Raw genomic sequence first — 54,795 nt, 5'->3', positions numbered from 1 at the left:
CGATCAAATGGCTCTTGATGAAGCATGGTCCGCTGGTTGTGCGGCCGGCCTTCGACCCGCATATGTGGACATGGCTGGTCAAGATGCTGCGTAACTGCACCGCCGAGCGTTATGCGATCAACAAATCGCGCATGGTGCCGCTGGCCGAGTACAGCCGCGACACGTTGAAGGCGCTGCGCGAAGCGACCGGCATCAGCTATGACGAGCGGACGCAGGGCACGCTGCAGCTGTTCCGCACGCAAAAACAGCTCGACGGCACATCAGGCGATGTCGAGGTGCTGAAGAAATATGGCGTGCCCTATGAAATCCTCGACCAGGACGGCTGCATCACGGCGGAGCCGGGGCTCGCCGGCGTGCGCGAGAAGTTCGTGGGCGGGCTGAGGCTGCCGCATGACGAGACCGGCGACTGCAAGATGTTCACCGATAAATTGGCCGAGCTCTGCGTGGCGCGTGGCGTGAAGTTCGAATACGACATGACGATCTGGCGCGTCATCCGCAGCCGCAACCGCATTGCCAACCTCAGCACCAGCAAGGGTTTCAAGACCGCCGACGCCTATGTCATGGCACTGGGCAGTTATTCGGCGGGCTTCATGCGCCGCATGAAGCGGTCGATCCCGGTCTATCCGGTCAAGGGTTATTCGATCACCGTGCCGATCAAGGACGCCGCCCTGGCGCCGGTGTCGACGGTGATGGACGAGACCTACAAGGTGGCGATCACCCGGCTTGGAGACCGCATCCGCGTCGGCGGCACGGCAGAGATTTCCGGCTTCGACCTCAGGCTGCACGAATCGCGGCGGCGCACGCTCGAACATTCGGTCGGCGATCTCTTTCCGGGCGCCGGCGCTATGCGCGAGGCGACGTTCTGGTGCGGGCTGCGGCCGATGACGCCGGACGGGCCGCCGCTGATCGGCCGCACCGAGCTTTCCAATCTCTATCTCAACACCGGTCACGGAACGCTCGGCTGGACCATGGCCTGCGGTTCGGCCAAGGTTCTGGCCGACATCATATCGAGCCGTGTGCCTGATATCGATGTGCGCGCACTGGCGCAGGAGCGTTATCTGAAATAGCCGAGCCACCGTTCATGACCGATGGGATGTCAAAACGCTTCCTTCACCCACTCCTCGTCGAACAGCAGCCGGTAGGCCCACGGGATGGTCACATTGGTGGCGACGGGGTTCGAGTGGGCGAGGTAGTCGTCATAGATCGGCTTCATGCTGAAGTAGAAAGCGGGATCGAGCACCGTCATGCCGTTCTCCGAGTCATGGAAGAAGCTGCGGTTGTTAAGGTTGACCGAGGAGATGGCGACCAGCCTTTCGTCGATCATCATGATCTTGGAATGCAGCACCACGTCCGGCGCCTTGAACTCGCGGATGTTGATTCGGTCGCCATATTGTTCGACGAACAGCTTGTTGAGCGCGGTGAGAAACCTGCCGCCGATATCGCCCTTGAGATCGATGCGGCCGACGATGTCGATCTTGACGCCGCGGGCGAGCGCCCGGTCGAAGGCGTGGGCGAGGCTCGGCGTCAGATTGAGGTAGGGGTTGACGATCTGGACATGGTGCTGGGCGGCATCGATCAGATCGACGAAATAGTCCTCCAGCGCATGGTCGTCCTCATAGGGCACTGAAATGAAGTGCCGGGCATTGCCGGACGGGCGGCGGCCATCGGCGCGGACCGGGATGGAGAAGGGGCGCGACAGGTTGGTGTCGGCGTCACGCAACCATATTGTCGACAGATGCGCGGCAAGCGTGTCGACCGTCGCATTGTCGGCGAACTCGATATCGAAGTCGCTCCAGTTCGAATAGTAGTTCAGCGACAGGCCATCGGTCTTGCCGTATTGCTGCAGGCCCGGATAGCGCGACAAGTCGATCGGCTGATGGAACAGGAAGCCGTCGTGGATGTTACGGCCGCCGATGATGACGCGGGAGCGCGCGGGATCCCGCGCCAGCGTTGCCAGCATCTTGATGTGATGGGTCTTGTGCAGTTGTGAAATCTGCTCGTCGATCGGCGCGCCATGGTCGGCGCGCCAGCGGTATTCCTGCAGCTCGACATTGGGGAATTCGGCCGCAAGCCGGTGCAGAATGGCGTCGTCCTTTTCGCGCTCGAGCACGTCGGTGACAATGATGCGCACCTTGGTGCCGAGGGCGGCATGATGGCGGATCAGCCGCTCGATGATGCGGCCGGAAAAGTCGGCCTTGAACTCCAGCGAGGACAAATAGATCAGCTTCAGCCTTGGCGCCTTCGAGAAATCGAGCGGCAGTTCCGGATCGCCCTTGTCGATGGCGGCGTCGGATAGCGGCGCGCCCATCAGCGCCTCGACCTTGGCGTTGAAGCCGTCACGCGACTTGCGCAGCAGCCTGGGCTCGCCGATCGGCAAGGCGCAGGTCTGCGACAGCCAACGGCTGGCATAGAAGGCGCGTTCAAGCGCGTCGAGATCGGCGCCGTCGGGAACCGTGCAACGCTGGTAACGGCTGTCGAAGGCAGCAAGCCCGGGATCGGCGGTCTCCTCGCGTAGGATGGTGAGCGGAGCGCCGGCCGGGACGAGGCTGGAGCGGATCCTTGCCGTGCAACGGTTCAGGCTGTCGCCCGGAAACAGGCTGGCCGTGTCGTCTTCGCCCGAGAGGCGAAAGCGGAATTCCGTGCCGGGGGCGATCGTACGCGAGGCTCCGGCGGCGCGGATCGCCAAAGTGCCGTCGCAGGTGCCCTCGATGTCGGCCGGTTGCTTGCCGGCCTGACGCAGCACGATCTCGGTGCTGCGTGCCTGCAGGCCGGAGAATTCGAACGTCTTGGATGCCGAGGGCCGTGCGGCCGCATCGATGTAGAGCGTCTGCCGCGACACCCGCCAGCGTCCGTCGAACTGGCCCTCGCCACTGCCGCCACTGGAGGGCTGGACATGCGCATTGGCGACCGGTCCGGCCAGTTGCTGCAGCGTTGAATAGGTCGCCTGGAAGTCGCGATTGTGGACATCGCGGCGGTTGCGCCCGAACGGGCCGGTGCCGTTGGCGCGATCGAGGGCATCGAGCTGGTTGTGGGCGAGCAGCGCCAGGAACCGTCTTTGGTAGTCGCTGGCGCCGGCATCTCCGAAGAACTGCGCGGCCGCGATCCGCGACCCGGACGTGCTGGCCGACAGCGAGGGCCGCGCGCAGGCCTCCTGTCCCGGCAAGAGGTCGCAGGCATTGCGGCCCGCACCAGCGCAGCCGGCAAGGATTGCCAGTGCGAACAGGGCAAGAATGACGGATGCGCGGACGTTCACCCCGTGGCCCCGGGCTTCATGGCGCTCAACTGCGCCGGATCACGGGGCGGCATGAAGCCTTGTGGGAAGATCTTGCAGATAGGAACGGCGAAGGTGGCGATCAGCAGTTCGGCTTCGCCACGCATCTTGCGGGATGCTGTCCTGTCATCGCGTATCGCCCTCGCCGAGGCAATGAGGGCGCCGTCGCAGTCGCAATGATTGTGACGCGCGATGTAGCAGGCGTCATGGATTTGACAGGCGGCATCGAGGCGATCGACCGGCCGGGCGGAAAGATCGCCGGTGCGGGTGCCCGGACCGCAATAGTTGCCGATGACGAAAGGCGAGGCGCGCGCCATGGCGGAGCGGATCGGTTTGGGCAATTCGGCTTCGGGCACCTTGGTCCACGGATTGGCGCATGCGGAGACAAAAAAAAGCAGCGGCAGGATGGCAAGAACGGCTCGCATGTCTATCCGCGCCAGCTTTCTGAAAGATTTCCCCACCCGGCGGCCCGCGCCGTGCCAGTGGCCGCATGCCTGATGCCACACTGGCCGGTTTTGTGGCAAAGAAAAGGCGGCATTGCTTGCGGCCCGTTGTGTTATTGTGATTTTGGGAGGATCTGCCTGAAGGGCAGAACCCGTAAGGATTTGGGGACCAGCATCTGCATGCGTATCTGCCTTCTCGTCATGACTGTTGGATTTTTGTCCTGCGCTGCGGGGGCCGATGCTGCGGACAAGATGGTCCATGACCGGGCTAACGGATTTTCGCTGACCTTTCCCCAGGAATGGATCAATGAGCCGCCTGCCGACGAGGCGATATTGCTGAGTATAGAATCCAACGATCAGAGTCTTACCTGCATGGTGTCGGCCTCGCTTTACAATCGATCCGGACCCGGCTCGCCGGCCGATCCGCGCAAGCTCATCGAGGACTGGTCGATGAACGACTGGAAGTGGATGATAGGTAGATCATACAGCACAGCCGAGTTCAGCAATGATAAGCTTGCAAGGTTTCCGGACGGCTATCCTGTGCGTCTTGCCGATCTGGACTTTACGGTTATCGACAAGGATACCCGCCTCCATGGCCATTCCAGGTTTGCTTTTTCGGTTCGAGGAGCGCGCTACGGTTATGTCAATTGCAGCGTGATGGGCGAGAGCGCCGACCAGGTTGCGCAGATGTGGGCGCCGCTGGCGGACAAGGCTGAGCGTGTGGTGAATTCGTTCGTTCTCGACTCGCCTTGAACGGCACATTGTGTGCTGGTTTTGCGAAATCAGGTAAACAAACCCCGTTCGCGCTCCACCGCCTTGGTGATGAAGCTGGCGACGATCTGGATGCGGCGCAGCGGCCTGACCGATTCGTGATAGACCAGCCAGTAGGCGCGACGGATGGGCGCCACCACATCGACGGCCACCAGTTCCGGCATCGAGCGGGCGACGAAAGTGTGCAGGATGCCGATGCCGGCGCCAGAGCGCACCGCTTCGGCCTGGCCGAGCGCCGAGGAGATGGCAAAGCTGGTGCGCCAGTCGGCGCTGAATTCGGCCGCGTAGTCGAGCGACGGGCTGACGATGAGGTCGGGCACATAGCCGATGAGCGTGTGCCGGCCGAGTTCGGCCGCGGTTTTGGGCAGGCCATTGGCATCGGCGTAGGCACGCGACGCGAACAGGCCGAGCGAATAGTCGACCAGCTTTCCCGCCACCAGCCGGCCTTCGGTCGGCCGCTCGACGGTGATGGCGATGTCGGCTTCGCGGCGTGAAAGCGAAAAGGAGCGCGGCACCGGCACGAGCTGGATCGTCAATTCGCGATGCAGGGCGGTCAGCGCGCCGAGACGCCTGGCCAGGAAGGCGACGCCAAAGCCGTCCGGCGCGCCGATGCGCACCGTGCCCGAGATATCGTCACCCTCGCCCGATATGGCCGAGCGCGCGGCGATCATGTCGCCCTCCATGCGTTCGGCAATGTCGAGGAAGCGCTCGCCGGCCGGCGTCAACTCGCTGCCGGTGGTCAGGCGGCGGAAGAGTTTCGTGCGCAGCGCATCCTCAAGCGCAGCGATGCGGCGCGAGACGGTGGCGTGGTTGAGTTCGAGCCGCTTGGCCGCGCCCAGAATCTGGCCGGCGCGGGCCACGGCAAGGAAGATGCGGACGTCATCCCAGTTCATGGGGGTGGTCCGGATGATAATTGTCAGCGTTGCGTTCTGTGGCGCCCCCCTTTGTCCTGCCGGACATCTCCCCCACTTGGGGGGAGATCAACCGGCCGCGCCGCTGAGACCTGGCCTGCAATGTCCAAAGTAGGCGAAAGCGGTGATGACAGCCGATCTCCCCCCAAGTGGGGGAGATGTCCGGCAGGACAGAGGGGGGCGCGAAGGGACTCAACCTGACAATTCCAGCGTGACGAACACACCCTCTCATTTGCGAGAATTGATGCTCATCCGTCAATCGTTATCTATTCCGCGCACAACGGTTGCGATCTCCCTCACGTTGCCTTCTGCCGGCCAAAGGCGGACAATGCGGCATTCACAACCTCAGGGAGAGAAAGCATGATCGAATACGGTCATTTCATCGGCGGCAAGCGCGTCGCCGGCACCAGCGGTCGCAAGCAGGACGTGATGCAGCCGATGGACGGCTCCGTGCGCGGCACGGTTGCGCTGGCCTCGGCGCAGGAACTGCGCGCCGCGGTCGAGAACGCCAAGGCGGCGCAGCCGAAGTGGGCCGCCACCAACCCGCAGCGCCGCGTGCGCGTGCTGATGAAGTTTCTCGAACTGGTCCAGCGCGACTATGACGAATTGGCCGACATCCTGGCGCGCGAGCACGGCAAGACTATTGCCGACGCCAAGGGCGACATCCAGCGTGGCCTCGAAGTGGTCGAGGTCTGCATAGGCGCGCCACATATGATGAAGGGCGAGTTCACCGATGGCGCCGGCCCCGGCATCGACGTCTATTCGATGCGCCAGCCGCTCGGCGTCGTGGCCGGCATCACGCCGTTCAACTTCCCGGCGATGATCCCGCTGTGGAAGATCGCGCCGGCCATCGCCTGCGGCAACGCCTTCATCCTGAAGCCCTCCGAGCGCGATCCGGGCGTGCCGATGCGCATTGCCGAACTGTTCATCGAGGCCGGCCTGCCGGCGGGCATCCTCAATGTCGTCAATGGCGACAAGGATGTGGTCGACGCCATCCTTGACGATCCCGACATCAAGGCCATCGGCTTTGTCGGTTCGACGCCGATCGCGCATTACATCTATTCGCGTGGCACCGCGGCCGGCAAGCGCGTGCAGTGCTTCGGCGGCGCCAAGAACCACATGATCATCATGCCCGACGCCGACATGGACCAGACCGTCGATGCGCTGATCGGCGCCGGCTACGGTTCGGCGGGCGAGCGCTGCATGGCGATCTCGGTTGCCGTCCCGGTCGGCAACGACACGGCCAACCGGCTGATGGAAAAGCTGGTGCCGCGCGTCGAAAGCCTGAAGGTCGGCCCATCGACGGATTCTTCCGCCGATTTCGGCCCGCTGGTGACTGCCCAGGCACTGGAGCGCGTCAAGGGCTATGTTGATATTGGCGTCAAGGAAGGCGCCAAGCTTGTCGTCGATGGCCGCGGCTTCAAGATGCAGGGCTACGAGGACGGCTATTACATGGGTGGCTGCCTGTTCGACAATGTCACATCAGACATGCGCATCTACAAGGAAGAAATCTTCGGGCCGGTGCTGTCGGTGGTGCGCGCGCCGCGTTACGAGGATGCTATCAACCTCGCCAACGACCACGAGATGGGCAATGGCGTTGCCATCTTCACCCGCGACGGCGACGCCGCGCGCGACTTTGCAAGCCGTGTCCAGGTCGGCATGGTCGGCGTCAACGTGCCGATCCCGGTGCCGATCGCCTATTACACGTTCGGTGGCTGGAAGGCATCGTCCTTCGGAGATCTCAACCAGCACGGCCCGGATGCGTTCCGCTTCTACACCAAGACAAAGACGGTGACCTCACGTTGGCCGTCCGGCATCAAGGAGGGCGCCGAGTTCGTCATCCCGACGATGAACTGACGGACGATTTCTTGCTTGCGCGTCCTCGCCTTCGGCTGCGGACGCGCGGGCCGGCCTAAGGGACGGTGCCGAGTCGTCATCCCGACGATGATTGATCAAAAGGCCCGGGCGCACCCCGGGCCTTTTGATTCTCACGCCACGCTATATGTCTAAACGCTAATGTGATGGAACAAAGCGGCCGGGCTACGGCTTTTGCTGTATTCCTGCGATGGGCAGGCAATCCGACAGCGCCGGTGTCAACCCGGGGTTCTCGTCTGGCGCAAGGAGGTGTCAGATGAAACGACGTTTTATTGCAACGATATTTTGCACGGCCATGGCAATGTCCGGTGTCGTGCAGGCTGAAGCGGGCGGGCAATGCGCCGCGCGCGCCGACATCGTCAAGGCGCTCGGCGACAATTTCCATGAGAGCCAAGCCGGGCGTGGCCTGATCAACCCAAGCGTGATCCTGGAGGTCTTTGTTTCCGAACAGGGCAGTTGGACCGTACTGGCCTCCGATACCAAGGGCCAGAGTTGCATTCTGTCCGTCGGCGAAGGCTGGGACAGTTCGACAATGAAAGCAGCCCTGCCGGGCGCTTGAGCGAAGTTCTGTGTGTCACTGCCACTATCGCGGCAGGACTCATGCTTGACTGGCGGCCCTTTCCAGCGCACCGCAAGACCCACAACTCGTTTGCGGCGGCCACAGCGACGTCGTCGCGGGACTGGCGCAGGCCTTTCAAGAAAAGCAGATTGGCTACGGCGTGGTCGGACAGGCCACCAATGTCGAGATGTAGGTTTCGGCAAGCGGGTCCTGGACGATGCCGATATCCGACGTGAAGGCCGAAGCTGCATCCTCGCGGCTGGCGAGGGCGGGGAGAACAACCTCACCGTGGCCGCGACGCGATGGCGCACAGGATCTGAGCCGCCCGATCAACGCGTGGCGGCGACCTCGGCATGGCCGCGCAGCAGTGCCATCAGCCTCTTGGCGTCCTTGGCCGCGGCTTCCTCGTCGCCGTCGAGGATAGAGCGGATCAGGGCGACATGGTGCTCGGCGGATTCCGCCAGCCCGGTATCGGCCTTGTAGCGGAACCAGAAGCGGCGGCTGTGGGTCTGCAAGGGCGCGGCCAGCCGTGCGGCGAACGGATTGTCGGCGGCCAGCGCCAGCGCCTCGTCGAGTGCCTTGTCGGCCTGGATGAAGGCAAGCACATTGCCGGAGATGACCGCCTTCTGCATGGCAAGGGCCGCCTCGTGAAACAGGTCGGCGGCCTCGCGGGTGACGAAGCGGGCAGCCGAGCGGGCAAGCACCACCTCGACGCCGCGCCGGGCGTCGAGCACGCGCAGCCAGTCGCCCGGATGCAGCGGCGCAATGGCGATGCCGGCGCGTGGCCTGACGTCCAGCAGCCCTTCCCAGGCCAGCCGCTGGATCGCCTCGCGCACCGGCGTGCGGCCCAACGCCAGCTTTTCGATGAGGGCGCCCTCGGTGACAAAGCTCGCCGGCGCCAGTTCCAACGTGACGATCATATGCTCGAGCACGCGGTAGGCCTTGGTCGCCGCCGGCTCGGACGGCATGCTTGCTTCCATGGATATCAATGGCGGCCTCCTGATATATCTAAAATATATCATAACGGATTCCGCATTGACAGCGGCTTTCTCAACAGATATACGTCTGATATATCAGATGGAGAAATGATCATGTGGACCGGAGTTTTCCCTGCCGTCACGACCAAATTCACCGCCGACGATCGCCTTGACCATGCCGAAATGGAACGCTGCTTCAATCTGCAGATCGAGGCCGGCTGCGACGGCATTATCGTCTGCGGTTCGCTCGGCGAAGGGCCGATGCTGTCGCATGACGAGAAGATCGAGGTGTTGAAGACCGCGCAGAAAGTCGCCGGCAAGAAGCCGGTGCTGCTGACGGTCAACGAGGCAGGCACCCGCGAGGCGGCCAGCATCGCCAAGCGTGCCGCCAGGGAAGGCGCCAATGGCCTGATGGTGGTGCCGAGCCCGATCTACCACACGAATGCGGAAGAGACGGTCGCGGCCCTGCGTGCCGTCGCCGAGGCCGGCGACCTGCCGGTGATGATCTACTCCAACCGGCTCGCCTACCGTGTCGACGTCACCGTCGACCAGATGGAGGAGCTGGCGTCGGACGCGCGCTTCGTGGCCATCAAGGAATCCTCCGACGACATCCGCCGCTCGACCGAGATCATCAACCGCCTGGGCAGGCGTTACGACCTGTTCACCGGCGTCGACAATCTCGCCTTCGAGGCGTTGTCGGTCGGCGCCATCGGCTGGGTGGCCGGCCTGGTCACCGCCTTCCCGCGCGAAACCGTCGCCATCTACCAGCTGATGAAGCAGGGCCGCCGCGAGGAGGCGCTCTCCATCTACCGCTGGTTCCGGCCGCTGCTCGACCTCGATGTCTCGACCTATCTGGTGCAGAACATCAAGCTCGCCGAAGTCTTCACCATCCAGACCAACGACCGTGTCCGGATGCCGCGCCAGCCGCTGTCTGGCGAGCGCCGCAAGGCGGTCGAGAAGATCGTCAAGGATGCACTGGCGGTACGGCCGACACTGCCGAAATTTTGAGAGTAAGTTCTTCTTCCTTCTCATGGGGGAAGATGGCGGCAGCCAGATAAGGAGCAGCGCCCCACGTGGCCGGAAATTCCAAGTCGACAGAAGCAGGGCGCCGCCCCTCATCCGCCCTTCGGGCCCCTTCTCCCCGTGAACGGGGAGAAGGGGAGGACATCGCCATCGTCGGCGGCGGCATCATCGGCATCTGCGCGGCCGCCTTCCTTGCCGAGGCGGGGCTGGATGTCACGGTCTTCGACCGCACCGGCATCTGCGAAGAGACCAGTTCCGGCAATGCCGCCGCCTTCGCCTTCTCCGACGTGTTGCCGCTGGCCCACAAGGGCATGATCCGCCAGTTGCCGAAATGGCTGGCCGATCCGCTCGGCCCGCTCAGCATCCCGCCCACCTACCTGCCGAAACTCCTGCCCTGGCTATTCCGGTTCTGGCGCGCCGGCGCACCGGCGAAATACGAGGCCAGCCTCGCCACCCAGGCCGGCATGATGAGGCTTGCAGAAGCGGAGTGGATGGGTCTGCTCGATCGTTCCGGCACGCGGCCGATGCTGCGCGAGGATGGTTCGCTGGAACTCTACGAAAGCGAAGCCGAGTTCCGCGCCGCGCTGCCGGGCTGGGCGGCGCGCGAACGCTTCGGCATCGGCTTCCGCCATGTCGACGGCGAGGGGCTGGCGGCTCTGCAGCCGGGACTGTCGCCGCGCTTCGTCAAGGGCACGTTCGTGCCGGGCTGGAAGACGGTCGCCGATCCGAAACTGCTCGGCAAGGCAGTATGGGCCTATGCCGAGGCCAAGGGCGCCCGCTTTGAAACAGCCCTTGTCGACCGGATCGCGGCGGATCAGGACGGCGCGGCACTGACGCTGGCCGACGGAACCATCAGGCGCGCCAGGCGGCTCGTTGTCGCCGCCGGCGCCTGGTCGCATCTTCTGGCGCGGCAGCTCGGCGATCGCATTCCGCTGGAGACCGAGCGCGGCTACAACACGACCTTGCCGAATGGCGCCTTCGACGTGAAGCGGCAGCTGATCTTCTCCGGCCATGGTTTCGTCATCACGCCGCTCGACACGGGCCTGCGCGTGGGCGGTGCCGTCGAACTCGGCGGCATCGAGCGGCCGCCCAACTTCAGTAGGTCGAAAGCGCTTTTGCAGAAGGCGCAGCAATTCCTGCCGGGGCTCGATCCGTCGGGCGGGCGCGAATGGATGGGCTTCCGCCCCTCGCTGCCGGATTCGGTGCCAGTCATCGGCAATGCGCCGGGCGCCCGGTCGGTGGTGTATGCTTTCGGTCACGGTCATCTCGGCCTGACCCAGGCTGCGGCGACCGGACGGTTGATCCGCGAGCTCGTCCTGGGGCAGACTCCGTCCGTTGATCTGGCCCCCTTCAGCCCGCAACGGTTTTGATTTTCGAGGAGCGACATGGCCAAGAAATCCTTCTTCTGTATCGACGGCCACACTTGCGGCAATCCGGTGCGGCTGGTCGCCGGCGGCGGCCCTCTGCTGCAGGGTTCGACAATGATGGAACGGCGCGCGCATTTCCTTGCCGAGTATGACTGGATCCGCACCGGCCTGATGTTCGAGCCGCGCGGCCACGACGTGATGTCCGGGTCGATTCTCTACCCACCGACGCGCGAGGATTGCGACATCGCCATCCTGTTCATCGAAACCTCGGGCTGCCTGCCGATGTGCGGCCACGGCACCATCGGCACGGTCACGATGGCGATCGAGCACGGGCTGATCAAGCCAAGGACGCCAGGTGTGCTAAGGCTCGACACGCCGGCCGGCCTGGTCATCGCCGAATACAAGCAGGTCGGCGAATATGTCGAGGAGGTGCGCATCACCAACGTGCCCTCGTTCCTTTATGCCGAAGGGCTGACGGTCGAATGTCCCGGGCTCGGCGAGATCACCGTCGATGTCGCCTATGGCGGCAATTTCTATGCCATCGTCGAGCCGCAGGCGAATTATCGCGACATGGCCGACCATTCCGCCGGCGACCTCATTGCCTGGAGCCCGGTGGTGCGGCAGCGGCTGAACGAGAAATATGCCTTCGTGCATCCGGAGAATCCCGGCATCAACAGGCTGTCGCACATGCTGTGGACCGGCAAGCCGACGGTGGAAGGGGCCGACGCCCGCAACGCCGTCTTCTATGGCGACAAGGCGATCGACCGCTCACCTTGCGGCACCGGTACCTCGGCGCGGATGGCGCAGCTCCATGCCAAGGGCAAGCTCAAGGCAGGCGACGCCTTCGTGCATGAATCGATCATCGGTTCGCTGTTCAAGGGCAAGGTCGAAAAGGAGGTCACCGTGGCGGGCAAGCCGGCGATCATCCCCTCGATCGGCGGCTGGGCGCGCATGACCGGACTGAACACGATCTTCATCGACGACCGCGATCCGTTCGCGCATGGGTTCGTGGTCAAATAGGCGATTCATCACGCTACGGAAGGCATGAAGGCGCAAGAAGGAATGTCGTCAGCAGCGCAAGGAATCCCTTCATCAACTTATTTTGACGGCGATTTCTTCGAAACGGCGCGCATGATAGGGCTGAATCGTCAAAGACATTGCGTTATGCCAATGATAGGGTCCGCGATAGTCCAGAGGCCGGGTGCAAAAAAACGGGCAGTCGAAATGGCGTGCATTGGAAACGCGCATGTCGATCGAAAAATCACGTTGCAATCCGGGCTCGAAACTTTACGACTAGGGGAAATACGAAAAGGAATGCGTCTGCATGGGCGACATTCCAGGGGAGCCATGTACACATGCAGTACTTTGTCCAGCAGCTTATCAACGGGCTGACGCTGGGATCGATCTATGGGCTGATCGCGATCGGCTACACGATGGTCTACGGCATCATCGGCATGATCAATTTCGCCCATGGCGACATTTTCATGGTGGGCGCCTTCACCGCGCTGATCGTCTTCCTCATCCTCGGCGCGCTGTTCTATTCGGTGCCCGTGGTCATCGCGCTGCTGGTCATGATGATCGTGGCGATGCTGCTCACAAGCCTCTACAATTGGACGATCGAGAAGGTGGCCTACCGGCCGCTGCGCGGTTCGTTCCGGCTGGCGCCGCTGATCACCGCCATCGGCATGTCGATCGCGCTGTCCAATTTCGTCCAGGTCACGCAGGGTCCCCGCAACAAGCCGATCCCGCCGATGGTGTCGAAGGTCTACAACATCGACGGCGTCAGCGTGTCGCTGAAGCAGATCATCATCGTCATCGTCACCGCCCTTTTGCTGGTGCTGTTCTGGTACCTGGTCAACAAGACCTCGCTTGGCCGGGCGCAGCGCGCCTGCGAGCAGGACCGCAAGATGGCGGCATTGCTCGGCATCGATGTCGACCGCACCATCTCCATCACCTTCATCATGGGTGCTGCACTTGCCGCCGTCGCCGGCACGCTGTTCCTGATGTACTATGGCGTGGTGGCCTTCTCCGACGGTTTTGTGCCGGGGGTAAAGGCATTCACGGCGGCGGTGCTTGGCGGCATCGGCTCGCTTCCCGGCGCCGTGCTCGGTGGGCTCCTGATCGGCTTCATCGAGAGCATGTGGTCGGCCTATTTCTCGATCGACTACAAGGACGTCGCGGCGTTCTCGATCCTGGCTATCGTGCTGATCTTCCTGCCTTCCGGCATATTGGGCCGGCCTGAAGTCGAAAAGGTTTGAGACCATGGCCGTGACCGTATCTCGTGAGCGCGACACCGTCGCCAGCCCCATGCAGCGCGCCCTTCGGGAAGCGTTCTATGCCGGCGCCATCGCGCTTGGCCTGTTCGTGCTGTTCATCGGGCTGAAAACCGGTCAGAACATGTCCAATGAACTGGTCCTGACTCAGCGCTGGGGCTTGCTCACCGCCGTGGTGATCGCCACGGCCGTCGGGCGTTTCCTCTATGTCGCCTACGGCCAGCCCTTCATGGCCAACCAGAAGATCGCCGACGTCGCCACCGGTCTGTTACCGGCCAGCGTGGGGTCACGGTTCTTTCAGTTGCCGGCGTTCATCCTGGCTGTCGTCGCGGCCGTGCTGCTGTTCGTGTTGGGCAGCTCTCTCGCCGGATGGGTGGGAGCAGAACCGGCCGGCTATCTCCAATTCCTGCGCGCCCTGGCGGTCATCTATGTGCTGGGTTGCGTGATCTACTACTTCCGCGCCTTCATTCATGCCAACTTCACCAAATTGGGCATCACAGCGTTGGTGCTGTACCCGATTTTGGTGGTCGCGCTGCTGTCGCTGAACGCCTGGTCGATTGCTGGAGGGCTGCAGGGCTCGCTGAAATGGGTCGACAATTTCGGCATCCAGATACTGATCTATGTGATGCTGGCCTGGGGATTGAACATCGTCGTTGGGCTGGCCGGCCTGCTCGACCTCGGCTACGTCGCTTTTTATGCACTTGGCGCCTATGCCTATGCGCTTCTTGCCACGCATTACGGCCTGTCGTTCTGGATCCTGCTGCCGGCCGCGGGCTGCATGGCCGCCCTTTGGGGGGTGCTGCTCGGCTTCCCCGTGCTGCGCCTGCGCGGCGATTATCTGGCGATCGTGACGCTCGCCTTCGGCGAGATCATCCGGCTGGTGCTGATCAACTGGCGCGAGGTGACCAACGGCTCGGCCGGTATCTCCGGCATTCCCAAGGTTTCCTTCTTCGGCCTGATGACCTTCAATGTGTCGGACCCCAATTACATTGCCAAGGTTCTGCATCTCGCGACCTCGAGCGCCTATTACAAGATTTTCCTCTACTATCTGATCCTGGGCCTGTGCCTGCTTACCGCCTTCGTCACCATCAGGCTGCGCCGTCTGCCGGTCGGTCGTGCTTGGGAAGCCTTGCGTGAGGACGAGATCGCCTGCCGCTCGCTCGGCATCAACACCACCACAACCAAGCTGACCGCCTTCGCCACCGGTGCCATGTTCGGCGGTTTCGCCGGCTCGTTCTTCGCCGCGCGGCAAGGCTTCGTCAGCCCGGAATCCTTCGTCTTCCTGGAATCGGCGATCATCCTGGCCATCGTCGTTCTGGGCGGCATGGGCTCGCTGGTCGGCATCGCGGTTGCCGCGATGGTGATGATCGGCGGCACCGAGGCGTTGCGCGAACTCGACTTCCTCAAGCAGGTCTTCGGGCCTGATTTCACACCGGAACTCTACCGCATGCTTCTGTTCGGCATGGCCATGGTGATCGTCATGCTGTGGAAGCCGCGCGGCTTTGTCGGCAGCAGGGAACCGACGGCCTTCCTGAAGGAGCGAAAAGCGGTCTCAGGCTCCTTCACCAAGGAGGGCCACGGCTGATGGATGCGAACACACAAATGAACGACGCCATCCTGCAGGTCGATCACCTGTCGATGAAGTTCGGCGGCCTGGTCGCCATCGGCGACCTGTCCTTCACCGCCAAGCGCGGCGAGATCACGGCGCTGATCGGCCCCAACGGCGCCGGCAAGACCACCGTGTTCAACTGCATCACCGGCTTCTACAAGCCATCGGAAGGCATGATCACGCTCAACCGTGCCGATGGCTCGAGCTATCTCCTGGAACGATTGCCCAACCACGAGATCCCTGCGCGCGCCAAGGTGGCGCGCACCTTCCAGAACATCCGCCTGTTCTCGGGCATGACGCTGCTGGAAAACCTCCTCGTCGCTCAGCACAACAAGCTGATGAAGGCTTCGGGCTATACGGTGCTTGGCCTGTTCGGTTTCCCGAGCTACCGGCAGGCTTCGGCCGAGTCGATCGAGCTCGCAAGGCATTGGCTGGAGAAAGCAGACCTCGTCGATCGGGCCGACGATCCGGCCGGCGACCTGCCCTATGGTGCGCAGCGGCGCCTCGAGATCGCGCGCGCCATGTGCACCGGTCCGGAGCTTCTGTGCCTCGACGAGCCGGCGGCCGGCCTCAACCCGAAGGAATCGGCCGCTCTCAACAAGCTGCTGATGGACATCAAGAACACCTCAGGGGCCTCGATCCTTTTGATCGAGCATGACATGTCGGTGGTCATGCAGATTTCCGACCATGTCGTGGTTCTGGAATATGGCCGCAAGATCTCCGACGGCAATCCGCAGTCGGTGCGCACCGATCCGCGCGTCATCGCCGCCTATCTCGGCGTCGATGACGAGGAGGTCGAGACCGTGCTGACCGAAGTCGGCGACGAGGACGTCATCGAACAGCTCGATACCGGTCCCGACGCCGCGCATGGCCCGGGCACCTCGGCGTCGTATCTGGCCGGACCGGTGAGTGACACGGTCAGCCACAGCGAGGGCGAGCGCGTCACCGTGTCGAAAGGCGCCTCGAAGGCTGCGCAGATCGACGCGCGTACCGTGACCGTGGCGAGCAAAGCCGTTGTGGCTAAAGCTGAACGGGCGACAAAGCCGGCTTCGGCCGCCAAGCCGCTCGCGAAAGCGGCAGCAAAGAAGCCGGCCGCCAAGGCACCCACGGCAAAGGCCGAGGGCGTTTCGAACCGTCTCGCTGCTCCGCGTGGCGGCAAGGCCGACAACCTGACCCGCATCAAGGGCATCGGTAAGGTCAACGAGAAGAAGCTCAACGATCACGGCATCTTCCACTTCGACCAGATCGGCGCCTGGAAGAAGGCCGACGTCGAGGCCGCCGAAGCCTATCTCGCCTTTGACGGGCGCATAGAGCGCGAGGAGTGGGTCAAGCAGGCCAGGCTGCTCGGGCAGGGCAAGGACACGGAATTCTCGCGCCGCGTCGATGCGGGCAAGGTGGCGACCAGCCATGCGTCGGCAAAGAGCGCCGGCGCGGCTTCCGGAAAAACAGCCGCCGCCAAGCCTGCGACCGGCAAGCGCGGAGGAGGCAAGTAATGGCCGGTACGACACTGCTCGATATCAAAGGTGTGCAGACCTATTACGGCAACATCCGGGCGCTGAACGGCGTCGACGTCACCGTCAAGCAGGGCGAGATCGTGGCGCTGATCGGCGCCAACGGCGCCGGCAAGTCGACGCTGATGATGACCATCTTCGGGGCTCCACGCGCCCGCACGGGAAGCATCACCTTCGCCGGCACCGACATCACCCAGTTGCCGACACACGAGATCGCGCGCCTGCGCATCGCCCAGTCGCCGGAAGGACGCCGCATCTTCCCGCGCATGACGGTGATGGAGAACCTGCAGATGGGCGCCAGCCTCGACAACCTCAAGCACTATGCCGAGGACGTCGAGAAGGTGTTCACGTTGTTTCCGCGGCTCAAGGAGCGCATCGCCCAGCGCGGCGGCACGCTCTCGGGCGGCGAGCAGCAGATGCTGTCGATCGGGCGCGCGCTGATGGCGCGGCCGAAGCTGCTTTTGCTCGACGAGCCGTCGCTCGGGCTGGCGCCGCTGATCGTCAAGCAAATCTTCGATGCCATCCGCGAATTGAACCGCACCCAGGGGCTGACGGTGTTCCTGGTCGAGCAGAACGCGTTCGGCGCGCTCAAGCTCGCCAACCGCGGCTATGTCATGGTCAACGGCAATGTGACGATGAGCGGCACCGGCAAGGAACTGCTCGCCAATCCCGAAGTGCGCGCCGCCTATCTCGAAGGCGGCCACCACTGAGTTCAGGAGTCTCCACCATGCAAGGCATTCTCTACGAGGAACCGTCGATCTGGCAGTTCTTCTTCGTCACCTGCCTGCTCGGCGGCTGGGCGGCCTGGATGACGGGCAAGGCCAGCGCCCAGACATGGCGCAGCTTCATCCAGCTGTTCGCCTATCTGCTGGGCCTCGGCATCGGCATCCGGTTCATCCATCACGCGCTGTTCGACGGCACGATGTTCTCGCTGCATTACTATATCGTCGACACCATCGTGCTGATGATACTGGGCTTCATCGGCTATCAATACACGCGAACCAACCAGATGGTGACACAATATAATTGGCTCTACGAAAGAGCTTCAATCTTGAGCTGGAAACCGAAAGGTTGAGGTTCATCATTAACGCCGCTTCGGGGATGAATCGGCGTGACAAGTGCCTGAAAATCGGCAAACTATGCTTTCTGCGATAAGGGTGGGCATCGCATGAAAGCTTCATTCACGCCCACTCCGTTAATGGGAGCGTTTCAATGAAAAAGTCACTATTGTCCGCCGTCGCCCTGACCGCGCTGGTCGCGTTCGGCGGCAACGCGTGGGCTGATGTAATGTTCGGCGTCGCCGGTCCGATCACCGGTCCGAACGCGGCCTTCGGCGCGCAACTGCAGAAGGGCGCAGAGGCCGCTGTCGCCGCGATCAATGCCAAGGGCGGCATCAACGGCGAGCAGATCAAGCTCGAAGTCGGCGACGACGTCTCGGATCCGAAGCAGGGCATCTCGGTCGCCAACAAGTTCGTCGGCGACGGCGTCAAGTTCGTGATCGGTCACTTCAACTCGGGCGTGTCGATCCCGGCCTCGGAAGTCTATGCCGAAAACAATATCGTCGAGATCACGCCGGCCGCGACCAACCCGAAATTCACCGAGCGCGGCCTGTGGAACGTGTTCCGCACCTGCGGACGCGACGACCAGCAAGGCAGCATCGCCGGCGCTTATATCGCCGCGAATTTCAAGGATGCCAAAGTCGCTATCGTGCACGACAAGACCCCTTACGGCCAGGGTCTCGCCGATGAAACCAAGAAGGCGATGAACGCCGCTGGCGTCAAGGAAGTGATGTATGAAGGTGTCAATGTCGGCGACAAGGACTTCTCGGCGCTCATCGCCAAGATGAAGGAAGCCGGCGTCACCCTGATCTACTGGGGCGGCCTGCACACCGAAGCCGGCCTGATCATCCGTCAGTCCGCGGACCAGGGCCTCAAGGCACCGATGATGTCGGGTGACGGCATCGTGACGGACGAACTCGCCGCGATCGCGGGCGACGCCGTCGCCGGCACGCTCAACACGTTCGGCCCCGACCCGCGCCTGATCCCGGCCAACAAGGAACTCGTCGAGAAGTTCCGCGCGCAGGGCTTCGAGCCGGAAGCCTACACGCTCTATGCTTATGCCGCCGTGCAGGTTGTCGCCGAGGCGGCCGCCGCCGCCAAGACCAACGACCCGCAGGCCGTTGCCAAGGCGATGCATGAGAACGGCCCGTTCCCCACGGTTCTGGGCGATCTCGCCTATGATGCCAAGGGCGACCCCAAGCTGCCGGGCTACATCATGTACGAGTGGAAGAAGAAGGACGACGGGAAGTATTCCTGGTTCCCGAAATAAGCCGCTCAGGCAGGTTTGACATTAGTGATGCCCGGCGCTTCGCGCCGGGCATTTTCTTTGGCGCGTCCCGGCGGCGGATGGCCTTCTTTGCCAACTCCTCCCAGCAGGGAAAGATCGCATCCAGGATCGAAATTGTCGCCATTGTTCCGTCCGTTCGAACGAATGCGTGCGAGTGTTGGCCGGATAATCCATTTAAATCGGTTTAACTTAGCGTCGATTTTGTTTGCGCTGCAGCATTTTCACGCTAATCATTGCGCCGATTTCTCTTCCCTTCCGCTACTGGAGCCCAGTCCTTGGCAATCACGAAGATCCTCGTCGCCAACCGGTCAGAAATCGCCATCCGCGTCTTTCGCGCGGCCAACGAACTGGGCCTCAAAACCGTGGCGATCTGGGCCGAGGAAGACAAATATTCGTTGCACCGCTTCAAGGCCGATGAAAGCTATCAGGTCGGACGCGGTCCACATCTCAACAAGGACATGGGGCCGATCGAAAGTTACCTGTCGATCGAGGAAGTGATCCGCGTCGCCAGGCTTTCGGGCGCCGATGCCATCCATCCGGGCTACGGGCTGCTGTCCGAAAGCCCCGAATTCGCCGAAGCCTGCGCGCAAGCGGACATCACCTTCATCGGCCCGAAGCCGGACACGATGCGCCGCCTCGGCAACAAGGTCGCGGCGCGCAACCTCGCCATCGAGGTTGGCGTGCCGGTGATCCCCGCCACCGATCCGTTGCCGGACGACATGGAGGCGGTCAAGAAACTGGCCAAGGAGATCGGCTATCCCGTGATGCTGAAGGCCTCCTGGGGGGGCGGCGGACGCGGCATGCGCGCCATCCGCTCCGAGGCCGATCTTGCCCGTGAGGTCACCGAGGGCAAGCGCGAGGCGAAGGCCGCCTTCGGCAAGGACGAGGTCTATCTCGAGAAGCTGATCGAGCGGGCGCGCCACGTCGAGGTGCAGGTGCTTGGCGACACCCATGGCAATGCCGTGCACCTGTTCGAGCGCGACTGCTCGATCCAGCGCCGCAACCAGAAGGTGGTCGAGCGGGCGCCAGCGCCATACCTTGAAATGTCGCAGCGCGAGGAGCTCTGCGGCCATGCGCTGAAGATCGCGCGCGAGACCAGCTATATCGGCGCCGGCACGGTCGAGTTCCTGCAGGACGCCGATACCGGCAAGTTCTACTTCATCGAGGTCAATCCGCGTATCCAGGTCGAGCATACGGTGACCGAGATGGTGACCGGCATCGACATCGTCAAAGCCCAAATCCACATTCTTGACGGCTTCGCGATCGGCACGCCTGAATCGGGTGTGCCGGCACAGAGGGATATAAGGCTGAACGGCCATGCCTTGCAGTGCCGCATCACCACCGAGGATCCCGAGCACAATTTCATTCCGGACTACGGCCGCATCACCGCCTATCGCGGCGCCACCGGCTTCGGCATTCGGCTGGACGGCGGCACCGCCTATTCCGGCGCGGTCATCACCCGCTTCTACGATCCGCTGCTGGAGAAGGTGACGGCATGGGCACCGACACCGGCCGAGACCATCGCGCGCATGAACCGCGCACTGCGCGAGTTCCGCATCCGCGGCGTCGCCACCAACCTCACCTTCCTCGAAGCCATCATCAACCACCCGAGCTTCGCCGATAATTCCTATACGACGAAGTTCATCGACACGACGCCGGAGCTGTTCCAGCAGGTCAAGCGCCAGGACCGCGCGACCAAGCTGCTCAACTATCTGGCCGACGTCAGCGTCAACGGCCATCCCGAGACGCGCGGCCGGCCAATGCCGAAGGCCGATGCGGCCGCACCCGTCGTGCCCTACCTCAACGGCAACGTGCCCGGCGGCAGCAAGCAGAAGCTCGATGTGCTCGGCCAGGAGAAATTCGCGGCCTGGATGCGCGAGCAGAAGGAAGTGCTGGTCACCGACACGACGATGCGCGACGGCCACCAGTCGCTGCTCGCGACCCGCGTGCGCACGCATGACATTGCCGGCATCGCCGGCACCTATGCGCGCGCCCTGCCGCGGCTTCTGTCGCTCGAATGCTGGGGCGGCGCGACCTTCGATGTCGCCATGCGCTTCCTCACCGAGGACCCGTGGGAGCGGTTGTCGCGAGTGCGCGAGGCAGCCCCCAATCTGTTGCTGCAGATGTTGCTGCGCGGCGCCAATGGCGTCGGCTACACCAATTATCCCGACAATGTCGTGCAGCATTTCGTCAAGCAGGCAGCTGCCGGTGGCATCGACCTGTTCCGCGTCTTCGACTGCCTGAACTGGGTCGAAAACATGCGGGTCGCCATGGACGCTGTCGGCGCCGAGGGCAAGCTGATCGAAGCAGCGATGTGCTACACCGGTGACATTCTCGATCCCGCGCGCGCCAAATACGACCTGAAATATTATGTCGGTCTGGCCAGCGAATTGCAGGCCGCCGGCGCTCATATCATCGCGGTCAAGGACATGGCCGGCCTATTGAAGCCGGCGGCCGCCCGCGTGCTGTTCAAGGCGTTGCGCGAGGCGACCGACCTGCCGATCCATTTCCATACCCACGACACGTCGGGCCTGTCGGCGGCAACAGTGCTGGCGGCGGTGGAGAGCGGCGTCGACGCCATAGACGCGGCTATGGATGCCTTCTCCGGCAATACATCGCAGCCTTGCCTGGGCTCGATCGTCGAGGCGTTGAAGGGCACCGAGCGCGACCCGGGCCTCGACCCGCAATGGATCCGCAAAATCTCGTTCTACTGGGAAGCCGTGCGCAACCAGTACGCCGCTTTCGAAAGCGACCTAAAAGGGCCGGCTTCGGAAGTCTATTTGCACGAAATGCCGGGCGGACAGTTCACCAATCTCAAGGAGCAGGCGCGCTCGCTCGGGCTGGAGACACGCTGGCACGAGGTGGCGCAGGCCTATCACGACGTCAATCTGATGTTCGGTGACATCGTCAAGGTGACGCCGTCGTCCAAGGTCGTCGGCGACATGGCGCTGATGATGGTCAGCCAGGACCTGACCGTTGCCGATGTCGAGAACCCGGCCAGGGACATCGCCTTCCCGGACTCGGTTGTCTCGATGCTGCGTGGCGATCTTGGCCAGTCCCCGGGAGGCTGGCCGCCAGCCTTGCAGAAGAAGGCGCTGAAGGGCGACAAGCCGATCACCGTGCGTCCCGGTTCGCTGTTGAAGCCGGCCAATCTCAAGGCCAGCCGCAAGGAGATCGAGGAGAAGCTGGAGCGCAAGCTCTCGGAACACGAATTCGCTTCGTGGCTGATGTATCCGAAGGTGTTTTCCGACTTCGTCGCCGCGCAGGAAACCTATGGTCCGGTCAGCGTTCTGCCGACGCCGACCTACTTTTACGGCATGAAGCCGGAAGACGAGATCTTCGTCGACATCGAGAAGGGCAAGACGCTGGTGGTGCGGTGCCTGGCCATCGGCGATGTCGACGAGAAGGGGATGGTCACCGTGTTCTTCGAACTCAACGGCCAACCGCGGCGTGTGAAGGTGCCCGACCGTGCGCATGGCGCTTCCGCGGCCAAGGCGCGCCGCAAGGCAGAGCCCGGCAACGAGGCGCATGTCGGTGCGCCGATGCCGGGGGTGGTCTCCGCACTTTCGGTTGCCGCCGGTCAGGCGGTGAAGGCCGGCGATGTGCTGCTCTCCATCGAGGCGATGAAGATGGAGACGGCGCTGCATGCCGAACGCGACGGCACGGTCGCCGAGGTTCTGGTGAAGGCCGGTGATCAGATCGATGCGAAGGACCTGCTCATAGCTTTCAATTAGCCAGGCATTCTTGGTGTGGATGGCTGTCGGCTTCTGGCGGCAGCCTCACGGCTCGCTCGATAACAGCTTGACCCGCCGGCCCCGGTCGGGCATCGAACCGCTGAAATTCGCCGCGGCACGTTTTGCCGAGTCGCGGCGCGGAACCGATTTTGGAGAAAAACATGGCCGACGATATCACCGAGACCAGCCAGACTGTTGCCGCCGGCCAGCTGCGTGCCTTCATCGAGCGCATCGAGCGGCTCGAGGAAGAAAAGAAGACGATCTCCGATGATATCAAGGAAGTGTTCGCCGAGGCCAAGGGCACCGGCTTCGACACCAAGGCGATGCGCACCATCGTCCGCCTGCGCAAGAAGGACCAGGCCGAGCGCCAGGAGGAGGATGCCATCCTCGATCTGTACATGGCCGCGCTCGGCATGGTGTAAGGAGACCGTTTGGAAACTCTACTCCGGCGGCTACCTGATGGTGTTTTCCGCGCCTCCGTTGCTCACGGACCCAAGTGTCCGCTGCGCTACGGTTCTCGAAACCACCACCATATGACTCGCCGGAGCGAATTTCGAAACGGTCTCGGCCAGGATGTGCGGGACACCCGGCCATGAGTGAGTTCGACTTCGGTGGCCGACGGGCCTCGGAGTTCCGCCACCGCGGCTTCTGGACGCAGTTCGCCGAGCGTCACCCGGAAGAGAGAGCCCGGCTGGCGCGGCGCGGGCCCTGGTTCTGGCAGCGCGGGCTGCCCGACTTCGCCCTGGTCCTTTCCATGTATGTCGCGCCGGCGCAAAACCATGTCGGCGTGTTCTTCGGCCGCAACGAGAAATTCGGCGCCACGCAAAGCTGGTCGCGGCTGAAGCCGTTCCAGCCGGCGATCGAAGGCCGGCTGAGGCTCAGGCCGGAGCAGAGTTGCGAGGGCCTCGGCATCAACTCGATGTGGCGGGTCAACTGCTTTGCCGAGGACAACTGGCCTGCGATGGCTGACTGGCTGGTTACGGAATGCTCGCGCGTCGAGCGCGCCGTCGTCGAGGTGCTGGGAGACGACGGGCGGCCGCAAATCTGACGACTCCGCTCGTGCCTTGCTGCCCGGCTTCAGTTTGATCGCTCATCATGGCCAATTTCGTCCAGCTCCTGCTGCAGAGCCAGTCGATCGAGAGATCCTATCGGCAGGTTTACGAACAGTGCGATGCGGTTGCTCATCATGCGAAAGGCCTCGGCGAAAGCAAAATGCCGCTCGGCTTCGGTGCCTTCGGCCTTGGCCGGATCCGGTACCGCCCAAAGTGCCGTCATCGGATGGCCGGGCCACACCGGACAGCTTTCATTGGCCGTGCTGTCGCAGACGGTGAAGACGAAGTTCATTTCCGGTGCGCCGGGTTTGGAAAACTCGTCCCAACTTTTCGACCTGGCGAAGGACGTGTCGTAGTTCAGGCTCTCCAGCAGCTGCAGCGCATGGGGGTTGACGGTTCCCTTCGGCCGCGAGCCGGCGGAATAAGCCTTGAAGCGGCCGGCACCGAGACGATTGAGAATGGCCTCGCCCATGATCGACCGGGCCGAGTTGGCGTTGCAGAGAAAGAGGACATTGTAGACATGGTCGCCCATTGCGAACTCCTCCGTGTTTGCGCTGCAAATGACAGAATATGATGAGTGTCACAGTTCTGTGATCGTACACGCTTTGACGGCAGATTTCTGCATTGTCAGCGCTGAATTTCGTGGCGTCCTGCCGTCGATACGCGGCCGAAACCTTCGGCGTTGCACTTGAGCGAGGCTCGATTGATGAACGAGGTTGATCCATCGGGCGCGGTGCCCAGGGGAATCGGTGACAAAACCGGTTTCTTCCGTTCGCGCTGGCGCGGCACCGTGCCGCTCGATCGCTTGTTCTGGCGCGACATGGTCTTCGTAGCCACCACTATCAGCATCGCCTCATCGGTGGCGGCACTTGTCCTGCTCAGCCTGAAGCTGCCGCTTGTCCTGGTGCTGGCGGTGCATTTCGCGCCGGTGCCTTACAACATCTTCCTGACATGGGCCGTGTGGCGGACGGCCGAGAAAGTTGGCGGCGCCAAGGCTTCGCTCGTCATGCTGGGGTCGGCGCTCTGGCTGATCGCGACAGTCGTCGTCTGACGCGGGCTGCCTGCCTATGAAATCGCGACAGTCGTCGTCTGACGCGGGCTGCCTGCCTATGAAAAAGGGCGGCCGGAGCCGCCCTTCGCAGGAAATGTCGACCGGGCCCTGTTCAGGCCGCCGGCTCGAATTTCAAGGCCACGCCGTTGATGCAGTAGCGCAGGCCGGTCGGCGGCGGGCCATCCTCGAAGACATGGCCGAGATGGCTGCCGCAACGGGCGCAGTGGCATTCGGTGCGGACCATTCCGTAGCTGCGGTCGACCGTGGTCTCCACCGAGCCCGGGACCGGGTCGTTGAAGCTCGGCCAGCCCGTGCCGCTCTCGAACTTCAACTTGGATTCAAACAGCGGCTGGTCGCAGCCCGCACAGGAAAAGGTGCCGGCGCGCTTCTCGTAGAGCAGGGCGCAGCTTCCCGGCTGCTCGGTGCCATGGCCGCGCATGACGGCATATTGCTCCGGTGTCAGCCGGGCGCGCCATTCGGCATCGGTGCGGGTGACGGGGTAGGTGTGGGTGTCCATTTGATCTCCTCAGCCTTGGCGGCTCGTTATTGGTTGCAGCCTCATATTCGCGTCAACATAGGCATTTGTTACACGCCTGCCCAGCACCGATGTGTCCCGAGGGCTCAGTGCTTCCTTGAAAGCTGCTTCGTCGCGGCCTCAAGCCCGGCGAGCGTCAGCGGGAACATGCGGCCGCCGAAGATATCGCGGATCATGGCGATGGAATGGGTATAGTCCCAGTTCTTTTCGCTCTCCGGATTGAGCCAAACCGCGTTCGGCCATTGCCGCAGAAGGCGGCCGAGCCAGACGGTGCCGGCCTCCGGATTCCAGTGCTCCACCGAACCGCCGGGGTGCGCGATCTCGTAGGGGCTCATCGAGGCATCGCCGACGACGATCACCTTGTAGTCCGGCCCATATTTGTGGATAAGGTCGAAGGTCGGGATCGTCTCGGCATGGCGACGTCGGTTGTCCTTCCACACGCCCTCGTAGAGGCAATTGTGGAAGTAGAAATATTCGAGCTGGCGGAATTCGGCACGCGCGGCCGAAAACAGCTCTTCGACGCTCTTGATATGATTATCCATCGAGCCGCCGACATCGAAGAACATCAGCAGCTTCACGGCGTTGCGGCGCTCGGGCCGCGTCTTCACATCGAGATAGCCGTGCTCGGCCGTGGCATGGATGGTGCCGGGCAGGTCGAATTCTTCCTCAGCACCCTCGCGCACCCAGCGGCGCAGCCGCTTCAAGGCGATCTTGATGTTGCGGGTGCCGAGCTCGACCGCATCGTCGAAATTGCGGAACTCGCGCTTGTCCCACACCTTGACCGCGCGGCGGTTGCGGCTTTCGTGCTGACCGATGCGCACGCATTCGGGATTGTAGCCATAGGCGCCGAAGGGCGAGGTGCCGCCGGTGCCGATCCATTTCGAGCCACCCTGATGACGCCCCTTCTGTTCCTCGAGCCGCTGTTTCAGCGTCTCCATCAGCTTGTCGAAACCGCCAAGTGCTGCGACCAGCTTTTTCTCTTCCTCGGTCAGGTGCTTTTCAGTTAGGCGGCGCAGCCATTCCTCGGGAATGTCGGCGACATCGACGGCATCCGGTCCGCCCAGTGCCTCGATACCCCTGAAGACATGCGCGAAGACCTGGTCGAAGCGGTCGATGTGGCGCTCGTCCTTCACCAGGGCGGCGCGGGCGAGGTAGTAAAAACCCTCGACGTCATAGTCGACCAGCCCGGCTTCCAGCCCCTCCAGCAACGACAGATATTCCCGCAAGGAGACCGGAACACGCGCTGCCTTCAGCTCGAGGAAGAAGGGGATGAACATCGGCTATCCACCAAAGAGGAAAGTAGGCAAGACGCGAAACCACCGTCTGGCGGGCAATATGGGGAAGTCGATAAGGTCCTGGCGACCGAGCAGCAGGAGTTCCCCCAGGAAGCCGCCTCTTTCCTCCCGGTGGTTGCGATAGGCAGCCGCCAGTTCGTCCAGTTTAGCAGGCGTTTGCACCACCTCATCAGCTATGTTGTCACCGATTGCCCCCGCAACGGTGGAAACCGAGTTGGTCAGTTCGCTAAAATGTTCTGGGCTGCAAAGAATCCGTTCGGTGTGCCCGAGTTCGTGCAGTTCGTAGTTCAACTGCCGACAGAGACCATCCAGATGAGCATACTGATAGCGTGGATGAGCTGGGTTCAACAGGAATGCAACCTCCCTGCAATCAACGTCATGCGACAGATTGCCGAAGCTATACACCCAAGCCTCGGGATTGGCAGGTTCCCGTTGCCGCCACTCCTGCCAGAGAGGTCCAATCAGGCGCCGAAACGCTTGTTCGGGCAATTGCCAGTTGTCCGGTGCAGGCCAACTATGCCAACAGCCTTCAATTGCAGCGATAAGATGCCGGACGACGGACAGTCGAATCTCGAATGGATCAGATACTATCTGTTCAATAAAGGCATCAAGTTGCGCGAAGGACTGCTTTCTTAGCCCACGCTCCCGCAACTCGAGATATCCGATATAGCTGGCATAGAGCGGCTGGAACTCGCTTTCCTGCAAGACCGCGCTTATGTGTTTCAGAGCCTCAAACCGGTCAGCGTTCCAGATCGGCCTTGCGCGCTCTGCCGGCGATTTCATCAGAGCAGATCATACTCGATGAAGCCGGTGCGGCGCGCGACACGGTCGTAGAGCTTGCGCGCGGTGGCGTTGGTCTCGTGCGTCATCCAGTAGACGTTCTTGACGCCGATCTTGCCGGCCTCCTGCTTCACGGCTTCGATCAGGGCCGCACCTATGCCCTTGCCGCGCACATCCGGGTCGGCGAACAGATCCTGCAGATAGCAGTTGTTTTTCTCCGACCAGCCGGAGCGGTGGTAGAGATAGTGGGTGAGGCCGACGGCTTTGCCGTCGAGCGTGGCGATGAAACCCTTCGGCTCGAATTCGCCTTCCGTAAACAGCCGTTTCCAGGTGACGGCGTAGACTTCTTCCGGCAGCTTCGTCTCGTAGAAGGTCAGATAGTCGGTCCACAGGCGGCGCCAGTCGGCGTGGTCGGATTGCGCGAGCGGCCGGACGATGATTTCGGACATTTCTGTTTCCCTTCGATGCTTCGGCCCGAAGCTGCGTCAATGGCCGCTTGCCGGCAACGGTCCACAGCATGGGAAAGCGCTGTTGCTGTCAGCCTAGCCCTGCCGTCTCGCCATGAAGGCAAGGCGCTCGAACAGATGCACGTCCTGCTCGTTCTTGAGCAGCGCGCCGTGCAGTTTCGGCAGGGCGTTCTTCGGGTCGGCGCGTAGATCCTCAGGCGCGATGTCGTCGGCGACCAGAAGCCGGATCCAGTCGAGCGCCTCGGAGGTCGACGGCTTCTTCTTCAGCCCCGGCACCTCACGGATTTCGTAGAACTGGGTCAACGCCGCCCGCACCAGGTTCTGCTTGATGCCGGGATAGTGCACGTCGACGATTTTGTGCAGCGTGTCGACGTCGGGAAAGCGGATGTAGTGGAAGAAGCAGCGGCGCAGAAAGGCGTCCGGCAGTTCCTTCTCGTTGTTGGAGGTGATGATGACGATCGGCCTGACGGCGGCGCGGATGGTCTCGCCGGTCTCATAGACGAAGAACTCCATCCGATCGAGTTCCTGCAAGAGGTCGTTGGGGAACTCGACATCGGCCTTGTCGATCTCGTCGATCAGAAGCACGACCTTCTTGCCGGCGGCAAAAGCGTCCCAAAGCTTGCCGCGCTTGATGTAGTTCTTGATGTCGTTGAACCTGCTATCGCCGAGCTGGCTGTCGCGCAGGCGCGATACGGCATCATACTCATAAAGGCCTTGCTGCGCCCGCGTCGTCGATTTGACGTGCCATTCGATGAGCTCCAGCCCAAGTGCCGCCGCCACCTGGCGGGCGAGTTCCGTCTTGCCGGTGCCGGGCTCGCCTTTGACCAGCAAGGGCCGCTCCAGCGCGATCGCCGCGTTGACCGCCACCATCAGGTCCTTGTCGGCGACATAAGCCGCCGTGCCTTCGAAACGCATCTTTGCTCCTCGGTTCGTTCCGGGCGACCGTAAGGATGCGGCCCGGCCGGCGCAAGGGTGGGCAGGTGATGGCGAGCCGTGAGAACCGCAGGGAAAGAATGCCAACTCTCTGGTGCTCAGGGCACCATCGGCCTATATTGGACGAGACGGTCTGCGCTTCCCGGCAGGAGACACTTTTCCCCGGGGCCTTAACGATCCTTAGGGAGCTGTCCCTGGGAAGACCCGTGGGTTTTCTCACACGGCGCCCACCTACTTTGTAGGCACCCGGGATCGACCTCTCCACCGGTTGTGTGGATCGTCACCTGCCGAAGAGGCCATATTGGGCGGATTTTGTCGTCGCGCCACTTTGTGCGGGCTCACGAATGAAAAAGTTCGCTCCGCTGTTTATCGTTTACGCATGATCTTTTCACCGAACCGCTGACACTTCGGTGGATCATGCGGTAGAAAACGTCGCTCCTAAAACTCCATCCAAATCTGACCTTTTCTACCATGGTTACATGACATCCTTAAAAGACCTGAAAAAACAGCTGCGCAAGGAAGCACTTGGACGCCGCGATGCGCTTGATGAATTCTGGCGGGTGGAAGTCGCGCTGGAAATGGCTGAGACGGCGCGCGACCAGATTGCCTTCGAGCCCGGCCAGGTTGTTTCCGGCTTCTGGCCAATGCGCTCGGAGGTTGACGTGCGGCCGCTGATGTTCGCCATGCGCGAGAAGGGCGCGAGGCTTTGCCTGCCTGCCATTCTCGACAAGACCACCATCGTCTTTCGCGAACTGGTGCGCGGCGCGCCGATGGTCGAGATGGGCTTTGGCACGGTCGGCCCGCACGAAGAGGCCGAGGTGCTCGACCCCTCGGTGATGCTGGTGCCGCTCGCCGCTTTCGACAAGCGTGGCCATCGCATCGGCTATGGCGCCGGCTATTATGACCGTGCCATCGCCAGGCTGGTCGACAAGGGAAAGCCGCCGCGGCTGATCGGAATTGCCTTCGACTGCCAGGAGGTCGCGCTGGTGCCCGACGAAGACCATGATGTCATCATCCCGGAAATACTCACCGAGAGCGGGTTGCGCCGCTTCACGCCAGAATTGTAGATAGTTCTTTGGAACGCATGATCTTTGCCGAAAAGTCATGCAACTTTTCGGGATCAAGCGCAGATGAGACTTCTCTTTCTCGGCGACATGGTCGGCAAGACGGGCCGCACGGCGGTATGGGAACAACTGCCCGGCCTGATCTCCGACTTCAAGCTCGATTTCGTCATCGTCAATGGCGAGAACGCCGCTGGCGGTTTCGGCATCACCGAAGAGATCTTTCGCGAGACCATCGCGGCCGGCGCCGATGTCGTGACCACCGGCAACCATGTTTGGGACCAGCGCGACGCACTCGCCTTCGCGCCGCGTGAAGAGCGCTTCCTGCGGCCGTCCAATTTTCCCAAGGGCACGCCCGGACGCGGCTCCGGCGTTTACATCGCCAGAAGCGGCGCGCGCGTGCTGGTCGCCAACATCATGGGCCGGGTATTCATGCATCCCGAACTCGACGATCCGTTCCAGGCTGGCGAGCGCGAGCTTGCCGCCTGTCCGCTCGGCGAACAGGCGGATGCGGTGGTCATCGACTTCCACGCCGAGGCGACCTCGGAAAAGATGTGCTTCGCGCATTTTGTCGATGGCCGCGCCAGCCTCGTCGTCGGCACCCACACGCACCAGCCGACCGGAGATCACCAGATCCTGAACGGCGGCACGGGCTACATCTCCGACGCCGGTATGTGCGGCGACTACGATTCTTCGCTCGGCATGGACAAGGAGGAGCCGCTCAACCGGTTCCTGTCGAAAGTGCCCAAAGGGCGCTTCGAGGCAGCGACCGGCCCGGCGACATTGTGTGGCCTCGGCGTCGATATTTCCGACCGCACGGGGCTGACCGAGCGGATCGCGCCGTTTCGTCGCGGGCCGCGGCTCGAAGAAACGGCTCCGTCCTTCTGGTCATGACATTGATATGCTGGAGTATAGTACCTAACTGGCGACGAAACTGCTCTAGATCGTAGGGGACGACCTCCATGCAGCTCGTTGAATTCCTGGCGCCGCATTTTCAATTCGTTTCTGATCCAACCGCCTGGGTCGCGTTATTGACGCTCGTGGTGCTTGAGATTGTACTCGGCATCGACAATCTGATTTTCATCTCGATCCTGACCAACAAGCTGCCCGAGGGGCAGAGGGCCCGTGCCCGCCGGCTCGGCATCTCGGCGGCGCTGATCATGCGGCTGGTGCTGCTCGCAACCATCTCGATCATCGTCCAACTGACGACGCCGGTGTTCACTGCGTTAGGCCATGGTTTCTCCTGGCGCGACCTGATCCTGATCGCCGGTGGCCTGTTCCTGGTGTGGAAGGCGACCAAGGAAATCCATCACACCGTCGATCCCGAGGATCACCAGGACGCGATGTTGGGCGAGACGCTCAAGATCTCGCTTGCCGGTGCGATCTTCCAGATCCTGCTGCTCGACCTCGTCTTCTCGATCGATTCCATCATCACCGCCGTCGGCATGACCGACGAGATCGTCATTATGTACGTCGCCGTGATCGCGGCAGTCACAGTGATGATGCTGGCCGCCGGGCCGCTGGCGGACTTCATCGCCAGGAACCCGACCATCGTCATGCTGGCGCTGGGATTCCTCTTGATGATCGGCATGACGCTGATCGCCGACGGCATGGGCTATCATGTGCCCAAGGGCTACATCTACGCGGCGATGGGTTTTTCGGCCCTGGTCGAAGGGCTCAACATGCTGGCGCGCAGCCGGAAGAAGTCGAAGTCCGGCGGCGGACACTGAGTTTTGAGTGGGTTGTACGCTCAGCATCATCGACCGGCTGAATCGCATCTCGAAGGCTGAACGCGACCGGAAAATCTCCGGATTGGGGGAATGTCGCGGGTTCTGTGCCCCCGCGCCATGGCGCGGCTGGACGAATTGAGCCGATTTATCTATAAGCCGGCCATTCCGAGATAGAGTGCCCTGCGTCCTGACGGACACGCCAGAGGCGTTCTGAAATTTGTATCAGAGCATTTTGCAAAACGCCCGGTGGAGTTCACCTGGCTGCCGATGCTCTAGCCGAACACGACAGGGGTGCCATGGCTGGCCATTCACAGTTCAAGAACATCATGCACCGCAAGGGCCGTCAGGACGCGGTGCGGTCGAAAATGTTTTCCAAGCTGGCGCGCGAAATCACCGTCGCCGCCAAGACCGGCACGCCCGATCCTTCGATGAACCCGCGCCTGCGCCTTGCCGTCCAGAACGCCAAGGCGGTGTCGATGCCGAAGGACAACATCCAGCGCGCCATCAACAAGGCGTCGATGGGGGACGCCGAAAACTACGAAGCCGTGCGCTATGAAGGTTATGGTCCCGGCGGCGTGGCGCTGATCGTCGAGGCACTGACCGACAACCGCAACCGTTCGGCCTCCAATGTCCGTGCGGCCTTCACCAAGGCCGGTGGGGCGCTTGGCGAAACCGGTTCGGTGTCGTTCATGTGGAACCGGGTCGGCGAAATCTACTATCCGGCCGCCGCCGGCAGCGCCGACAAGGTCATGGAGGCGGCGATCGAGGCCGGTGCCGACGATGTCGAGTCGGATGAGGAAGGCCACACCATCTACTGCTCCTTCGAAAATCTCGGCGAAGTGTCCAAGGCACTGGAAGGTTCACTCGGCGAGGCTGAATCGGTGAAGCCGATCTGGCAGCCGCAGAACAATGTTCCGGTCGACGAGGAGCGCGCCCAGTCGCTGATGAAGCTGGTTGCCACGCTCGAGGACGACGACGACGTGCAAAGCGTGTACGCCAACTTCGAAGTCGACGACGAGACCTTGGCCAAGCTTAGCGCGGCGTGAGCGACCAGATATGAGCGGAGCTCAAGCTGGGATGAGCGAGAAGCCATTGCCCGCCGTCCGCATCACCTATTGCACGCAGTGCCAGTGGCTGCTGCGCGCCGGCTGGATGGCGCAGGAGCTGCTCTCCACCTTCGGCACCGATCTCGGCGAAGTGACGCTGGTGCCCGGCACCGGCGGCATCTTCACCATCTCCTGTAACGAGGTGCTGGTCTGGGACCGCAAGCGCGACGGCGGCTTTCCCGATGCGGCGAAGCTGAAGCAATTGGTGCGCGACGTCATCGATCCCGACCGCGATCTCGGCCATTCCGACAGTAAGGGCCATAAGTCAAAAGACCCCACCTAGGCAGGATCCTTCGAGCAGGGCTTCGCATTTACCGCGACGCGAAGATGAAGCAGCCCAGCGCCACGATGGCGGTGACGGCGCGGACGTGGTTCCACATCACCCAGTCGCTTAGATAGTCGGTCCATACGGCCGCGCCATTGCTGCTGGCCGGATCGATGGCGGCCAACGCGTCGTTGAGCGGCACGTTGAAGACCATGGTCACGATCGGGTTGCCGACAAGATAGATCAGTGCGCCGGCGAGAAGCCAAAACGAACCTGGCTGGCTCCAGCCGACGACCGCGCCGGCGATGAGCACGAGGCAGACCAATCCGGTGCCGAAAAGTGCCGTCATGAAGGTTGGCGTGATGACGGTGATGTTGATCGAATTCATCGCGGCAATGCCACCGGCCGCGGGCAGACGGGCAAGTGCCGGCATGACGAAATTGGAAAAGGCGAAGAACACACCGCCGACGACACCGGCGCCGATCGCGGCGATGAAGGTGAGGGTGGGAAGGAACTTCGCGATCATGTCAGTTGCTCCAGATTGGGGTGGCGGCGTTTCGATCGGGTATTCTGAAAGGTCTTTCGGCGCCCGGCTAAGCGCGCGCTGGACGCCATCGGCGAGCGTTGCGGTCGTCGCACATTTGTGCTTCAGAATATGAATAATCCTCACGTTTGCCAAACGTGATAAACCCTCGTATTTTTCGAGTCAAGCCATTTCCCGCAGATTTGCCGGGCGCGTTTGTGGAGACAGTCATGGAAGGCATACCAGCCAACGAACAGATCGCTTCACCGCGCCGGGCGCCAAGCCAGCAGCGCAGCCGCGAGCGGGTCGAGCGCATGCTGGCGGCCGCCTCGGCGCTGATTGCCGAGCAGGGCAGTGACGCCATGCGCATGGGTGAAGTGGCTGAACGGGCAGGGGTATCGATCGGCTCGCTCTACCAGTTCTTTCCGGACAAGCGGGCGATCGTCTGGGCGCTGGCCGAGCGCTACACCGCCGAAAGCCAGGCCTGCATCTCGGTGGCACTCGCCGGCGTCAGTGACGCTGAAGGGTTGCGACGGGGGTTTTCGGAGTTGGTCGATATTTATTATCGACTGTTCCTGGCCGAGCCGGTGATGCGCGACATCTGGTCGGGCACGCAGGCCGACAAGGCGCTGCGCCAACTCGAACTCGCCGACAGTCGAGCCAATGCTGAATTCCTCGTCGCGGTGCTGAAGCGCTTACGTCCCGGCGCCGATCCGGTCTCCCTGGAGACCACCGCGTTTCTGGTCTGGCAAATGGGCGAGGCGGCGATGCGGTTGGCAATATCGGTCGAGCGCGAGGAAGGCGACAGGCTGGTCGCCGCCTACAAGCGCATGGCACTCAGGGAATTGCTGGGCGAATAGACAGTTGAGCTTCTTCCTATCGCGCTAACAGTTGGCGAAACCGCCAGGGACGCGCTCCTCTCCCCGTATAGTGACGGGGAGAAGGGAGTTCTGCCCAACAAAAAACCCGCCACGAGGGCGGGTTTTTTGAAATTCTGCAGGCGCAACTGGCTTAGAGGCCGAAACCTTCGAAGCGCTTCTTGAACTTCGACAGGCGGCCGCCGCGGTCGAGCAGGGTCTGCTGGCCGCCGGTCCAGGCCGGATGGGTGGTCGGGTCGATATCGAGGTTCATCGTATCGCCTTCCTTGCCCCAGGTCGAACGGGTCATGTATTCGGTGCCGTCGGTCATGACGACCTTGATGGTGTGGTAGTCGGGATGGATAGCGGTCTTCATGGCTCTGTTCCTGGCTTGCCGGCGCGGCGGACGGGCATAAGCCTGCGTCGATGCGCCCCTTTTTAAAACTCGAAGCCGGAGCTATTGAAGAGCCACGGCTTCTAAAACGGTCGGCGTGCCTATACATCAGCCGAAATTGAATCACAAGGCCGCGGCAAGCGCATATTGAGGCGCATGCATCACAAGGCGGCTAGAGGAAACACCGGTATGGCGCAAACCAGCAGCGCAGAGGAGCGCAGACGCTCGCTCAAGCCGCTCCGGCGCCTGTTCCCCTATATCGGGCACTATCGCACCCTGGTCGTCGGCGCCGTCATCTCGCTGGTCATCGCGGCGGCAACGACATTGACGCTGCCGCTGGCGGTAAGGCGGATGATCGATCACGGTTTCTCCTCGTCCAGCACCACCTTCATCGCTGAATATTTCGCCGCATTGGTGGCGATGGCCGCGGTGCTGGCCGCGGCATCGGCAGGCCGCTACTATTTCGTCATCACGCTCGGCGAGCGCGTCGTCGCCGATATCAGGCGCGATGTCTTTGCCCATGTGACGATACTGTCGCCGTCCTTCTTCGACACCGCCCAGTCGGGCGAGATCGTGTCGCGGCTCGCCGCCGACACCACACAAGTCAAATCGGCGGTAGGCGCAACAGCGTCGGTCGCGCTGCGCAACGTCATCCTGGGCCTTGGCGCTGTGGGAATGATGGTGGTCACCAGCCCGAAACTATCCGGCCTGGTCATAGCAGCCATTCCCATCATCGTGCTGCCGCTGGTCGCCTTCGGCCGCTCGGTGCGGCGCAAGTCACGGCAGGCGCAGGACACGCTTGCGGACGCGACAGCCTATGCCAGCGAGCAGATCGGCGCGGTGCGCACGCTGCAAGCCTTCACCAATGAAAATCTGGTCACCGGGCGCTTCTCCGGCGCGGTCGAGGCTGCGTTCGATGCGGCGCGCGCCTCGATCTTCGCGCGCTCGTTCCTCACCTTCTTCGCCATTTTCACCATCTTCTCGTCCGTCGTGGCGGTGCTGTGGTTCGGCTCGCGCGACGTGCTCGCAGGCAATCTGTCGCCGGGCACGCTCGGACAGTTCCTGCTTTATTCGGTGTTCGCCGCCGGCGCGCTGGGCGCGCTGTCGGAGGTCTGGGGCGAACTTGCGCAAGCAGCGGGCGCGGCCGAACGGCTGACCGAGATTCTGGCCGAGAAGCCGGCGATCCAGGCGCCGGCCGATCCAAAACCACTGCCTGCGGCCGCCAAGGGCGCGATCGTCTTTGACGACGTCTCCTTTTCTTATCCAGCAAGGCCCGACCGCGCCGCCGTCCACGGCTTGAGTTTTTCGGTCAAGCCCGGCGAGAAGGTGGCCATCGTCGGCCCCTCGGGGGCCGGCAAGAGCACGGTGTTCTCGCTGATCCTGCGCTTCTACGATCCCGAAACCGGCAAGGTCATGATCGATGGTGTCGACGTGCGCCAAGCCGATCCGGTTGCGGTGCGCGAGCGCATCGCCATCGTGCCGCAGGACGTCACCATCTTCGCGGCCAGCGCGCGCGACAATATCGGTTTCGGCCGGCCGGGGGCGAGCCAGGCCGAGATCGAGGCGGCCGCCAAGGACGCGCTTGCCGACGAATTCATCCTCAAGCTCGAGAACGGCTACGACAGCCAGGTCGGCGAGCGCGGCGTGACGCTGTCCGGCGGCCAACGCCAGCGTGTGGCGATCGCGCGCGCCATCCTGCGCGACGCGCCGATCCTGCTGCTCGACGAAGCCACCTCGGCGCTCGACGCTGAAAGCGAGACGCTGGTGCAGATGGCGCTGGAACGGCTGATGCAGGGCCGCACGACCATCGTGATCGCGCACCGTTTGGCGACAGTGCTGAAGGCCGACAGGATACTGGTCATGGATGGCGGCCGTATCGTCGAGGAAGGCACGCACCAGAGCCTGGTCGCCAAGGGCGGCATCTATGCCCGGCTGGCCAAGCTGCAATTCGAGACCGGCGCCAGCGCTTTCAGGGGCGCGGCGGAATAAGGAATTTCCGATAACGCTCAGTTCGCCTCGGTTTCGGCGTAGCCGAAATTGTAACTCCAGGAGGCGTTGTCGGCCATCTTCCTGCGCGACTTCAGATAAGGGCCGATCTCCTTGGCGGGAACCCGGTCCCCGATCGTCTTGAGAAACCAGTCGACCTGAAACTCCGTCGGCGCGCTCGACCAGCGCGCCTTGAAGGCGACAAAGGGCGTGATCACGTCGTTGGACTTCTCGGGGCCCACGAACTCGGCCTTCAGGTTGTGGACGATACACTGATGGCGCTTGAACATCGGACTGCCGAGCCAGACTGGGCCGGTCCTGCCGACCATATCCGGCTCCAGCAGATTGCTGATGCCGACATCGGCCTTGAGCGGGAAGTTCTTGATGAGATCATCGGCATCGAGATCGTCAGCGGAAAGCTCGTAGGATTCGATCGTCGTGACGATGTTGCGGTCGCGGTCGTCATTCGTCGACAACGGCGCCAAGCTGGTCATGCCTGGATACTGCCGGTTGTAGTACTGGAGATAGTCGTCGGCGAGCTTGGTGGCCGATTGCGAAACCAGCCTGTAGCGCATGCTGTCGGCATCCGCGTCGCGATAGGTCGTGCGGACCGTCAGCTTCAGCGCTTCGCCCTTGAGTTTGGGAAAGTCGAACGCCTCGCTGACGAAGGTGGTCGGTTCGAAAAGCTCCTTGCGCTCCATCTTTTCGATCCGCGCGCTGCCGGCGACAATCGGCAGGGCGAAGCCATAGTCGGGTGGAACAAGGGTCTCGGCCCTGCCGCCCTGCAGGTAATTGGTCGCGTCGATCCAGTAGACCTGGCCTCTGATCGTTGCCTTGACGATGACGTGATCGAAGGCGCGGATGGTCGGCAGCATGTCGCCAAGTGCCAGCCCGCCATCGAGATCGGCCAGGGCCGGATCGGCCTGAACGCCGAGCCGGCGCAGGCTGGAGGCGAGAAGCAAGGCCTTGTCCTTGCAATCGCCGAAGCCGCTGGCGATCACAGTGCTCGGGCTGCGGGGAATGTAGGAGCCGCGGCCCATGGACAGGCTCACATAGCGGATGGTGTCCTGGACCAGCCGCATCGCCTCGATCCGGGCGCCTGGGGTGCCCTTGTGGATTTCGGTGTCGGCCATGGCCGGCGCGCAGAAAATCGCCAAGGCAATCAAGACGAAAAGCCGTGTGATCGCAGAAGATGTCACCGGAAAGCACCCCAGCCCGCATGATCCGCAAGTCTCGCAAGACACTGTCGGATACCACCAGTGATAGAAAAGTAGAGGCGATCCCGCAAGGCTGCCTCATTGCATTCCTGTTCGACGGCAGCCGCCGCAGGTCAGCGCAATCGGGATGCCACGACGGCCGATCTTATCCGCCGTAGCGCTGCTTCAGATGATTGACGAAATACACGGCGTTGAGGCTTTCGCCGGTGGCGCGTTCGAGCAGGTCCGGCGTCGACCAGCGCGACCCCTGCGACCAAATCTTCCCGCGGCGCCAGTCGTTGATGGCCGCGAAATTCCCCTTGGCAAGGTCGTCGTCGGCGGAAGGATGCTCCCGTCTCAGCGCCGCCCATTGCTGCGCCGCCATCATCGCGCCCAGCGTGTAGGAGGGGAAATAGCCGAAGGCGGCGCCCGGCCAATGGACGTCCTGCATCGGCCCGTCGGCGGGATTGTCGATGGTCGAGAGACCGAGATAGTCGCGCATCTTGGCGTCCCAGGCTTCGGGCAGTTCGGCAACCTCCAGCCCGCCTGAGACCAGCTCCTGCTCAAGCTCGTAGCGCAGGATGACATGCAAGGGATAGGTCACCTCGTCGGCGTCGACGCGGATCAGGCCGCGTTCGACGCGATGCACATGCGGCAGGATGTCGTCGAGCGACCAGGCCTCGCCGAGATGCTTTTCCACGACCGGCAGCGCCCAGCGCCAGAAGGCAGGATTGCGGCCGATCTGCTTTTCGACGAACAGGCTCTGGCTTTCATGCACGGCCATGCCGCGTGCCTTGCCGAGCGGCCAATGCGACCATGCCTTCGGCAGGTTCTGTTCGTAGAGCGCATGGCCGGTCTCGTGCAGCACGCCCATCAGAGCCGACAGGAAATCCGATGTCTTGTAACGGGTGGTGATGCGCACGTCGCTGGGCACGCCGCCGCAGAAGGGGTGGTGCGAGACGGAGAGCGAGCCGTGCGTGAGGTCGAAACCGACCGCCGCCATCATGGCAAGCCCGAGTTCGCGCTGGCGATCTATCGGATAGGTGCCCGAAAGCGGCTTCAGCGGATGCTTGCGCAGCCGCGCTTCCTGTATCGCCAGCGCCTCCGGCACGAATCCTTTGAGGAAGGCTTTCAGGTCGGCGAAGACGGGGGTGATGTCGGCGGTGCGGTTGCCGGGGTCGTATTGCTCCATCAGCGCGTCATAGGGGGCTAGGCCGAGCACGTCGGAGCGCAGGGCCGCTTCTTCGCGCACCAGCGCCACCACGCCCTCGAGCGCCGGCTGGAAGCCTGCCCAGTCGTTCTTGGCGCGCAGGTCGCGCCACAGTTGCTCGCAGCGCATGCGTGCGGTCGTGAGGCGTTCGACGAATTCGACCGGCAGGCAGGTCAGGTTGGTATATTGCCGGCGCAACTCGGCGAGAGCCGCGCGCTGCTCGTCGTCGAGCGCCTCGCTTTCGGCCGCGGCGATCCAGTCGGATATTTCCGGCGCGGTCGCCCTGGTGTGGTACATGCCGGCAAGTGCCGCCATCGCCTCGGCACGCTTCTCACCACCGCCGACCGCCATGTGGGTCGCTTCGTCGGCGCCGAGGATGGCAAGCGCGTGCTCGAGCGCTTCGAGCTTGTGGCCGAGGTCGTCGAGTTTGTGAAAGGACATGGCGGTTTCCGTGGTTGAGGACGGCGCGAAAAGACACCAACGCAAATGCGTTGGCAACCCTCAGATGCCGTCCGGCGGGTGCTCCTTGCACGGTCTATGCCGTGCATGAAATGCTGCCGGCAACACGGGAAGGGGGAGCATATGATCGGCAACATAGTGGTCGGGCTGGTGGCCTTGCTCCATGTCTACATCGTCTATCTCGAAATGGTGCTCTGGGACACGCCGCGCGGGCACAAGACATTCCGCCTGACGCCGGAATTCGCCAGTGCCTCGAAGGTGCTCGCCGCCAATCAGGGCCTCTACAACGGTTTTCTCGCTGCCGGCCTGATCTGGGGCTCTATCTCGGCGCCGCCGGCTTTCAGATCAAGGTTTTCTTTCTGCTGTGCGTGGCCATTGCAGGCCTCTACGGCGGCGCAACGGTCGGCCGCAAGATCCTGCTTGCCCAGACCGTGCCGGCGGCGATCGCCCTGATCGCGATCTGGCTCGGCTGGTGAGGAAAAGGACGCCCGCGGGATTGGGGTCCCGAAGGCGCCAGGTGGTCCCTTCCTCTTGGACCTTTGCGAACAAGGAATTCCTCAGCCGTTCGGATAGTTCCCGCCGTCGGCGCCGTCGCCGATCATGAAGCCGCTGCCGGTATCGACCCTCAGCCTCTGGTCGACATTGTCGAGACGGCGCAGCAGATCATGGTATTGGGCGGCCGGTATCCTGCCATGATCCGATGCGGCGATCCTCTCGGCCGCCTGGCTGATGCGGGCGGTGCGCATTTCCAGGCGTTCCGCCACGGCCGGGGTGATGCTGTTGGCGTCCCTGGCGTCCACAATGCCCTGGTGGACACCTTGTACCTGTCCGATAAGGCCCTCGATGCGCGGGCCGGTCATGTCGGTCGGATCGGTCGCGTCGAGCGCGCCCTTGTGATGGCCTGCGGCATAGGCGCCCGCCAGCGGGGCGGCGATGAGAATCGCGGTGAGGGTTGCAATCTTGAGAGATGCTGAAGAGCGCATGACGGCGCCTCCTTTTACATGGGAAGGGAGCGGTCTTGCCACTCCGCGTCCCGGACGCGGGCCGTCCGGTTCCGTCGCGTCGCGATGGGAGGCATCGCCGGCGGTTCTCGGCCCTGCGCAGCAAGCTAGGAGCGCTCCGGTGCGAAGTGTAATTAAAAAAAGATAATCTTTTCAGCCCTTGCCGGATTCAATGTGCGCGCTAGAGTTGAGGCGGTGAACAAGTTCGCGTGACTTTTAAGTGATGAGTAGTCACCGTTCGGTGAGCTTCAGTTCAATACGGCGGTTCTTGTTGCGCGCCTCGTCGGTATTGGCGGGATCAAGTGGCTGGAATTCACCGAAGCCGGCGGCGACCAGCCGGTTGGCCGGCACGCCATTCTCGATCAGGAACTTGACCACCGAGGTCGAACGCGCCGTCGACAGCTCCCAGTTGTCGCGGTAGCGGCCAGTACCCGAGAGCGGCTTGTTGTCGGTATGGCCGTCGACACGCAGCACCCAGTTGATCTCGGGCGGGATTTCCTTCTGCAGCTCGATGATGGCGTCGGCGAGTTTCTTCATCTCGACCTTGCCGGCGTCGTTGATCACCTCGGAGCCGGTCGGGAACAGCACCTCCGACTGGAAGACGAAGCGGTCGCCGACGATGCGGATATTTTCGCGGTCGGCAAGGATTTCACGCAGGCGCCCGAAGAAATCGGAGCGGTAGCGGTTCAGTTCCTGAACACGCTGCGCCAGTGCCACGTTCAGGCGGCGGCCGAGATCGGCGATCTTGGTGTTGGAATCGCGGTCGCGGGTCTCGGAGACGTTGAGCGCATCTTCCAGCGCTCCGATCTGCTTGCGGAGCGCGGCGATCTGCTGGTTGAGGATCTCGACCTGGCTCAGCGCCTGCTGACTGATCTGGCGCTGGCTGTCGAGTTCGCCCGATAGGGCGACCGCGCGCTGGTTGGCCGCGTCGCCGGCTCCCGCGCCTTGCGCCAAAAGCTGCTCGAGCCGGCTCTTTTCCGCCTGCGCCGCCGAAAGCGACGCCTGCAGGTTGGCCAGCGAATCCTCCTTGTCCTGCGTCGTCGAGCGCTCCAGCGCCAGGAGCTGCGTCAGTTCGTTGATCTGCGAGTTGAGGCGGTTAAGCACGGCGTCCTTGCCGGAAATCTCGCGGCCGAGCAGGAACTGCGCCAGCACGAAAACGGTGAGCAGGAACATGATCGCCAGAAGCAGCGTCGACAGCGCGTCGACAAAGCCCGGCCAGTAGTCGATGCGGCGGTCCGTACGCCGGCCCCTGGCGAGCGCCATGTCAGTGCACCCCGGGCTTCTTCAGGGCGTCGGCGATCTTTTCCAGCGTGTTGCGCATCGCCTTCTGCTCGTCTGACTGGGCCTCGACCCAGTCGCGCATGATCTGCTGCTCGGAGCGCATGTTCTTGACCAGGCCGGAAATGCCGTCGGCGAGATTGGCCATGGCGGTGGCGACGCGTGGGTTGGAGCCGCCGCCATTCTCCTGCAGGCTGCGCAGCCGCTCCGACAACAAACGGATTTCATCGGAAGGTTCGGCCTTGGCAGGATCGGAGACGACGATATCGGACGACAGATCGGTGACCGAGGACAGCCAGTTCTCAAGCTCGGTGTAGAAGCGGGTCTGGGCGCGGCCCGCCTGCAGGTCGAGGAAGCCGAGCACGAGGGAGCCAGACAGGCCGAACAGCGAGGACGAGAAGGCCGTGCCCATGCCGGCCAGCGGCGCCGACAGCCCCTGCTTGAGGGATTCGAGCACCGCGGCCGCGTCTCCGGTGCCGGGATCGAGCGATTCGATGGTCTCGCGGATCGACCCGATCGTGTTCAACAGGCCCCAGAAGGTGCCGAGCAGGCCGAGGAACACCAGCAGCCCGACCAGGTAGCGCGAGGTGTCGCGGCTTTCGTCGAGGCGCGTGGCGATCGAATCGAGCATGGTCCGCATCGAGGAGGTCGAGAAGGCCATGGTCGCGGAGCGGCCGATCATCGCTTTCATCGGCGCCAGCAGCACCGGTTCGGTGGTCTCCGAGCCGGCGCGGAAGGAGTTGACCCAGCGCACCTCGCGAAACAGCCGTCCGACCTGGGCGAAGGCGAGCAGGATACCGACCACCAGCACGCCGATGATCAGCCCGTTGAGCCCGGGATTGGTGACGAAAGCCGTCGAGACCTGCCGGGTCAGGATGGCGGCGATGAAGGCTACGATGGCAAGGAAGATTACCATGGTCAGCAGAAAAACCTGCGGACTCGACAGTTTATGCGGATCGTAGATCAGTACGTCGGAGCGCCTGCCCATGCCGAAGGATCTGAGAAAAGCCATCCGTGCCCCGTTTCCGATGCCGCTGCCGCCGATCACGTAGTTGGCGACTCTAAACGGAATTGTGACCAAATTGAATGGCGCTTGGCAATATTGCCTTGGCGCAAGTTTGCAGCTCGGAAACCGAATTCGGTTTCGACGATCAAAGGCGGTTGATGACCAGACAGTCGACCATGGCCGCCAGATGCAGGCCGGCGCCGGTGACGACAAAGCCATGCCACAACGCGTTGTGGAAGCGTAGCCCCTTCCAGGCGAAGAAAATGACACCGCAGGAATAGACGACACCGCCGGCGGCGATGAGCACGATCGACGTGGTCGGCAGCGTCTCGACCAGTGGCTTGACCAGGATGATGCCGCTCCAGCCGATGGCGAGATAGAAGCCGATCGCCAGCCGGTCGAAGCGGCCGGGGAAAAACACCTTTATGGTGATGCCTGTCGCCGCCGCGATCCAGACCAGCGCGATCATCCCGCTGGCCAGCGGCGAGCCACCGAGCTGGGCCAGAAAAGGCGTGTAGGTGGCGGCGATCAGAAGATAGATCGCGGCGTGATCGAAGCGCCGCAGGACCCATTTCGCCGGTGAGGACACCGGCCACAAATTGTAGGTCAGCGACACCGACAGAACGGTGAGCAGCGAAACGACATAGAAGGCGGCGGCGATGTATTCGCCCGGCCCGACCCGAAACGCCGCCAGCGCCAGCAGTGCCGAGCCTGCCGCGATCGCCAGCACGATGCCGACAGCATGGACAATGCCGTCGGCGATCATCTCGGCGCGCGAATAGTGCCAGCGTCCGATGAACGGAATATCGGGTTGCGGCGGTGTGTTGGTCATCTCACGTCCTGTGTCACCCTGTATCTGGGAAACCGCCGGACAGTATTTCAAGCTTTGTTTGCGGTTTTGCGACTGCGGCGCTTCAACGCGGCGGCAGCGGCTTTTTCACTGTCTTCAGCAGCGCGCGCTGGATGATCTCGTTGCCGGCGACGACCGAACCGTTGTCCAGCATGTCCTGCCCGCCCTCCATGTCGGAGACGAAGCCGCCCGCCTCGCGGATCAGCAGCAGGCCGGCGGCGATATCCCAGGCCGACAGGCCGGTTTCCCAGAAGCCGTCCATGCGGCCGGCGGCGACATAGGCGAGATCGAGCGAGGCCGAACCAAGGCGCCTGACACCGGAGACCTCGGCCATGACGTGGCGCAATTCAATCAGGAAATTGCCGTGTTGGCCGCGCCCCAGATGCGGCACGCCGCAGCCGATGACGGTGTCGACCAGCTTGGCGCGGCCGGCGACGCGCAGGCGGCGGTCATTCAGGAACGCGCCGCCGCCGCGTTCGGTCGTATAGAGCTCGTCCATGGCCGGATTGTAGATGACGCCGGCAACGATCTGGCCCTGGCGTTCCAGCGCGATCGAGACGGCGAAAAGCGGAATGCCGTGCAGGAAATTGGTGGTGCCGTCGAGCGGATCGACGATCCAGCGGTGCTGGCTGTCTTCGCCGGCGACCGTGCCGCGCTCTTCCATCAGAAAGCTGTAGCCCGGGCGCGCCTTCGACAATTCGGCGAAAACGATGTCCTCGGCCTTGCGGTCGGCCTGGCTGACATAGTCGCCCGGACCCTTCATCGAGACCTGCAGGTTCTGGACCTCGCCGAAGTCGCGCGACAGCGAGCGGCCGGCCTTCATTGCGGCCTGGACCATGACGTTGAGTAGGGCTGAGCGTGCCATAGAGTTTCTTCCTGATGCCGCGCTTTAAACTTTGTCCTGATGCATGTCGGTGACCCAAAACCGGGGCCACTTTTGGGCGACATGCATCAGTCGGCGCGGCGCACGTAAGTGATTTCGTTGGTGTCGACGATGATGCGTTCGCCGGCGCCGATGAAGGGCGGCACCAGAACGCGGATGCCGTTTTCCAGCACCGCTGGCTTGTAGGAGGATGCCGCCGTCTGGCCCTTCACCACGGGATCGGCCTCGGTGATGGTCAGCGTTACATAGTCGGGAAGCGAAATGCCGATCGGCCTCTCCTCGTAGAGCTGCACCGTCACCATCATGCCGTCCTGCAGGAACGCGGCGCGGTCGCCGACGAAATCCTTGTTCAGCTCGAGCTGTTCGTAGCTTTGGGTGTCCATGAACACCAGCGCGTCGTCCTGCTCGTAGAGGAAGGAAAAATCCTTGAGATCAAGCCGGATCTGCTCGACCGTCTCGGCTGAGCGGAAGCGCTCGTTGAGCTTGGTGCCGTTGATGAGGTTCTTCAGCTCGACTTGGTTGTAGGCGCCGCCCTTGCCGGGCTTGACGGTGTTGGTCCTGACCGCCACCCAGAGTCCGCCATCGTGCTCGATGACGTAGCCAGGACGGATTTCGTTGCCATTGATCTTGGCCATGGTGGGATGATCCGGGAATGAGATGGTCGCTGGGAAAAGCGATTTCGGGCTCCCAAGACCACAAAACACCCGAAGAGGCAAGGGAGCGAGCGGGCAGGGAGCGGCGCCGTGCGGTGCACGGGCCGTCAGGGCAGGCGATTTGCCTTCTGCAGCGCCTGCTTGGTCTGGTCGTCGTCCAAGCCTTGCAGGAAATCGTCCATCTCGGAATCGATGAGGCCGGCGCGGCGGGCGACGATGTACCAGGCGCCGGCCAGCACCAGATCAGGATCGGTGCCGATGCCTTGCATGTAGAGTTTCGCCAGGCGGTTCTGGGCGGCGACATTGCCGCCCTCGGCGGCCTGCTTGGTCCAGCCGAAGGCAGACTTCAGGTCGCGCGGGCCGCCGCGGCCCTCGATCATCCAGGCGGCGAGATCGATCTGCGCGGTATCGTAGTTCTGCCGCGCGGCCTGCGCCAGCAGGCGCCTTGCCTGGGCGTCGTCGTGCGGCTTGCCGCCGACGCCGTTGGCATAGACCTGGGACATGGCATATTGGGCATCGGCGAGGCCGGTCGCGGCGGCGCGTTCATAATAGGAGACCGCCTTGGTCAAGCCAGCATCGCCGGGATCCTGCTGCACCAGCATCTGCGCAAAATTGAACTGCGCCAGCTGGTTGCCGGCTTCGGCGGCCGCCTGCATCAGTGCATAGGCCTCCTTCGTGTCCTTCTTAACGTAGCGGCCGTCGAGCAGCATCAGCGCATATTGGAACTGCGATTCCGGCACGCCCTGCTCGGCGGCGCGCGCATACCATTTCGCGGCTTCGGCCGCGTTCAGCGGGACACCCAGGCCCCGCGACAGGATCTCGGCCACCAGCGTCTGTGCCGCCGGATCGCCGTTCTGCGCCCGCGTCAGCGCCAGATTGTAAGCGGTCTTGTAGAGCCCGCGCTGGAAAGCGCCATAGGCCGCGTCCGCGGGCTTCGCCCCGAAACGGTCGGGATTGATGCTGTCGGCCGAGGGCAGCGGTGCGGGCTCCGCCGTGGTGGCGGGCTGCGGCAGCTGCTTTTCGATCGGCTTGTCGGTGTGCACGCCGGTATCGGGCTTGGGCTGCGGCAAGGGAATCGTTTCGGCGGCGGCGGCCTGGATCATGACCGCCGCAAGCAGGGCCTGAAGGGAAAGCCTTGCCTGGGCCACATTAATCCTCGAAGCGCGGCGCGGTTTCGTCGAGCAGCGCATTGGCTTCGGCGATCGCCGCTTTCGGATCGACGCCGTCGGCGAACACCGCGGTCGACAACGCGACGAACTCGGCGCCGGTGGCGGCCACGGTCGCGACCGACGCAAGGTCGGACCCGGCCATGACGATGCAGGGGATCTGGATCATTTGCGCCCACCACTCGCCCAGTGACAGGTTGCGCGGATGCGGCTCCGGCTTGTTGTCGTAGCCGAAGCGGCCGAAGAAGATGTAGTCGGGCCTGGCTTCGCCGAGCTCGAGCGCGTCGTCGCGCGTCTTGGCGCCGCCGGCGCCGACCATCATCTTCGCCTGGAAATGGCCGATCGTCTCGGCAAGCTCGGCCTTGGAGACCTCGACATGGATGCCGTCGGCCTGGACACGGCCGGCGATGCGGGTATCGCCGGCGATGATTACGGCCACGCCCGCGGCCTGTGCCGCCGGCACGATCCGTTCGGCGAAAGCCTGGAAGGAGGCTTCGTCCATGCCATTTTCGGGCAGGATCAGCGAGGCGACGTCGCCGCCGTCGAATGCCGTGGCGATGCGGTCGGCCGGCACGCCGGGCGGCGCGATCAGCACGATGCGGCAGCGATTTGGGGGCGTTGCGTCGTTCATGGTTCTTCGATCCCGGGTTTCGCCTATGCCGGGCGAAGATGGTTGGATTGCGGCATAGAGCAAACTGCCCGCTTTGAACAGGCGGACAGTCAGGATCGCGATCTTTGGTCCGCCGGGCAGCCGGCGTAGCGCCTTACTTGGCCGGCCCCCGGGATCGAGGTGGACGGTTTCGAAGCCCCTCAGGGTCGCGCGGCTGTTCGCGCGCTCGATCGGCGACCTCGACGGCATTTTCGATCGTATCGCCGACGAGGAGACCAGCACCGCCATCATCAAGGCGCAGCCGATCCGGCGGCGGCCGCCGCTTGAGGCGGCATCGGCCTCGCGGTCTTGACTCCGCACGGCCGTGGTGGAAATGGGCGACAGGTCCATCAGATGATTGTCTGAAGAACGAGGGAGACATGGCGCAGAATATCTACGACCAGCCGGATTTCTTCGCGGGCTACAGCCAGCTTGGCCGGTCGGTCGAAGGCCTGGACGGCGCGGCGGAATGGCCGGCGCTGCGCGCGATGCTACCTGACGTCGGCGGCCTGCGGGTCGTCGACCTCGGCTGCGGCTTCGGCTGGTTCTGTCGCTGGGCGCACGAGCATGGAGCCAAGGAGGTCCTGGGGCTGGACCTGTCGGAAAAGATGCTGGCCCGGGCGAGGGTGGCCGGCCCGGATGTCGGCATCACCTATGCGAGGGCCGACCTCGACCAGCTCAGCCTGCCGCAAGACGGCTTCGATCTGGCCTACAGCTCGCTTGCCCTGCACTATGTCGAGGACGTTGCACGCCTGTTCGGCACGGTGCATCGGGCCCTGTCGCCCGGCGGCCATTTCGTCTTTTCGACCGAACACCCGATCTTCATGGCTCCGACCAATCCCGGTTGGTCGATCGATGCCGAAGGCCGCAAGACGTGGCCTGTTGACCGGTATCTGGTCGAAGGCCCTCGCGAGACTGACTGGCTGGCCAAGGGCGTCGTGAAACATCATCGCACCATCGGTACCACGCTCAACACGCTGATCCGGGCCGGATTCACGATCGCGCATGTCGAGGAATTCCGCCCGACGGACGCGCAGATCGCGGCAAGGCCGGAGTTGATGGAAGAGCTGGAGCGGCCGATGTTCCTGCTGGTGTCGGCTCGCCGATAGGACAGTCGGAAGCATAAGGCGGGTCACCGGTCCGGCGCGCGCCGCTACTTGCATTTGCGGTCGCCCGGCTCAAAATTCTCGGCTATTCAGGCGTTGACGCGCCTTCCCTCCAGACCAGTCCCTCCCATGTCAGGCCTGCTTCTCGATCCGTGGTTCTACGCGGCCGCCATTCCGGCGGTCATTCTGGTCGGCCTGTCCAAGGGCGGCTTCGGCGGCGCTGTCGGTTTCGTCGGCGTGCCCTTGATGGCGCTGACCATGCCGCCGGTGCAGGCGGCAGCGATCCTGCTGCCGATCCTGTGCCTGATGGACATCGTCTCGGTCTGGACATGGTGGGGCGTCTATGACCGCAAGATGCTGGTCGACATGATGCCGGGCGCCGTCATCGGCATCGGCCTCGGCTGGCTGACGGCGGCACTTGTCACCGAGGAGGCGGTGCGGCTGATCGTCGGCGGCGTCGCCATCATCTTCGTGCTGCGCTGGCTCTATTTGCAGTTTCGCCATGGTGCCGATCATGCGGCCGAACCCAACCGGGTGGCCGCCGCTCTATGGGGGACGGTCGCCGGCTTCACCAGTTTCGTCGCCCATGTCGGCGGCCCGCCCTTCCAGGTCTATGCCTTGCCGATCCGGCTCGACCCCAAGGTCCTGTCGGGCACGGCCGCGATCTTCTTTGCCGCCACCAATGCGCTGAAGCTTATCCCCTATTTCGCGCTCGGCCAGTTCGATACCGCCAATCTGACGGCGTCGGCCGTCCTGATGCCGCTGGCGCCGCTGTCGACCATCGCCGGTGCCTGGCTGGTGCGGCGCATGCGGCCGGAGATCTTCTATCCCTTCACCTACGCGACGGTGGCGGTCGTGGCTTTGAAGCTTTTGTGGGACGGGATCGCCGGCCTGCTTTAGACGTCCCGCGGCTATCAGGCGGCGCTTGGCACCATGCGCCGCGGCCAGCCAAGCGCCAGCGCGGCACCTCCGGCAAGGACCAGCACCATAGCCGCCAGGATGGCGACATCGTGCAAGGTCGGCTTCAGCACCATGTCGGCGATGATGACCAGCATCACCGCATAGTCGAAGCGGGCGGCGCGCAGGATGCGCTGGCCATGGGCAAGTGCTGCCGGCGTGACGCCATCTCTGGCGATCATCGCGGCCATGCGGTCGGCGGTCGGCTTGAAGACGAACATGCCGATGCAGAAAGTCGTGGCGTAGCCGGCAAGACCGATCAGGACCCACAATTCGGAGAAGCCGACCCAGAACCCGCACATGGTCAATCCGAAGGCCAGCGTCAGCATCGACATCGGCGCGAAGAAGCGGTTGCCCAACTCGCCCGTGGCGCGCATCGCCTGCAGCGTTCCCTGGATGTTTCCCGCCCGATCCGCCAGCGTCGCCAGCACCATCAGCGTGAAGCCGCCCCCGACCCACAGGGTCGCCGAAACAATGTGCAGCAATTTGACGATGGAATACCAGTCCATGTTTTTCTCCCCGGTGCAAATGCAATGGTAACGGGCGCCGTCCGCCGCCCCGATGGCCAAGCGTTTAGCGCCGCGCCTGTTTCGGAACGATGTCGTGAAAAAACCGGCTCTGTTTCAGCTTCGGCAACGCAAGAAGCGCCGATAGGGCGAACATGCCGCCCGGCTTTCTGTTATTGTGAGAAGTATCGGGAGGGGTAGGCGCGACATCGTCCAGAAACATTGCCGATGCTAATGCGCCGATGCCGGCAGCCCGGTGGCGACAGAAGTCGCCTGACCATCAACTCATTCCCAGCTCGGGAAAAGGCAATTCGGGGGACTAAATGCAAGGGGTAGCACGGAATTTCTTCACGCTGGCCGTCATCTATGCGCTGTGCGGCATGGCGCTTGGCATCCACATGGCGATCAGCGAGGACCATGGCCAGATGCCGACCCACGCCCATGTGATGGTGGCCGGCTGGCTGATGTCGGCGGTCTTCGCGTTCTTCTATCATCTGTTTCCGGCAGCCGGGCAAAAGACGATCGCCATCGTCCATTTCTGGCTGACAGCGATCAGTGGCATCGGGCTGATGATCGGCCTTTACATCCTGCTTGCCGGAAATCCGGGAATCGAGCCGCTGCTGGGAATCGCCTCGATCGGCTTCTATGCGGGCATGCTGCTGTTTGCCTTCATCGCCTTGCCGGTGGTCTGGAAGAAGGCCTGACCGGTGCCTGGCGGAGCCTTGGAATTGTGCTGTTACGGCACAGGAACCAGGCATTCGCTCAAAAAACATCAGTGCCGTTAAAGGTTCATTAAGCTTTACAGGCGTTTACTATGAGCATCCAGTGATCTGGATTCTTACCGAGTGGTTGGAGCCACTTTGTTTGACGCCTCCCTGTTAAACTCCTGAGAGCCGCCTTATCCGCGGCTCTTTTTTTGTCCGCCGTCCGGCGGCACCCAGCGCGGTCGATCACTGTTAACCTTCTGTTAAACATGTGCTTGCCTTCACCCCCGGTGAAGCGCATTTTCAAGCTTCAGTCATATAGGGTCCCGGGTGTATCGGCAGTGAGCCGTATCGGCCGGTTGCAAGTGCAGGGGCGTATCAATGAACGAGCCTTCGAAGGGCAGCGCGAAAACCGTGAAGCTGGCGGAGCGCCGGGTTTTTTCGCACTCCTTCAAACCGCTCTACCAGGAAGGCATGGGGCTGGTCGAACAGGCGGCGGAATATCTCGACGGCAAGGGTCGCGTCGAGGCCAAGAAACTGTCGAGGCTGGCTGCTACGCTCTACGCGGCCGAATCGATGCGGCTGACCACGAGGCTGATGCAGGTTGCCTCGTGGCTGCTTTTGCAGCGCGCGGCCAATTCCGGTGAGATGACCCGCGACCAGGTCGCTTCGGAAAAGTCCAAGGTGCGCCTCGACACGGCTTCCGCCCACGACGAAGCAGCCGGCTGGGCCGAATTGCCCAAGGATTTCCTCGACCTCGTCAACCGGTCGCTGCGCCTGCAGGCGCTGGTGCGCCGCATGGATGATGAAATCTACGGCGCGGGCGCCGTGATCGACATGCAGCCAATGGCTCGCCGGCCCAATCCGGTTTCGGACCAGATCAGCCTGCTCAACACCGCCTTCGCGCGCAACTGATACATCTCCGGAAACAGTCTCTACACTTTGGTTGCCGTTTCCGGTTTGTTCACATTTCGCTGGCATCGCTGTCCGCCCAAGGGGTAGATTGGTCGGATGTGGGACGCGATTCGCATCATCGGTATCGATCCGGGGCTCAGGCGCACCGGCTGGGGCATCGTCGAGAGCCTCGGCAATTCGTTGCGCTTCGTCGCGTCCGGCACCGTGCGCTCCGAAGACAAGGCGGCGCTGGCGACGCGGCTCTGCCAGCTGCATGACGGGCTTGCCGAGATCCTGCACCAGGCCATGCCGCACGAGGCGGCAGTCGAACAAACCTTCGTCAACAAGGATGCGGTAGCGACGCTTAAGCTCGGCCAGGCGCGCGGCATCGCCATGCTGGTGCCGGCACGGGCCGGCCTTGTCGTCGCCGAATATGCGCCCAATGCGGTGAAGAAGGCTGTCATCGGCGTCGGCCATGGCGACAAGAAGCAGATCCATATGATGGTGAAAGTGCTGCTGCCGAAGGCTATCTTCGATACCGAACATGCTGCCGACGCGCTGGCCATCGCCATCTGCCATGCGCATCACCGGCAAAGCGTTGCCTATCGGATGGCGGCATTGGCATCATGAGAGGCCATGGCCAATGATCGGCAAGCTCAAGGGCACGCTCGACGAGATCGATGAGGACCACTGCCTCGTCGACGTGCATGGGGTCGGCTATGTCGCCTATTGTTCGGCGCGCACGCTGGCCACGCTGCCTCCGCCCGGCGAAGCCGTGGTGCTGTTCATCGAGACCTATGTGCGAGAAGACATGATCCGGCTTTACGGTTTCCAGTCGGCGCTGGAGCGCGAGTGGTTCCGGCTCCTGATGAACAATGTGCAGGGCGTTGGCGCCAAGGTGGCGCTTGCCATTCTCTCGACGCTGACACCTGCCGATCTCGCCAATGCGATCGCCCTGCGCGACATCGCCATGGTCAGTCGCGCGCCCGGCGTCGGCAAGAAGGTGGCGGAACGCATCGTCACCGAGTTAAAGACCAAGACGCCCGCTTTTACAGGTGCCGCCTCGGGCACGATCGGCCTGAAGCAGGAACTCGGCGAAGGCGTGGCGCCAGCGCCGATCACCGACGCGGTCTCCGCGCTGGTCAATCTCGGCTATTCTCGTGACATCGCAGCCAATGCGGTATCGGCGGCACTGAAGACGGCGGGCGAGGGTGCGGACGCATCCAAGCTGATCCGCTTCGGGCTGAAGGAACTGGCGCGGTGAGCGGTCGCTTGTCCGGAGCGCTACCCTGTGCAAGGAAGGCCGGATGAGCCTTACCCCCCGCCTGATCGCTCCGGAAAAACGCGGCGAGGATGCCGACCAGACGCTGCGCCCGCAGACGCTCGACGACTTTGTCGGGCAGGCCGCGGTGCGGGCCAACCTCAAAGTGTTCATCGAGGCCGCCAAGGGCCGCAAGGAGGCGCTCGACCATGTGTTGTTCGTGGGGCCGCCGGGTCTCGGCAAGACGACGCTGGCGCAGATCATGGCGCGCGAACTCGGCGTCAATTTCCGCTCCACGTCAGGACCGGTCATCGCCAAGGCCGGCGATCTCGCGGCACTGCTCACCAACCTCGAAGAAGGCGATGTGCTGTTCATTGACGAAATCCATCGGCTGAACCCGGCGGTGGAGGAAATTCTCTATCCGGCGATGGAGGATTTCCAGCTTGACCTGATCATTGGCGAAGGACCGGCAGCGCGTTCGGTCAAGATCGACCTTGCGCGCTTCACCCTGGTCGCCGCCACCACGCGGCTTGGCCTGCTCACCAATCCGCTGCGCGACCGTTTTGGCATTCCGGTGCGGCTCAATTTTTATACGGTTGAGGAACTGGAGCAGATCGTGCGGCGCGGCGCCCGCATCCTCCAGATGCCGCTCGGCGACGACGGCGCGCTTGAAATCGCGCGGCGGGCGCGCGGCACGCCACGCATCGCCGGCCGGCTGCTACGCCGCGTGCGCGATTTCGCTTCGGTGGCCGGCGATGGCCATGTCGACCGCCTGATCGCCGACGAGGCGCTGACACGGCTCGAGGTCGACGCGCTCGGCCTCGACGCGCTCGACCGCCGGTATCTGTCCATGATCGCGCGCAATTTCGGCGGCGGACCGGTCGGCATCGAGACGATCGCCGCCGGCCTGTCCGAGCCGCGCGACGCCATCGAAGACATCATCGAGCCTTATCTTATCCAGCAGGGCTTCATCCAGCGCACGCCGCGCGGACGCATGCTGACGGCCAATGCCTGGCGGCATCTCGGTCTCGACGCGCCGAAGGACCTGGCGCAGCAGCAGATCAACCTGTTCCAGGAAGAATAGGCTCCGGCGGGTTTTCAGGCCGGGATCAAGCATCCGTGAACGTTCCTGCGCAAAATCTACGCGTCCTCGTCGATTTGCCGGCGCAATCTTGGATTATCTCGCTTCAATCCAGGTGCCGGGGCCTTAGAATGATAACCAGACGCGGGTTTCTGCGCTTAATCGGTGGGTCGTTCCTGACCGCGGCCGCGCTCGGCGCTTATGCGGTCGGCATCGAGCCGATGCTGCTGACACATGTGAAGCGCTATGCGCTGATGCCGCCGCACTGGCCGGCGGGGCTGAAGCTGCGGATCGTCGCGCTCGCTGACATCCATGCCTGCCGACCCTGGATGACGCAGGAACGAATTGCCTCGCTCGTCGGCGATGCGAATGCATTGCAGCCGGATCTGATCGTGCTGCTTGGCGACTACATCGCCGGCATGCCGCTGGTGACGGGACCGGTGACGCCCTCGCAATGGGCGTCAGCGCTGTCGGGTCTCAAGGCGCCGCTCGGCGTGCTGTCGATCCTTGGCAATCACGACTGGTGGAGCGATGGCTTCGCGCAGCGCGCCGGGGCCGGCCCGACGATCGCGCGCAAGGCCTTGGAGAAGGTCGGCATCCCGGTGCTCGAGAACGATGTCGTGCGCCTGGAGAAGGACGGACTTGGCGTCTGGATCGCGGGTCTCGCCGATCAACTGGCGCTGCTGCCCGCCAAGAAGGGCGACGGGTTCAAGGGGCTCGACGATCTCGACGGCACGCTGGCCAAGGTCGCGGATAGTTCTCCGATCATCCTTCTCGCCCACGAGCCGGATATTTTTCCGACCGTTCCCTGGCGGGTTTCGCTGACCCTGTCGGGTCATACCCATGGCGGGCAGGTGCGGCTGTTCGGCTATTCGCCTGTCGTGCCGTCAGATTTCGGCAACCGCTATGCCTACGGCCATGTCGTCGAGAACGACCGCAACCTGATCGTCTCGGGCGGACTCGGCTTCAGCATATTACCGGTCCGGTTCGGCGTGCGGCCGGAAATCCTGCAGATCGATCTCGGTTGACGTTCCTTAATGCATGTCGCCCAAAAGTGACCTCCGGTTTTGGGAAAACGACATGCATAAAAACAAAGAATCTAACGCGCGTCGCATGAATCCGTTCGCACCGACGCGTTTTAGACTGGCGCCTGTCAGACGCTGATCGCTCCCTCAACTCCTATCGATGAGACTTCCCCAGTCATAAGGCCATTCGTGCTTGGCAAGATGA

Annotated in this window: 56 protein-coding genes, 1 other RNA gene and 2 pseudogenes (1 of these 59 running past the window's edge); 36 read left to right on the top strand and 23 right to left on the bottom strand. The window is 63.0% G+C overall.

All coding sequences use genetic code 11. The annotated features are described in order from the left end of the window. Nucleotides 1-1,067, top strand: the 3' portion of a protein-coding gene (locus FJW03_RS22120; RefSeq protein WP_140761028.1) for a D-amino acid dehydrogenase. Its footprint begins 190 nt before the window's first position; the window shows 1,067 of its 1,257 coding nt (coding positions 191-1,257); its start codon lies beyond the left edge, outside the window; its stop codon occupies nucleotides 1,065-1,067. Nucleotides 1,068-1,096: 29 nt separating this feature from the next. On the opposite strand, the gene FJW03_RS22115 is transcribed toward FJW03_RS22120, so the two are convergent. Beyond that, nucleotides 1,097-3,253 carry a phospholipase D-like domain-containing protein gene (locus FJW03_RS22115; protein WP_140761027.1) on the bottom strand — a complete coding sequence of 719 codons (2,157 nt, stop codon included), beginning with the start codon at nucleotides 3,251-3,253 and terminating at the stop codon, nucleotides 1,097-1,099. After that, nucleotides 3,250-3,975, bottom strand: a complete 726-nt coding sequence (locus tag FJW03_RS22110) for a hypothetical protein (protein WP_226890432.1) — start codon at nucleotides 3,973-3,975, stop codon at nucleotides 3,250-3,252. The genes FJW03_RS22115 and FJW03_RS22110 overlap by 4 nt, the downstream gene beginning before the upstream one ends. Here FJW03_RS22110 and FJW03_RS22105 point away from each other — a divergent pair. Beyond that, complete coding sequence (locus tag FJW03_RS22105) at nucleotides 3,967-4,467, top strand: hypothetical protein (protein WP_226890431.1); 501 nt, start codon at nucleotides 3,967-3,969, stop codon at nucleotides 4,465-4,467. The two genes, FJW03_RS22110 and FJW03_RS22105, sit on opposite strands and share 9 nt — an antisense overlap. Before the next feature lie 29 nt (nucleotides 4,468-4,496). Here FJW03_RS22105 and FJW03_RS22100 read toward each other — a convergent pair whose 3' ends face one another. Next, nucleotides 4,497-5,378 carry a LysR family transcriptional regulator gene (locus tag FJW03_RS22100; protein WP_140613388.1) on the bottom strand — a complete coding sequence of 294 codons (882 nt, stop codon included), beginning with the start codon at nucleotides 5,376-5,378 and terminating at the stop codon, nucleotides 4,497-4,499. Between the two features lie 378 nt (nucleotides 5,379-5,756). On the opposite strand from FJW03_RS22100, the gene FJW03_RS22095 reads away from it, so the two are divergent. Both FJW03_RS22095 and FJW03_RS22090 read left to right on the top strand, forming a co-directional pair. Continuing rightward, the gene (locus FJW03_RS22095) at nucleotides 5,757-7,253 is read left to right on the top strand and encodes a CoA-acylating methylmalonate-semialdehyde dehydrogenase (RefSeq protein WP_140761021.1); all 1,497 of its coding nucleotides are present in this window, start codon (nucleotides 5,757-5,759) and stop codon (nucleotides 7,251-7,253) included. 274 nt (nucleotides 7,254-7,527) lie between these two features. After that, a complete protein-coding gene (locus FJW03_RS22090) occupies nucleotides 7,528-7,830 on the top strand; it encodes a hypothetical protein (RefSeq protein WP_140608398.1) in 303 nt (100 codons plus the stop codon). A gap of 329 nt (nucleotides 7,831-8,159) precedes the next feature. On the opposite strand, the gene FJW03_RS22085 is transcribed toward FJW03_RS22090, so the two are convergent. Beyond that, a complete protein-coding gene (locus FJW03_RS22085; RefSeq protein WP_181173147.1) occupies nucleotides 8,160-8,852 on the bottom strand; it encodes a GntR family transcriptional regulator in 693 nt (230 codons plus the stop codon). A 69-nt stretch (nucleotides 8,853-8,921) separates the two neighbouring features. Here FJW03_RS22085 and FJW03_RS22080 point away from each other — a divergent pair, with 69 nt between their 5' ends. The 12 genes from FJW03_RS22080 to FJW03_RS22025 all read left to right on the top strand — a co-directional run bounded on the left by FJW03_RS22080 (nucleotide 8,922) and on the right by FJW03_RS22025 (nucleotide 23,718). Continuing rightward, a complete protein-coding gene (locus FJW03_RS22080; protein WP_140761017.1) occupies nucleotides 8,922-9,815 on the top strand; it encodes a dihydrodipicolinate synthase family protein in 894 nt (297 codons plus the stop codon). Nucleotides 9,816-9,880: 65 nt separating this feature from the next. Continuing rightward, entirely contained in the window at nucleotides 9,881-11,200 is a 1,320-nt protein-coding gene (locus FJW03_RS22075; RefSeq protein ID WP_140761014.1) for an NAD(P)/FAD-dependent oxidoreductase, read from the top strand. Nucleotides 11,201-11,215: 15 nt separating this feature from the next. Then, entirely contained in the window at nucleotides 11,216-12,217 is a 1,002-nt protein-coding gene (locus FJW03_RS22070; RefSeq protein ID WP_140748075.1) for a 4-hydroxyproline epimerase, read from the top strand. A 335-nt stretch (nucleotides 12,218-12,552) separates the two neighbouring features. Then, a complete protein-coding gene (locus FJW03_RS22065; protein WP_140608388.1) occupies nucleotides 12,553-13,455 on the top strand; it encodes a branched-chain amino acid ABC transporter permease in 903 nt (300 codons plus the stop codon). A 49-nt stretch (nucleotides 13,456-13,504) separates the two neighbouring features. Continuing rightward, nucleotides 13,505-15,055 (top strand): high-affinity branched-chain amino acid ABC transporter permease LivM, encoded by a 1,551-nt coding sequence (livM, locus tag FJW03_RS22060; protein ID WP_413466513.1) that lies wholly within the window; start codon nucleotides 13,505-13,507, stop codon nucleotides 15,053-15,055. Continuing rightward, nucleotides 15,055-16,572, top strand: a complete 1,518-nt coding sequence (locus FJW03_RS22055) for an ATP-binding cassette domain-containing protein (protein ID WP_140761010.1) — start codon at nucleotides 15,055-15,057, stop codon at nucleotides 16,570-16,572. Before livM ends, FJW03_RS22055 begins: the two co-directional genes overlap by 1 nt. Continuing rightward, nucleotides 16,572-17,300: an ABC transporter ATP-binding protein gene (locus FJW03_RS22050; RefSeq protein ID WP_140608382.1), complete on the top strand. Its 729-nt coding sequence runs from the start codon at nucleotides 16,572-16,574 to the stop codon at nucleotides 17,298-17,300. Before FJW03_RS22055 ends, FJW03_RS22050 begins: the two co-directional genes overlap by 1 nt. Nucleotides 17,301-17,317: 17 nt before the next feature. After that, nucleotides 17,318-17,665, top strand: coding sequence for a DUF6867 family protein (locus tag FJW03_RS22045; RefSeq protein ID WP_140697456.1), 348 nt, complete (start codon nucleotides 17,318-17,320; stop codon nucleotides 17,663-17,665). 137 nt (nucleotides 17,666-17,802) lie between these two features. Continuing rightward, nucleotides 17,803-18,918 (top strand): branched-chain amino acid ABC transporter substrate-binding protein, encoded by a 1,116-nt coding sequence (locus FJW03_RS22040; RefSeq protein ID WP_140697459.1) that lies wholly within the window; start codon nucleotides 17,803-17,805, stop codon nucleotides 18,916-18,918. A gap of 293 nt (nucleotides 18,919-19,211) precedes the next feature. Continuing rightward, a complete protein-coding gene (pyc, locus tag FJW03_RS22035; RefSeq protein ID WP_140761008.1) occupies nucleotides 19,212-22,670 on the top strand; it encodes a pyruvate carboxylase in 3,459 nt (1,152 codons plus the stop codon). Nucleotides 22,671-22,831: 161 nt separating this feature from the next. Beyond that, nucleotides 22,832-23,092, top strand: a complete 261-nt coding sequence (locus FJW03_RS22030; RefSeq protein WP_140761006.1) for a DUF2312 domain-containing protein — start codon at nucleotides 22,832-22,834, stop codon at nucleotides 23,090-23,092. Between the two features lie 170 nt (nucleotides 23,093-23,262). After that, entirely contained in the window at nucleotides 23,263-23,718 is a 456-nt protein-coding gene (locus tag FJW03_RS22025; protein WP_140761004.1) for a hypothetical protein, read from the top strand. 29 nt (nucleotides 23,719-23,747) lie between these two features. Here the strand turns inward: FJW03_RS22025 and FJW03_RS22020 are convergent, their stop codons facing one another. Beyond that, the gene (locus tag FJW03_RS22020) at nucleotides 23,748-24,254 is read right to left on the bottom strand and encodes an arsenate reductase ArsC (protein ID WP_140694816.1); all 507 of its coding nucleotides are present in this window, start codon (nucleotides 24,252-24,254) and stop codon (nucleotides 23,748-23,750) included. Nucleotides 24,255-24,428: 174 nt separating this feature from the next. Between FJW03_RS22020 and FJW03_RS22015 the strand changes: the two genes are divergently transcribed. Further along, nucleotides 24,429-24,773: a hypothetical protein gene (locus tag FJW03_RS22015; protein ID WP_140761001.1), complete on the top strand. Its 345-nt coding sequence runs from the start codon at nucleotides 24,429-24,431 to the stop codon at nucleotides 24,771-24,773. 112 nt (nucleotides 24,774-24,885) lie between these two features. Here FJW03_RS22015 and msrB read toward each other — a convergent pair whose 3' ends face one another. From msrB to FJW03_RS21990, 5 genes are all read right to left on the bottom strand, one after another. After that, the gene (gene msrB / locus FJW03_RS22010; protein WP_140760999.1) at nucleotides 24,886-25,290 is read right to left on the bottom strand and encodes a peptide-methionine (R)-S-oxide reductase MsrB; all 405 of its coding nucleotides are present in this window, start codon (nucleotides 25,288-25,290) and stop codon (nucleotides 24,886-24,888) included. A 104-nt stretch (nucleotides 25,291-25,394) separates the two neighbouring features. Next, on the bottom strand, nucleotides 25,395-26,585 hold the full coding sequence (locus FJW03_RS22005; RefSeq protein WP_140760997.1) for a vWA domain-containing protein: 1,191 nt from the start codon (nucleotides 26,583-26,585) through the stop codon (nucleotides 25,395-25,397). Nucleotides 26,586-26,588: 3 nt separating this feature from the next. Then, entirely contained in the window at nucleotides 26,589-27,386 is a 798-nt protein-coding gene (locus tag FJW03_RS22000) for a hypothetical protein (RefSeq protein ID WP_140760995.1), read from the bottom strand. Next, nucleotides 27,386-27,832, bottom strand: coding sequence for a GNAT family N-acetyltransferase (locus FJW03_RS21995; RefSeq protein ID WP_140760993.1), 447 nt, complete (start codon nucleotides 27,830-27,832; stop codon nucleotides 27,386-27,388). Before FJW03_RS21995 ends, FJW03_RS22000 begins: the two co-directional genes overlap by 1 nt. A 93-nt stretch (nucleotides 27,833-27,925) precedes the next feature. Continuing rightward, nucleotides 27,926-28,765, bottom strand: a complete 840-nt coding sequence (locus FJW03_RS21990) for an AAA family ATPase (RefSeq protein WP_140760991.1) — start codon at nucleotides 28,763-28,765, stop codon at nucleotides 27,926-27,928. Between the two features lie 145 nt (nucleotides 28,766-28,910). Here FJW03_RS21990 and ssrS point away from each other — a divergent pair. The 6 genes from ssrS (at nucleotide 28,911) to FJW03_RS21960 (ending at nucleotide 32,963) form a co-directional block, all read left to right on the top strand. Then, a non-coding RNA gene (ssrS, locus tag FJW03_RS21985) (6S RNA) lies at nucleotides 28,911-29,066 on the top strand. 196 nt (nucleotides 29,067-29,262) lie between these two features. Beyond that, on the top strand, nucleotides 29,263-29,850 hold the full coding sequence (locus FJW03_RS21980; RefSeq protein WP_140608356.1) for a 5-formyltetrahydrofolate cyclo-ligase: 588 nt from the start codon (nucleotides 29,263-29,265) through the stop codon (nucleotides 29,848-29,850). A gap of 63 nt (nucleotides 29,851-29,913) precedes the next feature. Then, nucleotides 29,914-30,738, top strand: coding sequence for a YmdB family metallophosphoesterase (locus tag FJW03_RS21975; protein ID WP_140760988.1), 825 nt, complete (start codon nucleotides 29,914-29,916; stop codon nucleotides 30,736-30,738). A gap of 68 nt (nucleotides 30,739-30,806) precedes the next feature. Further along, nucleotides 30,807-31,574, top strand: a complete 768-nt coding sequence (locus tag FJW03_RS21970) for a TerC family protein (RefSeq protein ID WP_140694832.1) — start codon at nucleotides 30,807-30,809, stop codon at nucleotides 31,572-31,574. A gap of 296 nt (nucleotides 31,575-31,870) precedes the next feature. Then, nucleotides 31,871-32,620 carry a YebC/PmpR family DNA-binding transcriptional regulator gene (locus FJW03_RS21965; RefSeq protein WP_140760986.1) on the top strand — a complete coding sequence of 250 codons (750 nt, stop codon included), beginning with the start codon at nucleotides 31,871-31,873 and terminating at the stop codon, nucleotides 32,618-32,620. Nucleotides 32,621-32,651: 31 nt separating this feature from the next. Then, the gene (locus FJW03_RS21960) at nucleotides 32,652-32,963 is read left to right on the top strand and encodes a SelT/SelW/SelH family protein (protein WP_226890430.1); all 312 of its coding nucleotides are present in this window, start codon (nucleotides 32,652-32,654) and stop codon (nucleotides 32,961-32,963) included. A gap of 28 nt (nucleotides 32,964-32,991) precedes the next feature. Here FJW03_RS21960 and FJW03_RS21955 read toward each other — a convergent pair whose 3' ends face one another. Then, a complete protein-coding gene (locus FJW03_RS21955; protein ID WP_181173146.1) occupies nucleotides 32,992-33,471 on the bottom strand; it encodes a DUF1772 domain-containing protein in 480 nt (159 codons plus the stop codon). Nucleotides 33,472-33,698: 227 nt separating this feature from the next. Between FJW03_RS21955 and FJW03_RS21950 the strand changes: the two genes are divergently transcribed. Next, nucleotides 33,699-34,328: a TetR/AcrR family transcriptional regulator gene (locus FJW03_RS21950; RefSeq protein WP_140760982.1), complete on the top strand. Its 630-nt coding sequence runs from the start codon at nucleotides 33,699-33,701 to the stop codon at nucleotides 34,326-34,328. A 151-nt stretch (nucleotides 34,329-34,479) separates the two neighbouring features. On the opposite strand, the gene rpmE is transcribed toward FJW03_RS21950, so the two are convergent. Next, a complete protein-coding gene (gene rpmE / locus FJW03_RS21945; RefSeq protein WP_140608344.1) occupies nucleotides 34,480-34,701 on the bottom strand; it encodes a 50S ribosomal protein L31 in 222 nt (73 codons plus the stop codon). 207 nt (nucleotides 34,702-34,908) lie between these two features. On the opposite strand from rpmE, the gene FJW03_RS21940 reads away from it, so the two are divergent. After that, complete coding sequence (locus tag FJW03_RS21940; RefSeq protein WP_140760980.1) at nucleotides 34,909-36,708, top strand: ABC transporter transmembrane domain-containing protein; 1,800 nt, start codon at nucleotides 34,909-34,911, stop codon at nucleotides 36,706-36,708. Between the two features lie 17 nt (nucleotides 36,709-36,725). Here FJW03_RS21940 and FJW03_RS21935 read toward each other — a convergent pair whose 3' ends face one another. Next, a complete protein-coding gene (locus FJW03_RS21935; RefSeq protein ID WP_181173144.1) occupies nucleotides 36,726-37,838 on the bottom strand; it encodes a hypothetical protein in 1,113 nt (370 codons plus the stop codon). On the opposite strand from FJW03_RS21935, the gene FJW03_RS30105 reads away from it, so the two are divergent. Next, nucleotides 37,837-37,968: a hypothetical protein gene (locus FJW03_RS30105; RefSeq protein WP_264296484.1), complete on the top strand. Its 132-nt coding sequence runs from the start codon at nucleotides 37,837-37,839 to the stop codon at nucleotides 37,966-37,968. The two genes, FJW03_RS21935 and FJW03_RS30105, sit on opposite strands and share 2 nt — an antisense overlap. A gap of 99 nt (nucleotides 37,969-38,067) precedes the next feature. On the opposite strand, the gene FJW03_RS21930 is transcribed toward FJW03_RS30105, so the two are convergent. Beyond that, nucleotides 38,068-39,552 (bottom strand): carboxypeptidase M32, encoded by a 1,485-nt coding sequence (locus tag FJW03_RS21930; protein ID WP_140760978.1) that lies wholly within the window; start codon nucleotides 39,550-39,552, stop codon nucleotides 38,068-38,070. A 45-nt stretch (nucleotides 39,553-39,597) separates the two neighbouring features. On the opposite strand from FJW03_RS21930, the pseudogene FJW03_RS21925 reads away from it, so the two are divergent. Next, nucleotides 39,598-40,046, top strand: a pseudogene (locus FJW03_RS21925) (DUF1304 domain-containing protein). A gap of 81 nt (nucleotides 40,047-40,127) precedes the next feature. Here the strand turns inward: FJW03_RS21925 and FJW03_RS21920 are convergent. The 8 genes from FJW03_RS21920 to FJW03_RS21885 all read right to left on the bottom strand — a co-directional run bounded on the left by FJW03_RS21920 (nucleotide 40,128) and on the right by FJW03_RS21885 (nucleotide 47,038). Beyond that, the gene (locus tag FJW03_RS21920) at nucleotides 40,128-40,553 is read right to left on the bottom strand and encodes a hypothetical protein (RefSeq protein ID WP_140608336.1); all 426 of its coding nucleotides are present in this window, start codon (nucleotides 40,551-40,553) and stop codon (nucleotides 40,128-40,130) included. Between the two features lie 249 nt (nucleotides 40,554-40,802). Further along, entirely contained in the window at nucleotides 40,803-41,834 is a 1,032-nt protein-coding gene (locus FJW03_RS21915; protein ID WP_140608334.1) for a peptidoglycan -binding protein, read from the bottom strand. Nucleotide 41,835: 1 nt separating this feature from the next. After that, a complete protein-coding gene (locus FJW03_RS21910) occupies nucleotides 41,836-42,861 on the bottom strand; it encodes a MotA/TolQ/ExbB proton channel family protein (RefSeq protein ID WP_140608332.1) in 1,026 nt (341 codons plus the stop codon). Between the two features lie 139 nt (nucleotides 42,862-43,000). Continuing rightward, entirely contained in the window at nucleotides 43,001-43,687 is a 687-nt protein-coding gene (gene trhA, locus FJW03_RS21905; RefSeq protein ID WP_140760976.1) for a PAQR family membrane homeostasis protein TrhA, read from the bottom strand. Nucleotides 43,688-43,769: 82 nt separating this feature from the next. Continuing rightward, nucleotides 43,770-44,570: an inositol monophosphatase family protein gene (locus FJW03_RS21900; RefSeq protein ID WP_140760974.1), complete on the bottom strand. Its 801-nt coding sequence runs from the start codon at nucleotides 44,568-44,570 to the stop codon at nucleotides 43,770-43,772. Between the two features lie 86 nt (nucleotides 44,571-44,656). Next, nucleotides 44,657-45,223: an elongation factor P gene (gene efp / locus FJW03_RS21895; protein WP_019861758.1), complete on the bottom strand. Its 567-nt coding sequence runs from the start codon at nucleotides 45,221-45,223 to the stop codon at nucleotides 44,657-44,659. A 125-nt stretch (nucleotides 45,224-45,348) separates the two neighbouring features. Then, a complete protein-coding gene (locus tag FJW03_RS21890; RefSeq protein ID WP_140608326.1) occupies nucleotides 45,349-46,389 on the bottom strand; it encodes a tetratricopeptide repeat protein in 1,041 nt (346 codons plus the stop codon). Nucleotide 46,390: 1 nt separating this feature from the next. Continuing rightward, the gene (locus FJW03_RS21885) at nucleotides 46,391-47,038 is read right to left on the bottom strand and encodes a thiamine phosphate synthase (protein WP_140760971.1); all 648 of its coding nucleotides are present in this window, start codon (nucleotides 47,036-47,038) and stop codon (nucleotides 46,391-46,393) included. 184 nt (nucleotides 47,039-47,222) lie between these two features. Here FJW03_RS21885 and FJW03_RS21880 point away from each other — a divergent pair. From FJW03_RS21880 to FJW03_RS21870, 3 genes and pseudogenes are all read left to right on the top strand, one after another. Continuing rightward, nucleotides 47,223-47,369: pseudogene (locus FJW03_RS21880) on the top strand (Lrp/AsnC family transcriptional regulator); the annotation flags it as partial. Between the two features lie 67 nt (nucleotides 47,370-47,436). Then, on the top strand, nucleotides 47,437-48,165 hold the full coding sequence (locus FJW03_RS21875; RefSeq protein WP_140760969.1) for a class I SAM-dependent methyltransferase: 729 nt from the start codon (nucleotides 47,437-47,439) through the stop codon (nucleotides 48,163-48,165). Between the two features lie 126 nt (nucleotides 48,166-48,291). Beyond that, complete coding sequence (locus FJW03_RS21870) at nucleotides 48,292-49,062, top strand: sulfite exporter TauE/SafE family protein (RefSeq protein WP_140608322.1); 771 nt, start codon at nucleotides 48,292-48,294, stop codon at nucleotides 49,060-49,062. A 14-nt stretch (nucleotides 49,063-49,076) separates the two neighbouring features. Here the strand turns inward: FJW03_RS21870 and FJW03_RS21865 are convergent, their stop codons facing one another. After that, entirely contained in the window at nucleotides 49,077-49,628 is a 552-nt protein-coding gene (locus FJW03_RS21865) for a DUF2269 family protein (protein WP_140760967.1), read from the bottom strand. Between the two features lie 320 nt (nucleotides 49,629-49,948). Between FJW03_RS21865 and FJW03_RS21860 the strand changes: the two genes are divergently transcribed. The 6 genes from FJW03_RS21860 (at nucleotide 49,949) to FJW03_RS21835 (ending at nucleotide 54,593) form a co-directional block, all read left to right on the top strand. After that, the gene (locus FJW03_RS21860) at nucleotides 49,949-50,329 is read left to right on the top strand and encodes a hypothetical protein (RefSeq protein WP_140608318.1); all 381 of its coding nucleotides are present in this window, start codon (nucleotides 49,949-49,951) and stop codon (nucleotides 50,327-50,329) included. A 381-nt stretch (nucleotides 50,330-50,710) separates the two neighbouring features. Beyond that, nucleotides 50,711-51,244, top strand: coding sequence for a DUF1465 family protein (locus tag FJW03_RS21855; protein ID WP_140694876.1), 534 nt, complete (start codon nucleotides 50,711-50,713; stop codon nucleotides 51,242-51,244). A gap of 96 nt (nucleotides 51,245-51,340) precedes the next feature. Beyond that, nucleotides 51,341-51,853 carry a crossover junction endodeoxyribonuclease RuvC gene (ruvC, locus tag FJW03_RS21850; RefSeq protein ID WP_140760965.1) on the top strand — a complete coding sequence of 171 codons (513 nt, stop codon included), beginning with the start codon at nucleotides 51,341-51,343 and terminating at the stop codon, nucleotides 51,851-51,853. A gap of 13 nt (nucleotides 51,854-51,866) precedes the next feature. Continuing rightward, a complete protein-coding gene (gene ruvA, locus FJW03_RS21845) occupies nucleotides 51,867-52,487 on the top strand; it encodes a Holliday junction branch migration protein RuvA (protein WP_140608312.1) in 621 nt (206 codons plus the stop codon). A 43-nt stretch (nucleotides 52,488-52,530) separates the two neighbouring features. Next, nucleotides 52,531-53,568 carry a Holliday junction branch migration DNA helicase RuvB gene (gene ruvB, locus FJW03_RS21840; RefSeq protein ID WP_140745854.1) on the top strand — a complete coding sequence of 346 codons (1,038 nt, stop codon included), beginning with the start codon at nucleotides 52,531-52,533 and terminating at the stop codon, nucleotides 53,566-53,568. A 128-nt stretch (nucleotides 53,569-53,696) separates the two neighbouring features. Beyond that, nucleotides 53,697-54,593, top strand: coding sequence for a metallophosphoesterase (locus tag FJW03_RS21835; protein ID WP_140760963.1), 897 nt, complete (start codon nucleotides 53,697-53,699; stop codon nucleotides 54,591-54,593). Nucleotides 54,594-54,795 lie beyond the last annotated feature (202 nt).

Origin of the sequence: Mesorhizobium sp. B4-1-4 (genome assembly GCF_006439395.2) — a bacterium.
Classification (GTDB): domain Bacteria; phylum Pseudomonadota; class Alphaproteobacteria; order Rhizobiales; family Rhizobiaceae; genus Mesorhizobium.
This window is presented reverse-complemented; position numbering and strand designations above follow the sequence as displayed.

Bases quoted from the DNA above. Each gene is read 5' to 3' on its own strand.
- FJW03_RS22105 (WP_226890431.1), top strand. From the start codon at position 3,967: ATGGTCCATGACCGGGCTAACGGATTTTCGCTGACCTTTCCCCAGGAA.
- FJW03_RS22110 (WP_226890432.1), bottom strand. From the start codon at position 3,975: ATGGACCATCTTGTCCGCAGCATCGGCCCCCGCAGCGCAGGACAAAAA.
- FJW03_RS22100 (WP_140613388.1), bottom strand. From the start codon at position 5,378: ATGAACTGGGATGACGTCCGCATCTTCCTTGCCGTGGCCCGCGCCGGC.
- FJW03_RS22095 (WP_140761021.1), top strand. From the start codon at position 5,757: ATGATCGAATACGGTCATTTCATCGGCGGCAAGCGCGTCGCCGGCACC.
- FJW03_RS22090 (WP_140608398.1), top strand. From the start codon at position 7,528: ATGAAACGACGTTTTATTGCAACGATATTTTGCACGGCCATGGCAATG.
- FJW03_RS22085 (WP_181173147.1), bottom strand. From the start codon at position 8,852: ATGATATATTTTAGATATATCAGGAGGCCGCCATTGATATCCATGGAA.
- FJW03_RS22080 (WP_140761017.1), top strand. From the start codon at position 8,922: ATGTGGACCGGAGTTTTCCCTGCCGTCACGACCAAATTCACCGCCGAC.
- FJW03_RS22070 (WP_140748075.1), top strand. From the start codon at position 11,216: ATGGCCAAGAAATCCTTCTTCTGTATCGACGGCCACACTTGCGGCAAT.
- FJW03_RS22065 (WP_140608388.1), top strand. From the start codon at position 12,553: ATGCAGTACTTTGTCCAGCAGCTTATCAACGGGCTGACGCTGGGATCG.
- livM (WP_413466513.1), top strand. From the start codon at position 13,505: ATGCAGCGCGCCCTTCGGGAAGCGTTCTATGCCGGCGCCATCGCGCTT.
- FJW03_RS22055 (WP_140761010.1), top strand. From the start codon at position 15,055: ATGGATGCGAACACACAAATGAACGACGCCATCCTGCAGGTCGATCAC.
- FJW03_RS22050 (WP_140608382.1), top strand. From the start codon at position 16,572: ATGGCCGGTACGACACTGCTCGATATCAAAGGTGTGCAGACCTATTAC.
- FJW03_RS22045 (WP_140697456.1), top strand. From the start codon at position 17,318: ATGCAAGGCATTCTCTACGAGGAACCGTCGATCTGGCAGTTCTTCTTC.
- FJW03_RS22040 (WP_140697459.1), top strand. From the start codon at position 17,803: ATGAAAAAGTCACTATTGTCCGCCGTCGCCCTGACCGCGCTGGTCGCG.
- FJW03_RS22030 (WP_140761006.1), top strand. From the start codon at position 22,832: ATGGCCGACGATATCACCGAGACCAGCCAGACTGTTGCCGCCGGCCAG.
- FJW03_RS22025 (WP_140761004.1), top strand. From the start codon at position 23,263: ATGAGTGAGTTCGACTTCGGTGGCCGACGGGCCTCGGAGTTCCGCCAC.
- FJW03_RS22020 (WP_140694816.1), bottom strand. From the start codon at position 24,254: ATGGGCGACCATGTCTACAATGTCCTCTTTCTCTGCAACGCCAACTCG.
- FJW03_RS22015 (WP_140761001.1), top strand. From the start codon at position 24,429: ATGAACGAGGTTGATCCATCGGGCGCGGTGCCCAGGGGAATCGGTGAC.
- msrB (WP_140760999.1), bottom strand. From the start codon at position 25,290: ATGGACACCCACACCTACCCCGTCACCCGCACCGATGCCGAATGGCGC.
- FJW03_RS22005 (WP_140760997.1), bottom strand. From the start codon at position 26,585: ATGTTCATCCCCTTCTTCCTCGAGCTGAAGGCAGCGCGTGTTCCGGTC.
- FJW03_RS22000 (WP_140760995.1), bottom strand. From the start codon at position 27,386: ATGAAATCGCCGGCAGAGCGCGCAAGGCCGATCTGGAACGCTGACCGG.
- FJW03_RS21995 (WP_140760993.1), bottom strand. From the start codon at position 27,832: ATGTCCGAAATCATCGTCCGGCCGCTCGCGCAATCCGACCACGCCGAC.
- FJW03_RS21990 (WP_140760991.1), bottom strand. From the start codon at position 28,765: ATGCGTTTCGAAGGCACGGCGGCTTATGTCGCCGACAAGGACCTGATG.
- FJW03_RS21980 (WP_140608356.1), top strand. From the start codon at position 29,263: ATGACATCCTTAAAAGACCTGAAAAAACAGCTGCGCAAGGAAGCACTT.
- FJW03_RS21975 (WP_140760988.1), top strand. From the start codon at position 29,914: ATGAGACTTCTCTTTCTCGGCGACATGGTCGGCAAGACGGGCCGCACG.
- FJW03_RS21970 (WP_140694832.1), top strand. From the start codon at position 30,807: ATGCAGCTCGTTGAATTCCTGGCGCCGCATTTTCAATTCGTTTCTGAT.
- FJW03_RS21965 (WP_140760986.1), top strand. From the start codon at position 31,871: ATGGCTGGCCATTCACAGTTCAAGAACATCATGCACCGCAAGGGCCGT.
- FJW03_RS21960 (WP_226890430.1), top strand. From the start codon at position 32,652: ATGAGCGAGAAGCCATTGCCCGCCGTCCGCATCACCTATTGCACGCAG.
- FJW03_RS21955 (WP_181173146.1), bottom strand. From the start codon at position 33,471: ATGATCGCGAAGTTCCTTCCCACCCTCACCTTCATCGCCGCGATCGGC.
- FJW03_RS21950 (WP_140760982.1), top strand. From the start codon at position 33,699: ATGGAAGGCATACCAGCCAACGAACAGATCGCTTCACCGCGCCGGGCG.
- rpmE (WP_140608344.1), bottom strand. From the start codon at position 34,701: ATGAAGACCGCTATCCATCCCGACTACCACACCATCAAGGTCGTCATG.
- FJW03_RS21940 (WP_140760980.1), top strand. From the start codon at position 34,909: ATGGCGCAAACCAGCAGCGCAGAGGAGCGCAGACGCTCGCTCAAGCCG.
- FJW03_RS30105 (WP_264296484.1), top strand. From the start codon at position 37,837: ATGGCCGGCGCGCAGAAAATCGCCAAGGCAATCAAGACGAAAAGCCGT.
- FJW03_RS21935 (WP_181173144.1), bottom strand. From the start codon at position 37,838: ATGGCCGACACCGAAATCCACAAGGGCACCCCAGGCGCCCGGATCGAG.
- FJW03_RS21930 (WP_140760978.1), bottom strand. From the start codon at position 39,552: ATGTCCTTTCACAAACTCGACGACCTCGGCCACAAGCTCGAAGCGCTC.
- FJW03_RS21920 (WP_140608336.1), bottom strand. From the start codon at position 40,553: ATGCGCTCTTCAGCATCTCTCAAGATTGCAACCCTCACCGCGATTCTC.
- FJW03_RS21915 (WP_140608334.1), bottom strand. From the start codon at position 41,834: ATGGCGCTCGCCAGGGGCCGGCGTACGGACCGCCGCATCGACTACTGG.
- FJW03_RS21910 (WP_140608332.1), bottom strand. From the start codon at position 42,861: ATGGCTTTTCTCAGATCCTTCGGCATGGGCAGGCGCTCCGACGTACTG.
- trhA (WP_140760976.1), bottom strand. From the start codon at position 43,687: ATGACCAACACACCGCCGCAACCCGATATTCCGTTCATCGGACGCTGG.
- FJW03_RS21900 (WP_140760974.1), bottom strand. From the start codon at position 44,570: ATGGCACGCTCAGCCCTACTCAACGTCATGGTCCAGGCCGCAATGAAG.
- efp (WP_019861758.1), bottom strand. From the start codon at position 45,223: ATGGCCAAGATCAATGGCAACGAAATCCGTCCTGGCTACGTCATCGAG.
- FJW03_RS21885 (WP_140760971.1), bottom strand. From the start codon at position 47,038: ATGAACGACGCAACGCCCCCAAATCGCTGCCGCATCGTGCTGATCGCG.
- FJW03_RS21875 (WP_140760969.1), top strand. From the start codon at position 47,437: ATGGCGCAGAATATCTACGACCAGCCGGATTTCTTCGCGGGCTACAGC.
- FJW03_RS21870 (WP_140608322.1), top strand. From the start codon at position 48,292: ATGTCAGGCCTGCTTCTCGATCCGTGGTTCTACGCGGCCGCCATTCCG.
- FJW03_RS21865 (WP_140760967.1), bottom strand. From the start codon at position 49,628: ATGGACTGGTATTCCATCGTCAAATTGCTGCACATTGTTTCGGCGACC.
- FJW03_RS21860 (WP_140608318.1), top strand. From the start codon at position 49,949: ATGCAAGGGGTAGCACGGAATTTCTTCACGCTGGCCGTCATCTATGCG.
- FJW03_RS21855 (WP_140694876.1), top strand. From the start codon at position 50,711: ATGAACGAGCCTTCGAAGGGCAGCGCGAAAACCGTGAAGCTGGCGGAG.
- ruvC (WP_140760965.1), top strand. From the start codon at position 51,341: ATGTGGGACGCGATTCGCATCATCGGTATCGATCCGGGGCTCAGGCGC.
- ruvA (WP_140608312.1), top strand. From the start codon at position 51,867: ATGATCGGCAAGCTCAAGGGCACGCTCGACGAGATCGATGAGGACCAC.
- ruvB (WP_140745854.1), top strand. From the start codon at position 52,531: ATGAGCCTTACCCCCCGCCTGATCGCTCCGGAAAAACGCGGCGAGGAT.
- FJW03_RS21835 (WP_140760963.1), top strand. From the start codon at position 53,697: ATGATAACCAGACGCGGGTTTCTGCGCTTAATCGGTGGGTCGTTCCTG.